Genomic DNA, 57671 nt, shown 5'->3' with positions numbered 1-57671 from the left:
GCAAAGGAAGAAGTCATTGTAATCGGTCATGGATAAGCGGTAATTTGTAACTTGTCCTGCCCTTCGACTGATATCGTTTGGTTCCTTCGGAAGGATACTGAGGACACGGCAGTGCCGTGTCCCTACCCCGATTAATTGGCGTTGCTGAATACAGGTATGAATTCAAGATTTCCCAATAGCTATCAGCCCGCTTGAGGGTGAGTTTTGTAACATCAAGCGAAAAGTTGATTCATACCGTGAATCAGCAACCCGTTAATTGTAGGGACACGGCAGTGCCGTGTCCTGACTGTGGGTAAGATTAATTCCGATGCTACCGGAGTTGATATTACTTTGGCTGCGCTTAGCCCGAGTCGATCGGGAACAGCGTAGCCGAAGTATTGGGGATGTCAAATGTCAACTGTCAAATGTCAAATGTCAACTGACTGATAAAGCTTTTCTACCATTTGAGCCAAGCGTTTCATGGCAGTTTCAATCTCATCATTTGTGGCAGTCAAACTGATGCGCAAACACTCGTGCTTGTGCTGCCAATCTTCCCGCAAACCGGGAAAGAAAGAACTTCCAGGCACGAGGATTACGCCGACTTTCTTCAATTCTTGATACAGTTCCCAATCAGTCATGGGCAAATCTTTCAGCCACAACCACGCGAAAATTGCTCCTTCGCCCCGGTGCAAAAACCACGGCAAATCTTTCGGCATTGCTTGTTCTAGAGTGCTTTCTACGATCGCAAATTTGCTTTGATAGTACGGCCGAATTACATTGATGGAAATATCGGCAAGAGCGCCGGAAGCAATGGCCCGAGTTGCGATCGCCTGTCCGTATCTCGGCGAATGAATGCACGTATTGGTCTGAAAACATTCTAATATTTGAATGATTTTTTCATCGCCGATCGCAATTCCGATTCTTTCTCCCGGCAATCCGGCTTTCGACAAACTCATGCAGTGCACGATATTGCCCCCAAAAATCGGCGTCATTTCGGTAAAATTCAAGGACGGGAAGGGAGGGCCGTAAGCGGAATCAACGAACACCGGCACGTCGAAAGCGGCCGCTAAATCGGCAATTTTCTTAACTTCGTCGTCGGTGAGAACGTTACCCGTGGGGTTGCAGGGACGGGAAAAAATGACGCAACCGGTGGTTTCGTCGATCGACAGTTGGCTGAAATCCGGGCGGTATTTGAACCTGTGAGCAGCCGCATCAATATCGAGAGTGGGTTTGCAGGCGACTACCGCTTCGGGAATCAAGCTAACGCCGCCGTAACCCGTGTAGTCTGGGCTCAGCGGTAAAACAATATTTTTAAGCTGTTTGCTGGTAGTGTAGCCCCCGAAAGCGTTGGCTGCGTAGAAATAGATCGATTGACTTCCGGGAGTAATTAGGATATTGCGATCGGTCAAATTCAATCCGTAACGCTGGTTGAAATCCGCCAATACCGCATTGATAAACGGCTGATAACCTTGACTGGAACCGTAGCGACAAACCACCTCGCCGTATTCCGGGCTCGCCAAAAGTTCAGCAGTGCAGTCGCGCCACAACTGCTCGACTTCCGGCAAAATCACCGGATTTCCCGCGCTCAAATTGATAAACTCCTGCCCGCTGCCGGCTCTGAGAGTTTCAATAATATCTTTCATAATTGCCCGAACTCCCGTGAGGTGGGACATCTGAGCGCCAAATTGAGTCAGGGCAGGGTTCATAGCAAATGCAGCGACAATGATAGAAGTTTACAGTTTACCCATGATAACTCCAGTCGCAGGCGTTAGCCTAGCTTGTCTGGGGCATGGATTGTCGATCGAGCGTCTGACAAATTCAATAAACTAGATGCACAGCATTTTGTTTTTTCCCCCGTCGGCGCGCCGGAGTATAAGATTGTGGCCTTTTGTGGAGTTCGATCGATCGATCGAACAGTGTTTTTTGCCTGAAAATTCGCGAACAGGCAGTATTATCAAATTCAAGAGTTTTGGTGGGATTTCGCGCCGCACCAGATGAATTGCCGAGACTTGACAGCAGCCATTGCGGAATCTAAGATTAGCAGCAGGGCCCGATCGCAACAGAATTTTATTGGCTCCGGTTACTGCTATAATTGCAGATTTAATCCAGCCTCAAGCATCAGATTTGTTGCTAGCTCATTATCAGGATTCGCGGTTTGCTGACAGCGGTGCATTTCATCATCAATCCGACTCAAGTCAAGATAGCTCGTAACGTCACCCTTTGAGTGGCGTTACATCAAAAATGTATAAATCCAAATCCAAATTAACTGCCGTAAAGTTTAACAAAACAATGACACACTTTCCACTTACAGAATACGAGCAACTTACCGATCCTAAAGCCAAAGCAATGTACGAAGAAATCTTGACTGAATTGGGGTTTGGCATCGTCCCCAACCTGTTCAAGTCAATGGCAATCAACCCTGACTTATTAGAAGCAAATTGGAAAAAGTTCCGGGCAACAATCCTGCAAGGAGACTTACCCCGCACGCTTAAAGAAATGGTCGGCGTCGCTATTTCCCAATCAAATAATAGCGAGTACGCTCTTCAAGTTCACCTGCACGGATTGTCAGCGTTGGGGATGAGCGAAGAAATCCTGCGAACCCTAGTTTCTGACTTTGCCAACTGCCCTTTGCCAAAACGCGATAAAGCCGTAATTACCTTTGGCTTGCTGGCTGCTACAAAACCCCTGGAAATGACAGAATCTGATTACCAAAACCTGCGGGATTTAGGGCTAGATGATTCTGAAATCTTTGAAATTATTGCGACAGCAGACTTGTTTAGCTGTGTCAACCGATATACAGATTCCATTGCCCTTGAAATAGATGCTTTGTAATCTATATTTTATACCCCTATTATGGGCGAGCGGCTAGAAGATCTAGATCGAGAAGAACTTCTGTTGACAGCCCGCCGTTTGTTAGCAGAAGCTCAAGCGCTTTCCATCCGCATTTCCGCCGTCAACGAAGTTGCCACAGCCATTAACCGCACCCTAGATCTCAACGAGATTTTGCGGGTAGTAGGCAAGCAAGCCAAATGGCTGCTCGACTTTGAACACTGTAGCGTTTGTCTGCACAGCACTCACGCTTGCACAACCTTATTTGGCCCGCATATCCCTATAGATATTGCAGCCCTCCCAGAGGGCGGCCCTATTAACAAGGCTTTCAAAACACGTCAACCTCAATTAATTCAAGAAGCGGGTGCTCCTGCTATTTTATCCCCCTACGCTTCGCAAATTATCATTCCCTTGGAAAGCGAAGGTAAGGTTTTAGGGACAATTAATTTTGCCACAACCAAGCCGCGAGCTTACACTCAAGAAGACTTGCGGATTGGCTATCTTTTGGCTTTGCAACTATCCTCAGCCATCCGCAATGCTGAACGTTTTAAAGAGATAAATAGGCTTTATTCCGAGCTCGATGCCGAAAAGCACAAATCTGACCAGCTACTGTTAAACCTGCTCCCGGTTGAAATTGCCGAGGAACTCAAAAATAACGGCAAAGTCGAACCACTTTATTATGATTGCGTATCGGTTTTGTTTACTGACTTTAAAGACTTTACTCAGTTATCAGAAAAAATGACGCCGCGAGAGTTAGTTGACGAACTAGACTATTGTTTTTCTTATTTCGATCGCGTGATGGATAAATACTCTATGGAAAAATTGAAGACTATTGGTGACAGCTATATGTGTGCTGCGGGAATTCCTACGCCTACCCCAACACACGCCTTTGACGCTGTACTTGCTGCCCTAGAAATTCAACAGTTCATGGAGCTGCGAAAAAGACAGAAAGCTCAAGAAAATATTGCTTATTGGGAGATCCGCATTGGCATTCATTCAGGCCCCATACTTGCTGGAGTAATTGGCAATAAAAAGTTTGCCTATGATGTCTGGGGAGATACCGTGAATACTGCATCTCGGATGGAATCTTCCGGCTTACCTGGAAATATCAATATCTCTCACGCAACGTATGAATTAGTTAGAGATTTTTGTGACTGCGAATATCGAGGAAAAATTTCTGCTAAAAATAAGGGCGAGTTGGATATGTATTTGGTTCGCAATCTTAAATAAATTTGAGAAGAGGAATGGAGAAGGGCTAATCAAACCAATTTTAGATTTTAGATTTTAGATTTTAGATTTTAGAATTGGGAATTGGGAATGACTGATACCTATCATGTTTGGGGTCGCTGCTATAGTTTTGCTTTTGTTGACAGGTATTAGATGTTGAAATTAAACTCAACTACGAACTGAGAATATATCGCTCGAAGTTTTCGATCGCGAGATAGGTATTTTATGGCAGTGTCCCCGGGCTATAGTAAAATGATCGAGTTGTAGATTTTAATTTTTTATTATTGATGCGTATTTGGCAGGCCGATTTTTACCGCCGCCCTCTCCAAGATGAGGCGGGTAAACCACTGTGGGAACTCTTAATTTGCGACTCGGAAGGCAGTTTTCAATTTAACGCTGTTTGCAGCCAGGGGGCCGCTAATTCCACTTGGCTAGCCTCGCAGTTGCAGCAGCAAGTTCAAACTCAGAATTTGCCGGACTTGATTCAAGTATTTAGACCTCAGTCTCTAAGCTTAATCGAAGCTGCGGGCAAAGTTTTGGGCGTCAAGGTGGAAGCGACTCGGCGCACTGCGGCCCTGAAATTGCTGCTGCAACAACGCGCAAAAGAATATTTGAGTATGCCTAATTATACAGGGGAAGCTTACAGCGCGATCGCCCTCGACTCGCCGCCGCCCGTACCCTTACCCCAAAACCTCTGGGGCGATAGCTGGCGTTTTGCTTCCCTGCCCGCCGGCGACATTGAAGATGCTTTCCAAGGGCGTCCCCTGCCAATTTTGGAAATGCCAAAATTGCTGTTACCGCTGAATTTGGGCTTGGCATCAACAGTACCCGTACCCGGAGTTGTGATTGACGGCGGACGCCAGTCTATGCGGTTGGCTAGATGGCTTCAGGATGCCAAACCTTTCGCTTTGAATTATATCGCTGGAGCTCCCGACGGATTGATATTGGAAGCTGGGTTAGTAGATAGGTGGGTTGTAGCTACTTTTGAAGATAGTGAGGTGAAAGCGGCGGCCCAAATTTACCAACAGCGCAAGCAATTAAGTCAAGGATTGCATTTTTTATTAGTGCAGCCAGATGATAGTGGGATGACTTATACAGGCTTTTGGCTGTTGAATTTTGAGCGATAAGATGTAAATAATATTATTTGTGATGTCGATCGATCTCGCACCGAAAAATAGTAAAAAACCGCCCGAACTCTGTTCCTGCAAATACAGACTCAAGCACAAATTTTAAAACAGCTTCTTGAGCTAGCAAGAGATAGTGCAGCCAAGTTATTCCACAACTAAAATCAATCCGTTTTGGATGCCCTGACAAACTCGGTTGATGTGACACTGGTCTTTTTCGTCAAGACCTTTCTGGGCAAGCATTGCTGACTTCAGCAGCCGTCTGTCAAGGGGGGTAATTTGGCGGAAAGCAAAGATGCGTTGGACGATCGCCTCGATCGAGATTTTGGGGAGGTTAGCAGAACTGACTGTCATGGTTTTAACACGCTAAAAGTAGGTAACAGAACTGTGTACCTTTATTTTTAAAGATTTCGTGAAGTTAGATTGTGATTAGAATCACATATATTTTGTGACAAAATAGTGTATGTCGGGTGACTGTTGTCACCAAATCTTCAACGATCTTTACCCCAACTTAACGATGGCCCGATAGAATCACTGTGGTAAAACTCAAGCAGAGGGTAAAAATGGCACAAGCAAAAATCGGAATTATCGGCGGCAGCGGTTTGTATAAAATGGAGGCCCTCAAAAATATTGAAGAGGTAAAAATTGATACACCTTTTGGATCGCCATCGGATGCCGCAATTGTGGGAACATTGGACGGTACGCCGGTAGCATTTCTGGCTAGACACGGCCGCAACCACACTTTTTTGCCCTCAGAAGTGCCGTATCGCGCAAATATTTATGCAATGAAGAGTTTGGGAGTTGAGTATTTAATCTCAGCGTCGGCGGTTGGTTCTCTGAAAGCTGAGGCGAAACCTTTAGATATGGTAGTGCCCGATCAGTTTATCGATCGCACAAAAAATCGAGTTTCTACCTTTTTCGGAGAAGGAATAGTCGGTCACATCACATTCGGCGATCCGGTTTGCGGCGAATTGGCTAAAGTGTTGGCAAGTGCGATCGAATCCTTGAACCTCGCCGACGTTACCCTGCACCGGGGCGGCACTTACGTCTGCATGGAAGGCCCCGCATTTTCTACAAAAGCAGAATCAAACCTTTACCGCAGTTGGGGGGCAACAGTCATCGGGATGACAAATTTGCCCGAAGCAAAATTAGCCAGAGAAGCAGAAATTGCCTACGCAACTTTAGCCTTAGTCACAGACTACGACTGCTGGCATGAGGATCACGACAGCGTAACTGTAGAAATGGTAGTTGCAAACTTGCACCGCAATGCAGAGAATGCTCAAAAAGTTATTCAAGAAACAGTACGGAGGTTAACAGAAAACCCCCCAGTATCTGATGCACATTCAGCTTTGAAATATGCAATTCTGACTCGGCTGGATCAAGTGCCGGCCGCCACTAAGGAGAAAATGGGTTTGTTGTTGCAGAAATATTTGTAAAACGAACCGCGAAGACGCAAAAAGCGCGAAGGAAAAACTGCATCCCTTCTTTCTCTTCCTTCGCGTCCTTAGCGTCTTCGCGGTTCATTTAATCTTACGACCTATTAGTTATCCTATAGTTTGCGATTATTTCTGAAGGATTAACTTATCAACTGCTTGAACGCATCGTATTCGCGAATCTTCTCTAAATCAGCTTCACTTTTTGCCAACTCTTTACATACATTTGGATTGAGATTGAGGGCGCGCTTTAAATTTTCAAGGGCTAATTCAATTTTACCTTGCAGTGCATAACATCGGGCTTTATTGTACCAAATTCTGTAAAAGTCTGGTCGGATTTTAGCAGCATTGTCGTAGGAATCAATCGCAGCTTCGTATTTTTGCAATTTGGAGAGTGCAACGCCTCGATTGTTCCAAGCGTCTGTATAATCATTTTTAATTTGTAGGGCTTGATTGTAAGAAATTACTGCTTGTTCGTACTCCTGCATTTTGGAAAAAGCAACGCCTCGGTTGTTCCAAGCGTCGGCATAATCGGGTTTGGCTTGAATTGCTTGTTCGTAACAGCCGATCGCCTCCTGGTACTTCTGCAACTCCAACAATACCACGCCTCGATTGTTCCAAGCGTCGGGATAATTGGGGCGAATTGTAGTAGCTTGTTCGTAAGAGGCGATCGCCTCTGGATACCGCTGCATTCTTGTGAGCACTACTCCCCGGTTATTCCAAGTATCGGCTAAATCCGGCTGAATTTGCAGGGCAAGATTGTAAGCAGCGATCGCATCTTCATAACGGTTTTCAAAGAAACAAGCATCTCCCTGTTTGGCATAGTCGGCGGCTGTCAATAACTGTTGGTAATTGCCGTAGTTAACCGGAGCAAATTCTTGAATTTGAGCATCTGGAAATAACAAGTCTGTTTCTGCATCCGAGTGACTTTGGTGTTGGATTTCGCCTAAGATAGTTTCTGCATCCGAAATTAATAGTTTTAATTGAGAGATTGTATCGTAATGGAGACTTTCTATTTCTTGGCGAGCAATTGTTGTCTGCTTGGACAATTTGCTAAACAGAAACCAAACCCCGACTCCGGCTGCTGTCGGAAACAAAGTTAGGGCAATTACCAGCCCGTTAAGCAGTACCGCCGTGCGCCCGAAAGCAATGTCAACTTCTTCTTGAACTTGATGGCGAATTTCCTCCTTCAGTTGCTGTTGTTGCAATTGCTGCTGAACCAAAAGTGCCGCCACCCTCGGTTCAGATGCAGAAACGTTACTGCCGCAGACTAGAATAGTCGAAAGGGCGATCGGGCTAATACTTGTTTTAAAGATACTTGACAAACGCATTGCCTTAGTGATACGCACCTGATTTGCGATTTTCATGTGTCAAGAGATGCTGATAACGATGATCCCAGACTAGCCCATTTGTTCAAAAACTATTAAATACAGGATATCTGTTGTGCAGTCCCCTCCGATCAAATTGCTGACGCAAGAATTGCTAGACGAAGTTGCCGCTTCCTCCCGCCGCAGTCCCCGCCAGCGACAAAACTACAATTTCCACGATTTGTCAGAAAAGGTGCAGCGGTTTGTCAACGTGCTGCAACCGGGCACTTACGTCCGCCCTCACCGACACCTGCGCCCGCCTGCGATTAACGGTTTTGAGTTTTTCGTAGTGATTCAAGGAGAACTCGGTATGATTATTTTGAACGAAAACGGTCAAATCCTTCGCTCCTTGCTAGTCAGCGCTGTCGGCCCGACTCGCGCTGTCGAACTTCCAGAGGGCACTATTCACACGTTAGTCGCTTTGACACCGGATACTGTGATTTTGGAGTTCAAGGAAGGGCCTTACAACGTGGCGGCAGATAAAGACTTTTTGACCGATTTTCCTGCTGAGGGAACTGCGGCGGCGCGGGAATTAGTCTTGATTTGGGAAGCGGAATTTAAAAGTTGACTGTTGACTGTTGACTGTTGACTGTTAAAAATCTAAAGTCTAAAATCTAAAATCTAAAATCGATTGACTGTTGACTGTTAAAAATCTAAAATCTAAAATCTAAAATCGATGGGCTGCTGACTAATTACTGATGAATCTAATTGTCGTCATCCGATTGTATAAATCCGGGGCGGTGCGAATGATTTTTCTCAGAAGTTCATCCGTCACCCAAAAGACGAGGGGAAAGGAAAATTTTTTGCTGAATTCGCTACATAGTAGGTTGGTAGAAACGAGCAATCGATCGATCGTCTCCACTGATTCCAAGCCGAGGAGCATTAAAGCTGGAGGCTGTTCGCCATCTAGTTCTGCTGCGATTGTCGTGTAGAGAGTTGTCGCCGATTTGGGCAAAAACAGTTGCTGCGGTTTCACGGCACAATTTGCTTGCAGCCGATCGACTATTTGCTGCCGCAAAGCCAGCGAGTTGCAGTTGACTAAAACAAAAGAAAAGTAACCTTGGGAAAGACGGAGCGCCCGAGTTAAAGTTGAGAACGACCGCTCGTTATATTTAGCTGAGTCGTACTTAGCTGCATCGTCTTTAGCTATATTTTCTGAGCTTTTGTGGACCATAAATTACAGGTCTTTTATCGAGTTTTAGAGATTTTCTAGATTAAATGGTATTTCTAAATAAAATGTGAATATGGGATTTTTTTATTAAAAAACATTGCGGTAATTATAGCACGGTTTTAAATTAATATCAATAGTTCGATCCGCTAATTTGGCGGGAGCCACTCAAAACAACCTGCAACGGTACAACCAAAGTATCAAATGTAGTTAAACAGACAAAAAATCACCGATAATTGTCAGCCAGCGGCAAAGTAAACCAAAAACTTGCCCCAGCACCGGCACTGCTAATTACCCCAATTTCCCCGCCGTGAGCGCCAATAATTTGCCGACAAAGATAGAGACCCAAACCCAAACCAACCGAGTGTCGGGATCGATCGCCCCTAACGTAAAGGTCAAAAAGATGTTCGCACTGTTCTGGCAATATTCCCACCCCGTCATCTTCAACTGTACAGCGAATCATACTACTTGGGGAATGGGGAATGGGGAATGGGGAATGGGGAATTGGGAATTGTTCGGGGGGAATTGGTAACTGCTCGCTCTTATTTTTCGCTGCGTTTTGATTGAAAATAGATTTTTCCGCCTGAATGACTTTAGCTGAAACTGTTAAATTTAGTCCTGGAAGATTGTGTTTCAAAGCATTAGTAATTAAATTAGAAAACACGCGCCACAACTGAGTATAGTCAGCATTCACTGCTGGCAAATCATGTGGAACCAAATTTTTAAAAGTAGCTTGACCCTCATTTATTAAAGGCTCCAAATCGGTTGCCGCCGCTTCAACTATTGCCCTCAAATCTACCCGCTCGCAGTGCAGAACAAAACCGCGCAATTCCCCGGCGTGAACTTCCAACAGCGAATTTATCAAGCGCAATTGCTGCTCGCTACCTTGAATCATCCGCTCCAAAATAGAACGGGGAATTGCGATCGAATCCCCAGGTTTCGTCTGCCAATTTTTCAGCACCATTAACATTCCCGCCACCGGGTTTCGCAAGTCGTGAGAAAGAGCGTGGATAAACATCCGCAGCGATTCTTGTGCCTGTTTGCGCTGCGTGATATCCTCAATTAAACCCTCATAATAAAGCACGGCGCCGCTGCTGTCCCGTACCGCCCGCGCCTTCTCAGAAATCCAGACAATACTGCCGTCTGAGCGGTAAATTTTAGATTCAAAATCCGATACTGTGCCGCTTTCCTCGATCGCTCGCAAAAACTCATTTCTGCGAGCCGGATCGACATACAACTGTCGCTCGATATCAGTAAACTTTGCCGTCACTTCTTCGGGAGAATCGCAGCCGTAAATCCGCGCCAAAGCTGGATTTGCAGTAATGTAGCGGCCATCGGGAGTGCTTTGAAAAATCCCCTCGCCCGCATTCTCAAAAATGCTGCGGTACTTCGCCTCCGCCACCTCCAACTGCTGGTAAGCAGATTCCAACTCACGCCTGGTACTAAACTCTTTCCGTTGCAGACATTCGTACCAATAAACCGACAAATCGCAAATCAAACAAATCCAAAACAAATATAAGTACAACCCGGTCAACTTAAAAGGAGTATACTTAGCAAAACTTAGATTTAAAACCAAATTTATCCCGACGTGGCAACACAAAACGCCGAGTTGAGAAATCAGGTGGAGGCGCCAGCGGACGGGCATCAACGTAGCTTGGATCAGAAACGCTAAAATCCAGGTAAAAATTGGTAATTCCCCGGCTTGTGCGACAGCTAGCCCAAGCTGTACAACCACCGTCAGCGACCACGAAAAAGCCAAAAATAGCAAACCGGGATAGCGCTGTCCGAAGGAGGTTTTTTGCAACACAAAACAGGTCAACAAACCCAGTTCTACAGCAGCGCTCGTGTACAAATAAACACTTTTAAACTCCTGGCGAGCGAAGAATCTTTCGCCTAGAAAATAGAGCGTTATTGTGAAGGCAAAAAAGATTGCAATTCCGACTGCAGGGCGCAGCCGCTCTCGGAGGAAGCGATCGCGCCACACCTCGTAAACCGTTAACGCCTGAACGGATTTTGCATTGCCCAAATAGTTCATAGCATTTTAGATTTTAGATTTTATATTTTATATTGACAAAGATCGATCGTCCGAGTTGACAACAGGTAGCGAAAACCAGAAAGTCGAACCACCGCCGGGAGTGCTTTCGACGCCAATTTCGCCGCCGTGAGCTTTGATAATTTGCTTGGAGAGGTACAATCCCAAACCCAGCCCTGTTAATTGTCGGCTATTAGGGTCGTGAACGTAAAGTTCAAATAGAGATTCCCGCTGTTTGGCACTGATTCCCACTCCATTATCTGTTACAGTACAGCGAACCATTTTTACGGTGACTCCGGGCAATTTGCTGCCGATATTGCCAATTTGGCCCTGATAGCGGGGCATTTTGCAACTGCCGTCGAGGTTGAATTTGGCCAGGGTTTCCTGATTTTTCTGGGTTGTCTCGCCGATCCTAGGACGATCGCCCGCAGCAGATATCCGGTTAGCGATACAGCGGGCAAGCGGATTATTGGGCGATGTTAAAGGCTGTAAATTTTCTTCATAACTTAGCACTGTTTCAACTTCAATTACCTCGGCTTTAAAAGTTATATTGACTCCCGGAGGATTGTGTTTAATAGCATTAGTCAACAGATTTTCTAGCACCCGCTGCAAGTGTTGGCGATCGGCATTGACTTGTGGCAAATCCGCCGAGATTTCCTGAGTCAAAGTTGCTTGGTTTTTGGTCAGCATCGGTTCTAAATCGGCAACAATGGCTGAAGCTAAAGACGGCAAATGCAGCAGTACAGTATTGAGAACAATACCTTTGACCTCGCTAGCGTGAGCGTCGAGCAGGGAATTAACCATAGTCAACTGGTGTTCGCTGGCCTGAACGATGCGCTGCAAAATCGATCGAGAAACCGGAACATCTTGTAGAGAATCAGAGGCCGATTTGTTGAGCAAATTTTTCAGCAGTATTAACATTCCCATAACAGGAGTGCGGAGATTGTGAGAAACTGCGTGCAAAAATAGGTCTTTCAGGCGGTTGCTTTCTTGCAACTCGTGCATTTTTTGCTGTAGTTGGTGGGTGCGTTCCTCCACTTGAGATTCCAAGTTGGCATTGAGAGCTTTTACCTGCTGCAAAAGTTGGGCTTGCTGAAGAGCGATCGCCACTTGGGTAGCGAGTTTTTCCAACAAATCAATTTCAAATTCCTGCCACTGGCGGGGCCCCGAACACTGGTTGACGGCCAAGATCCCGAACAATTCATCCCCCAGGACGATCGGCACATTTAAGGTCGCGCGAATTTGATAGTCGCTGTACAATTGGGCAATTGGAACGCTGAGTTCAACGCTAGCAGTATCGGAGATAGTTCGGACGCGGTTGTTAGCATAAAAAGTTTTCTGGCTTTCGAGGTGATTCTCGTCAGCGAGTACCCACCCCAAAAGAGAACGGCATTGGGCATCCACAGACTCGGCCACAACCTTACCGTATACCGGGCTAGGAAGATTTACCCCGTCCGCGTCCACAATACCGATGAAAGCCCGGTCTGCCTTGAAAAATTGCCGGACTTCGGCAACAGTAGTGTTGAGAATTTCTTCGAGGTCGAGGGAGTTGCGAATTCGCAGGGCGATTTCTGAGAGCAAGCGATCGCGATCGGAGGACGCGCGCAAAGCGGTTTCCGCGCGGTGGCGTTCGGTAACGTCTTGGACTGTGGCGGCGATCGCCCCTGACTGAATGGCCGACTGTTCGCAGACAGTGCGTTCGGAGCCGTCTGGCAGCACAATTCGGTAGTTAATGCAATAGGGTGTGCGCTCAAACATAGCTTGGCGCTGCGATCGCGCCACCAATTCTCGGTCTTCTGGATGTACGGCCTGCAAAAAAACTTCTGGTGTCGGTTTGACGGTTCCCGGAGCAAAACCCAAGAGGCGGTAAAGTTCGTTCGACCACCGCAATTCGATATTGGATATACGATCTGCTGCGGATTCTTGGCAGTTGTCAGTTGCTGTAACGGCGGCGCAATTTAAATCCCAATTGCCCAACTGAGCGATGCGCTGAGCGTTGGCTAAACTAGCTTCGCGATCGCGCAGCATGGCAGCCGTGCGGCGCACCTCCACCAGCGCTTGCTGGCGTTCTGCTACGGCGGCGGCCAACATCAAAGCCACAAGGGCGATCGTACCGGTAAAAGCTTGTAAAAATAAAACCGCCTGTTTGAGATTATCGCTTTTAGCCAAAAACGGGCCACCTCCCTGCACCGCTCCCCAAATCGCGATGTAAGAGACGATCGAATAAGCAAAAATCGCTCCCGCCGGTTGAAACCGCAGGGCAGCCCAAACTATCAGAGGAAAAGGCAGATACTCCAGCGGATACTGAGCGATCGCCGCTTGTATTTTTGAGCAAAAAAACAGCCAGCTCACGCTCAGCAAGAGAGTCAGCCAGAGCGCTATTTCTGAATAATTAATAATTAAAAATAGAAGATTATAGCGGTTTTCATGTGCAGTAAGTTGGCTTGAATATTTTGTAAGTTTTGGTTGGTAATTACCCCAGTTAAAAAATCCTTTTAAACTTGAAATAATCCTCGGTTTAATCTTACCTTTTACACCATTTTCAATAACAGGAAAGATGCCTGTGAAGCGAGAAAAATCATCTCTTGTGGAACAGGAAAGATGCCTGTTCCTAAACAAGTAATTGAAAATAATGAAACATCTCAGTTTTAGTGGAAATTTAAAACTATTAACGGCGTGGTTCAAAGTCAGCAGCACGGGCGTCACAATCAAAATTCCCATGCCGTCTCCGAGCCACGTAGTCCACCAGTTCCGAGAGAAATTGCTCCACTGATCCCAACCAGAAATGCACGTACCCAAGTTGCTGAGGATAGAGCCTAGGAAAGTAGACCCGATGACAGCGCCCGCTACTAAAGCCAGAACATCTCGCAGTCGATCGAGTTTGGTAGAAAATCCGCTCCAAGTCAGCAAAGCCTCTCCAGCCAGCGCTTGCAGGGTGACGCTAAAAGCCGATGCGGCAATGACAGCCGACGGTATACCGCCCGTAGAGTTTAACAGCACTGAACCGAGGACAATTCCCGGCCACATCCGTCGTCCTTGCAGTAGCAGTCCCGCTAGAGCAATACCGGCGGGCGGCCACACGGGGGAGGGTTCGGCTTGCACCAGTCCCAGCATCGACGCTGCGAGTTTTCCGGTAACAAAGTAGGCCAGCGCCAGGATGCCGGTGTACAGAAGCGTTCGAGTGCGGGGGTTGAGCAGTTTCATGTTTAGGTGCGATCGAATCCTCCATTCCTAGTTTTTAATTTAGGCGGCTTTGGGGCGATCGAACTTCCTCCTGACGACTCACCTGACTGGGCGAGTGGGGAGTGGGGAGAGTGGGGGGGAGAGGTTTCTTCGTTATGTCCCTTGAGAAAAATTAGCTCGCTTTACAAACCACAGTCAGCCAGTCAAAAGATAATAACATCGACAAGCCAACGCCCCGCCACCGATCGATTCAAGTTACATCCCTTAACGTCTTTTCCTCACCCTTGACGCAGCCAATGACAGACAAAGATTATCAAAAATGATAGAGTTTCTCTTTAACATAAATAATTTTTTCTGACAACTAACCCCCAGCCCATCTTAATTTTGATGACCTCGATAAAAAAAAGAGCCAACCCTAAGCAGATTTGCCTATCCAAAAAGAAACTATAGCTTTTGGCTTTTACGAATTCGCTAGAGAAAGGTTCAGTTGACCCCCCTCTCCCAATTCTTAACTCTCCCAAAAAACAATTATGCTGCCAGATAAATACCGAAAAGTGCATCGCTGTCTCCCTCTGGCGATGGGAGTTGTATTCGCTACTACCTACAGCATCCCCATCAGCGGCCAACCCAGGATTCCCACACCATCTCAGTCACCAACAACGGAAAACCCAAGCGCATCAGGAACGCAGCAACCCGTGCAAGCATTTGGCGGGCAAATCGCCATGTTTGTGGGGCATGAGAGGAGGGTAGACAGTGCAGTATTTAGCCCCGATGGTCGGCAAGTCCTGACTGCTAGTACAGATAAAACCGCCCGCTTGTGGGATATTCAAGGCAATCTCCTGACTGTGTTCCGGGGGCATGAGAGAGAAGTCACCAGTGCCGTATTTAGTCCCGATGGCAGCCAAATTCTCACCATCAGTGGGGATGGAACCGCCCGCCTGTGGGATATCCAAGGCAATCTCCTAACCGAATTCCAGGCGTTTGACGATCAGTCTGTTATTGTAAGTAGCACTAGAAGTGCAGAATTTAGCCCCGATGGTCGCCAAATCCTCATTAATAGGAGCTTTCAGGATAAAGCCGGCAGGTGGGGTAAACTCAGTTTGTGGGATACCAAAGGTAATCTCAAAGCAGAGTTCCCGATCAGAAGTGACGGATCAGAAGGCTTCGCAAAAGCCGTATTTAGCCCCGATGCTCGCCAAATCCTCGCCATTAGTTGGGGTGGAACCGCCCGCCTGTGGGATCTCAAAGGCAATCTTCTCAAAGAATTCCAGGCGCATAGGCAGGTAGCCCTCATTGGAGTATTTAGTCCCGATGGCAGGCAAATCCTCACCGCCAGCGAGGATAAAACTGCCCGCCTGTGGGATACCAACGGTAATCTCCTAACCGAGTTCCAAGGGCATGAATATCATGTCCACAGTGCAATATTTAGCCCCGATGGTCGCCAAATCCTTACCATTAGTTCCGGAACCGCCCGCATTTGGGATACCAAAGGCAATCTCCTCGCTGTGTTTGGACAGCATGGAGATTCCGACTGGAGTTCTGTCGGAAGTGCAGCAGGATTTAGCCCCGATGGTCGCCAAATCCTTACCAGTAGTAGGGATGGCACTGCTCAAATTTGGGATACGAAAGGCAATCTACTCGCAAAGTTGCGGGGACATGAGGGGTTAGTACAGGCAGTATTTAGTCCCGATGGCAGGCAAATCCTCACCAGCGGTATGGATAAAATCGCCCGTCTGTGGGACGTATCAGCCGCCATTGCGGCAGAATCCGAGCAAATCGCTGCCCAGGAAACCTTTCAGGAAGGCGTGTCCAAAAATAACGCTCAACTGGCAATATTCCGAGGACACAATCATGATGTCCTCAGTGCCGTATTTAGTCCCGATGGTAGGCAAATCCTCACCGCTAGTCAAGATAAAAAAGCCCGTCTGTGGGATCTCAAAGGCAATCTCCTAACCGAGTTCCAGGGGCAGGAGGGGGTCAGCCGCGCAATATTTAGCCCCGATGGTCGCCAAATCCTCACCCTTGGTGCGGATGATAAAACTACCCGTTTGTGGGATACTCAAGGCAATCCTCTCTCTGTGTTGCGGGGGAGTGGCTCTTTAGGAATATACAGTGCAATATTTAGCCCCGATGGTCGCCAAATTCTCACCGCTGGTGGTAGTGGTGGTGGTGATGATACCGCCCGCCTGTGGGATCTTAAGGGTAATCTCCTAGCTGAGTTGAAACCACCTGAGAAACTATGGGGGCGAATAGCCACAAGTGCGGTATTCAGTCCAGATGGCCGGCAAATCCTTACTGCTAGTAACGATAAAACAGCCCGCCTGTGGGATCTCAAAGGCAATCTATTGGTGGAGTTTCGGGGACATGAGGATGGGGTCAACAGTGCAGTATTTAGCCCCGATGGTCGCCAAATCCTCACTGCTAGTGATCATGAAGCCGCCCGCCTGTGGGATCTCAAAGGCAATCTCCTGGCTGAGTTCCGGGGGCATAGAAAGAGACTCACAACAGCCGTATTTAGCCCCGATGGTAATCAAATCCTCACCTATGCTTGGGCTGAAACTGCTCGCTTGTGGGATACCAAAGGCAATCTCTTGACAGAGTTTCGGGAAGATGAAAAATATTTCTACAGTGCAGTTTTTAGTCCCGACGGCAACCAAATTCTCACTATCAGTAATGATGCTGCAAATGGAATCGACCCTGGAATCGCCCGCTTATGGGATACCAAAGGTAATCTCCTGGCTGTGTTCCGAGGGCATGAAAGAGGTTTCGGTGCAGTATTTAGCCCCGATGGTAGTCAAATCCTCACTGCTGGTGATGATGGCACCGCCCGTCTGTGGGATGTATCAGTAGCAATTGCTGCCCAAGCCGAGCAAATGGCAGCGCTGCAAACTTTTCGGGAAAGCGTATCTAAAAATAGCGCTCAACTAGCAGAGTTACGGCACGATAAGTATGGAGTCAAGCGTGCCGTATTTAGCCCGGATGGTCGCCAAATTCTCACCACCACGGGTAAAACCGCCCACCTGTGGCATACCAAAGGCAATCTCTTAGCTGAGCTGCCAGGGGATGAGTATCTCACGCGTACCGTATTTAGCCCGGATGGTCGCCAAATCCTCACCACCACGGGTAAAACCGTTCGCCTGTGGGATAACAAAGGCAATCTCCTCACCGAGTTTCAGGGGCATGAGAAAACTGTGGAAAGTAGTGTAAAAAGTGCAGTATTTAGCCCCGATGGTCGTCAAATCCTCACCGCTAGTATGGATAAAACCGCCCGTCTGTTAGATACCCAAGGCAATCTCCTGACTGTGTTCCGAGGGCATGAAAGAGAAGTCACAAGTGCCGTATTTAGCCCCGATGGTAGTCAAATCCTCACCGCCAGTTTAGTAGATAAAACCGCCCGTCTATGGGAGACAAAAGGTAATCTCCTGGCTGTGTTCCGGCATGAGACATATATCAGCAGTGCCAAATTTAGTCCCAATGGTCGCCAAATTCTGACTGACAGCGTTAATCGACCTGCTCGCCTGTGGGATACTAAAGGCAATCTCTTGGCCGAGTTCCGGGAGGATGTAAATTCAGGCAGGCTTACGCCCTACAGGGCCGTATTTAGCCCGGATGGTAGTCAAATCCTGATTGCCAGTGAGGATGAAACCGCTCGCCTGTGGGATACCAAAGGCAATCTTCTAGCTGAGTTCCGGGGGCATAATTTTAGAGTCAACAGTGCCGTATTTAGTCCCGATGGTCGCCAAATCCTTACTTCTAGTTTTGATAAAACCGCCCGTCTGTGGGATACCAAAGGTAATCTTCTAGCGATATTTCGAGGACATGAGGATGGGGTCAACCATGCAGAATTTAGCCCCGATGGTCGCCAAATCCTCACTGCTAGTAGTGATAGAACTGCTCGCCTATGGGACTTATCACTTGGAATAAAAGTTTCTGCTGCTGAAGTAGCATTTATCAAAGGAACTCAACTTTCTAGCCAAAGCACAGTCGAATCTAAACAACTCGCACTGGCAAAGTTAGAAGAAGCCCTCGCACTCTATCGTGCAGATAGAAACTACGCCCAAGCCACACGTACTCTCCTTTCAATGGGTAAAATTTACGCCAATTTCGGACAATTTCAATCTGCCCTAGACTCCTACAATCAAGCCTTACCCTTATCGCAACAAGCCGGTGCCAAAGCCGAAGAAGCCGCTGTTATTAACAGTTTTGGTCAACTCTACACCGATTTATCTGATCCGAAAAATGCCCTGGATTACTATAACCAAGCTTTGCCCTTATTCTATCAATTAAATGACCAAACAGCAGTCGCCAACACCCTCAACAACATTGGTAATATTCAGGCTGCTACAGGAAACTGGAAAAATGCCCTAGACTCCTACAACAAAGCCCTGGTAATCTCCAGACCCGCAGGTAATTTAGCAGCAGAATCTACTGCCTTAACTGGCATTGGTAGCACCTACATCGCTTCAAAAGAATGGTCAACGGCCCTAAATGCCTACAACCAAGCCCTGAACATCTCCCGACACTTAAACGACAAAGTAAAAGAAACCACAGTCCTCAACCAAATTGGGAAAATACAAGCTGCTTTGGGTCAGAATTCTACCGCACTTGAAAACTATAACCAAGGTTTATCTTTATCTCGACAATTGGGTTACAAAACAGAAGAAGCGCACATCCTCTACAATCAAGCCATCTTAAACCGCCAACAAAATAACCTCGCCGCCGCCAAAACACCAATCGAAACCGCAATTAATATTATTGAAAACCTCCGCACTCAAATCGCTAGCCAAGAACTGCGCCAGTCTTACTTTGCCCGCAACCAAGATTATTACCAGTTTTACATCGATTTGTTGATGCAACTGCACCAGAAAAATCCCGATCAAGGTTACGACGCACAAGCCTTTCATGCTAGCGAACGTGCCCGTGCTCGCAGTCTGCTTGAACTCCTCAGCGAAGCGAGCGCAAATATTCGCCAAGGTGTTGACTCGCAACTGCTAGCACAAGAACAAAATTTGCAACAACAACTCAGCGATTTTCAGACTCGCAAATACCAAATTGTCAGCGCTCAATCCACCCCTGAAGCTGTGAATGAAATTCAACAAAAAATCGACACAGTTCTCAAGGAACTCGCTCAAATAGAAGCTAAAATTCGCGCCAGCAGTCCTCGTTACGCTGCTCTCAAATATCCCGAACCTCTCAACCTGCAACAAATTCAACAACAGGTAATCGATGACAACACGCTACTTTTAGAATATTCTTTGGGTGAGGAGCGCAGTTATTTGTGGGCGGTGACGAAAACTTCTTTCACCAGTTACGAACTCCCTTCTCGCACCGAGATTGAAACCACGGCTAAGAATTTCCGCGATACTTTAACCAAACCCACCACGAGAACCTCTCCTCAAATGGTTGCCGAATCTGCTGGACTTCTAAGCCAAATGATTCTCGCTCCGGTTGCTTCTGAGTTGGGCAACAAGCGCTTGCTAATTGTTGCGGATGGCGCTTTGCAATACATCCCTTTTGGCGCTCTTACTCTGGAAAAATCTGAAGCGCCGCTAATAGTTAAGCATGAAATTGTTAATCTGCCTTCTGCTTCAACTTTAGCAATTCTGCGGCGGGATATGGCGACTCGTCAACCGGCTCCAAAGACGATCGCCTTGTTTGCCGATCCTGTTTTTAGCACTGACGATGAACGGCTCAAAGGCACGAGTACATCGCCTGTAACGAAGAATCAAACTGTTGAAAATCTGCCAGTGGAAGCGCAACAATTACAGAGATCTGCATCAGAGGCAGAAATTTATTGGACTCGCCTACCTTTCTCGCGAACTGAAGCTGAGCAAATCTTGGCTTTGGTTCCCGATGATTTGGAAAAACAAGCGCTTGACTTTACGGCTAATCGTACCACAGCAACCAATCCCGATTTATCTCAATATCGCATTGTTCATTTCGCTACGCACGGATTTGCTAATAGCAAACATCCAGAATTATCTGGATTGGTGCTATCTTTAGTTGATGAGAAAGGTACGTTACAAAATGGCTACTTGCGACTGAATGATATTTTCAATCTCAATTTACCGGCCGAATTGGTGGTGCTGAGCGCGTGTCAGACGGGTTTGGGAAAAGACATTAAAGGAGAAGGGTTGGTGGGTTTGACGAGAGGGTTTATGTATGCGGGCGCGCCGCGTGTGGTGGTTTCTCTGTGGAGTGTTGACGATCGAGTAACTTCTGAGCTGATGACACGATTTTACAAAAAAATGCTCCAAGATAAATTGGCGCCTGCTGCGGCACTGCGATCGGCGCAAATCGAAGTGCTACAGCTTCCACAATGGCAATCTCCTTATTATTGGGCTGCTTTTGGGCTGCAAGGAGAATGGAATTGAGGCCGCCACTGCGTGGGTAGGTCGGTTTTTGTCGGAGTTTTTTCCCTTGGTCTTTTGAACCATTCTAGGCTGGTAAAAATCATATCAAATCCGGTAGCATCGGCATTAATCTTACCCACAGCTTTCGAGATGGCAGTGCCGTTTCCCTACAATTAATCGGGGTAGGGAAACGGCCAGGCGCGGTGTCGAAAGCTTATCATTCCGGTGCAGCCGGAAACGATATTACTTGTTTCCATTGTTGGCAAAAAACCAAAGCTATGTCATTCCCGTGCAACCGGAATTGATATGACTAATGACAACTGACAACTGACAACTGACAACTGACAACTGACAACTGACTTATTAAAATCCAAAAGTCCGCTTGCCATCCGGCTTAACAGTAAGCCAATTGGTCTTTGCCATTGCCAGTTGCTCCTCAGAAACTGTAGCGTTGGTAAGATTCGCCCCGCACAAATTTGCTCCCCGCAAATTCGCCTTAGTCAAATAAGCCCCCGTCAAGTCAGCGCCTCGGAAATCCGCCCCTTCAAAATTGGCAGTGCTGCAATAAGCCTCAGTCAAGTTAGCATCTCGCAAATTCGCCTGAATTAACCGGGCATGGCCCAAATTCGCCCCCGACAAATCCGCTGCTTGCAAATTTGCCTTCACCAACTTAGCCTGATAAAAATTTCCCCCCGCCAACTGCGCTTTTTGCAGTTGCAAACCCGACAGTTCGCAGTCAGCAAAATCGCGCTTGCCTTTAAAATATGCCGCTCGCAAGCTGTTGGTGTCCCACTTAATAAAAGCTTTCGTTACCTTTGACCCTGCTAAATTGCCGCTGGAAGGTGCAACCGTTCCGAAAGTTCTGCCGGACTCAGCCAGAGTCCGGGAAACTCTGGGCTGGATACCCGTGTTCCGGGATTGGGTGAATGAAGTTTTACCGATGCGGCTTTGGTTCGATCGCAAATCTTGACCGATGTTGGTCTGGGGGGAAGGCCACGAAGTAGCCTCACCGTTAAATATCGTCGGTTCTTCAACTGTGCGGCTAGAACCATTGAATTGAGTTGCCAAGCCATCCATAAGACTTGGGTCTTCAAATTCGCCAGAGAGAGCTCTGATCACATCTCCCGCCGATTGGAAGCGGTGCCCAACCATCGGCTTGAGCATTTTATGGAGAATCCGCGCAAAATGTGGACTCACCTGAACGTGGGGCTGCCAAACAATTTCGCCCGTTACGGCATCGAAATCTAAATCCTTGGGCGACTTTCCTGTCAGCAAGTACAAACAAGTCATGCCCAAGGCGTAGATGTCGCTGGCAAATATCGGCCGCAGCGCCATTTGTTCCGGGGGGGCAAAACTAAATGTGCCGACTGAAAATTTCGTGTTGGCGCTTTGGTCGGCGGGGTCTAATAATATGGTTTGGCTGACTTGATCTTTTACCGCTCCGAAATCAATCAGAACTAAGTGGCTGTCTTGAACTCGGCGAATAATATTTGCGGGTTTGATGTCTCTGTGAATTACTCCTTGGCTGTGGATATATTGCACTACTGGCAGAATTTCTAATAGAAAATTTTTAACGTCCGATTCGTTGAAACGGCCTGAGTGCTTGACTTCTTGTTTCAAAGTCGAGCCTTTAACATACTCTTGAACTAAGTAAAATTGCTGTTCCGTTTCAAAATAGTCTAGCAGCCTCGGTACTTGCGGGTGGTCCCCCAGTTGGCCGAGGGTTTTCGCCTCTCGCTTGAATAATTCCCGCGCCATCTCTAAAACTCGCGGCGACGAACTATTGGGTCGCAGTTGCTTGACCACGCAACTAGGTTGACCGGGCAAAGAGATGTCTTTTGCCAGAAATGTAGCTCCAAAACCTCCTTGTCCTAAGGGTTCAATGACTTGGTAGCGAGCGCGCAGCAATAACCGCGCACCGCAAGTCTGACACTGAAGAATAGAGTCAGGAGGGTTTTGAGGATGGGGACAGCCCGGATTTACGCAGTAGCTCATATTGATTGAGTTTGCCTATATTGTTCTGATCTTGTCAGCGTCGCTCGACTGCACAAATAGCCTGTTCCTGCTTCTGGTAGACATACTAATCTATCAGTTTTCGGCAGGCCGTGCCTTCGATTGCGAATTGGAATTGCACCTAAGTCTTTTAGGCCGATATCTTTTCCCTATTTTGATTATCTCGCTGGTGTGAGTTTTTTCGGTTGATTATCCTTGAAGATAGTTTAAAGACTTGCTAAAGTTGTGCTTTTTTGTGTAAAGTCTTTCTAAACTCAGGTGCTTTTTGCGTTTTTAGATGTCTCTAGCATACCTCATTCTCTGAATGAGAATGCTGCTCATCCCCCAACAGACATCTACCTTTGGGCAGAGGACTCGTTTTTGCTGATGTGTACCATAACAGTCTTGACAAAATTAAATTAGTATGCTATTAAAAGCTTTCCAGAATAAATTCTGGGACTCAAAAGTCGGTGCCGACAGGCTACGACTTTTGACTAATAACTACTGAGCACTGACAACTAACTACTGACTAAATTATGCGTATATCTCTAAAGTGGCTCCGGGAATTGGTGGATGTGGCAATATCCCCGGAAGAATTAGCCGAAACCCTGACAATGGCCGGGTTTGAAGTCGAAGAAATAGAAGACCGCCGCCCGTGGGCAAGCGGTGTAGTTTTGGGCAAAATCATCGCCTGCGAACAGCATCCCAATGCAGACAAATTGAGAGTTTGTCAAGTGGATGTGGGTTCTTCAGAAGCTTTGAATATTGTTTGCGGCGCACCCAACGCTAGGGCAGACATTTACGTGCCTGTCGCTGTTGTCGGCACTTATTTATCGACTATTGATTTAAAGATTAAACCTGCTAAATTGCGAGGCGTTCCTTCCGAAGGAATGATTTGCTCCCTGGCGGAATTGGGACTATCTAAAGAGTCAGCCGGGATTCACATTTTCGAGTTAGAAAATCCCGAATTGGGCAGCGATATTCGCCCACTTTTGGGTTTAGACGATGTGATTTTAGACTTGACAGCAACTGCAAACCGTGCTGACGCTTTGAGCATGGTGGGTGTAGCGCGGGAAGTGGCGGCGCTGACTGGGGCGAGTTTGAGAATTCCCCAAGCAAATGGTGTTGTGATTGAGGGCAAAGAAAGTCCTGGTTTGGCAGTAGAAATATCCGAACCGCAAGGATGCCCGATTTACATCGGCACGGCAATTGAAGGTGTGAAAATAGCTGCTTCTCCAGCTTGGTTGCAGCAGCGGTTGCAGGCGGCGGGAGTGCGGCCGATTAATAATGTGGTTGACGTAACTAATTACATTTTGCTGGAATGGGGACAACCGCTGCACGCTTTCGATCGCGATCGCCTGCAATCTTTCACCGGCACTCAAGATATCAGCATCGGCGTCCGCTTTGCCAAAACAGGCGAATCCTTCAAAACCTTGGACGGACAAAACCGCAATTTGCAAGCGCAAAACCTGTTAATTACTGCTAGCGACAAACCTGTTGCCTTAGCTGGGGTAATGGGCGGCGAAGACACGGAAGTTCACGAAGGAACGCAAAATTTAGTTTTGGAAGCAGCGATTTTTGACCAGGCAACGATTCGCCGTTCTGCGCGCGCTCAAGGCCTGCGCAGCGAGGCATCGATCCGCTACGAACGGGGGGTGAATCAGGCGGCTTTGACGACGGCTTGCAACCGCGCTGTCGCCCTAATTTTGGAGTTGGCTGGAGGCACTGCGACGGTGCAGAAAACGGCGAGTGCCGGCGATGATTTGAGTTTTTCGCGATCGCTCGAATTGCGTTTAGACCGAGTAAATCTGGTTTTGGGGCAGTTGAAAAGAGGAGAAACGGGCGGTTCTAAATATCTGGAACCGGAAGAGGTGAAAAATATTCTCACAGCCTTGGGATGCGAAGTTGTTCCAACGGAAAAAGAGCGGGTTTGGAATGTGACTGTGCCGCCTTACCGCTACCGCGATTTAGAAAGGGAAATCGATTTAATTGAAGAAGTTGCCAGACTCCACGGCTACGACAATTTCTGCGATACTTTGCCTAGCAAAACGGAACCAGGTTATCTGTCGGCAGAATACGCGGCAATTCGGAATGTGCGATCGGCTTTTCGGGCGGCCGGTTTGACCGAGTTGATGCACTATTCTTTGGTGAAAACTGAGGGAGACAATCAGGTTGTGCTGGCGAATCCGCTGTTTGTCGAGTATTCGGCTTTGCGGACAGAAATGCTGTCGGGTTTGATTGATGCTTTCGGGTACAATTTGGAACAGGGAAATGGGGCGCTAAACGGTTTTGAAGTCGGCCGCATTTTTTGGAAAGATGGGGATGCAATGAAGGAAGCCGATGCAGTGGCGGGGATTATCGGCGGCGATCCGACTGTGTGGAAATGGCAGCAGTCCGGGCGCGATCGACCTTTGAGTTGGTTTGAAGCTAAGGGGGTTTTGGAAAGCGCGTTTCAGGAGTTGGGTTTGTCCGTAGAATATCAAAGCGATTCCTCGAATACACGCTTGCATCCTGGCCGCACGGCTGCGTTATCGTTAAACGGAAAACATTTAGGAGTTTTCGGACAGTTGCACCCGCAATTGCAGCAGGAAAAGGATTTGCCCGAGCAGGTTTACGTGTTTCAATTAGATTTAGCGGTGCTGTTGGGTGGATTAGGGCGATCGAACAACTTAACTCGCAAATTCGCCGGTTATTCGAGTTTCCCCGCTTCTGACAGAGACATTGCATTTTTCGCACCGGTGGAAGTTCCGGTTGTTGAGATGCAGAGTGCGATGAAAAAGGCGGCGGGTAGTCTGCTGGATTCGGTGGAACTGTTCGACGAATATCGGGGCGACAACGTGCCGGCGGGACAGCGGAGTTTGGCTTTTCGGTTAATTTACCGCGCGGGCGATCGAACTTTGAGCGAAACCGATGTCGAACCGGCACAACAAAAAGTCCGCGATGTCCTAGTTGAAAAATTCGGCGTTAGTTTGAGAAGCTAATTGTAGGGGCGGTGCTAAAAGTGCCCGCCCTCTCTCGACTTACACGCAAAGACTGAGAAACCGGATTTCTTGCAAGATTGCCCGCCACAAATCAATATATTCATAGAAACCCGGTTTCTGCGGCCAAGCGAGTCCTAAATTCATTGAAAAAATCATTAATTTAAAGGTCGCAACATCTCCCGCACAAAAAAAGAACAATCAGGAAATCGCAACAGAGAAATACTATCACCATCCGCAAGAATCACCCGACTTTGATAACCATCCTGACTCGGTTCTCGAAAAACATGAAGTTGCCGATTATTCACATCCAAAACCCAATAATCAGTAATTCCCGACTCAGCATAAATTTTCGCTTTAATCCCGCAATCCGTTCTCAGCGTAGTATCCGCAACTTCAATAATCAGATAAATTTCTGAAGGAATTGGATGGTGGTCTTCATAGTAAAGTGGATCTGGTATAACTACAGAAATATCCGGTTCAGGTTGGGAGTAATTATTCATCCTAACCGGGTCTTGCAGCCGCACCAAAACCCGCTCTCCCAAACGGTTTTCCAGTAGCTTCTCAGTCCGTTTCACCGCCGCACCGTGTGCTGTTCCTTTCGCTGCCATCTTTACTATCTGTCCTGCTAGTAATTCTACCCGTTCATCTCCGTCAAAAATACCAATTTCCGTCATCCGGTCATATTCATGAACAGTCAGCAGCCGAATATCTAATAAAGTCATAGTAACCTCCTTCTCTCTAACAAACCTCTCTATTCCCCTCTATTCCTCTGCGCCCTCTGCGGTCAATTAATCTTAATCCTTAAAATTTTCGTTAAATCCTGTTACTCCTATTGTACAATAATTTTTAAACAAATTCATCTAAGGCTCAAAACCGTGACCAAATATGTGATGTGGGGAAGTTACTGCGAAGACGTTCTCGAAAAACGCGCTCCGTTTCGGGACGCTCATTTAGCAGGATTGGCTAAGCAGAAGGAATCGGGCGTATTAAGTACGATCGGGCCAACCAAAGATTTAACAAAAATTTTTGCAATTTACGAAGCAGAAGATGAGGCTGCCGTGCGAGAATTGGTGGAAGCCGATCCTTATTGGGTAAATGGGGTTTGGACTGAATACGACGTGAAAGAGTGGATTCAAGCTTTTTGAAGCGATATAGAACTTAGGAATTATTTCGTAAGTCGGAACAGAACGTACTCCACTTGACTAATAAATCAATCTCTGCTATCATAGCTGAATTGCATAAGTTGTCAAGCGGTGCGAGGAGGTTGCAGAGTGAATACCCTAAGAACGGCAGGCGGGGATTTAGTTGCGGTTGACTGTAGTGACATATTGGACAAGATTTTAGAAGTTTTAGAGAAGCCAGAGACTCAGAATCCTTTTAAGATACATGGTAATGGCGATCGTCTGCTCATCGACATTGACAGCATAGCCGAAGAAGTCGCAGGTTTGCCCGTAGAAAATCCTTTAGGTGCTTCCGAGCGGAGTGTTCGTACTGCCACAGTCAATTTTACTCCTGGTTTCAAAGAACGTTTTCCAGGTCAAATTACACAGATTAAAAATAGTTTGCAAGCTTTGTTGGATTCGGCAATTAAGCAACATAATCAACAGCTTGATATCAAACAGTATGTGGCTAGCTTAATTACAGATTTGCCGAAACTAAAGAGTCCCTATCCCAAGTTAGACTTTAGCTATCCATTTGGAAAATATTCAGGGTTGCAAAAGCAGCGATTGAGTATCAAAAAAAATTCTAGCAGCAAAGAACTGCTAAAATTTCATAAACTAACTATCACCGTTGGCAACACCAGTAAATTTAACACTGAGCTAAAACAAGGCTTAGAAAATTATGTCAAATTTCAGTTTGCTAGCGCTAGTGAGAGCGATCGCGAAGACTTGGATTATATTCTTAGAGACTTAGAGGAAGACTCTAAATCAGATTTTTACAAACTCAAAGAAATTGTAGATACCGAAAGTATAGGCAAACTAAAAAAACAGGCACAGATATGTTATTTAGAATTTCTCCAAGACAACGTTAGCACAAGCAATAGCGCGTCAAATAATGAGGGGGTAATCTATTTAGAAGACCTAATCCGGCGTCTCAAGCTCATTGATAAATATATCAGCAATCTCGAAAAAGGCGACGGTGATTACTCGGTCAACTATGCGGGCACCGACTTGAATTACCGAGATGCTTTTGCTCGTGCTGAAGCATTCGATATGCTGCCGATTATTCCCAAAATAGAAGGATATTTAGGAGAAACCAAAGACGAAAATAAGGGAGATATTCAGTTTGTTTTTGGACTAAAGCTCAAGTTTAATAACCCAGTTCAAGCCTATGGTGGCAAAACAGTCTTTGAGTATTATCTCAATCTGCTTGACCCTGAAAGTGAGGAACACAAAGCCGAACTTGATAAGCCTGCTAGAAAAGAAATTTTTGCTAGAAAGCTATTGAAGTTAGTATTTTTGTACTACTTCGTTTTTGCCGGAAAAGACCCCTCATCAGAGGGTTATATAGTTAACTCGGACTTAGAATACAATCCTATTCCAGAATTTGAAGAAAACGTACTAAAAACTTTTAACGGGTCTGATGAATCAGCGAAAAAAAAAGTTTTACAAGACATCAAAAAATATTTTGAACAATATAACATTGCCTCTAAAATAGACACGCTCAAAAATCTCCTGCAAAAACTTCTAAAACAAAAGAACTTACCGAAAGAATTTCCGCTCCACATTTCGGTAAAAAGCAGCATTTTAGAGCAGAGTATTGACAAGATTTCTACAAACTCTACATTTTTTCAGTCGGTTTTCGGAAGCAAAGAGAAAAAAGCATTAAAATATATAGCTATTGGTAAAGCAAATGCTGCTCAAAATTCCCTGTGTACTCTGACAGCTCAAATTGAAATTAGTGATGTTCATTATTTTTCTACTGATGACTTACAAAGCTTCAGTATGGAGTATGATATCACAGGTGTTAAAGCTCTACCAGTGCTGCTAATGCCAAAAGAGGACTTGTCCCGAAAAACATATGATAACCTGTTTAAAAAACGAAAATTAGTTGCTTTTCCCTACAGCCTAGCTAGCAATAAGTGGGAGGATAAAAAAAGTTTTGTGTATCGGTTTACTTTCGATTTACTTGCATATACTTCCCTGAAGCTACTTTTGGAAAAGCAGAGTAGATTATTCATTCCCATACTGCGGCTACAACTTAGTAACCAACAATCTGATTCGCCCGTAGAAGAGTTCATGCGTTCTTTATCTAAAAGGTTGTCGCATTTACTAAATGAGGAACATCGTTCTAATTCTCAGGGTATTGATATCAGGAATATAGAATACAAAGCTGCCAATGTGATGAGTTCTCTGTATTCTGTGCTGCCTAAAAAGTTTACCTTTGACAACGAGTCAGACTCTCCAAAAGAACTGGATAAACTCGCTATAGTTATAGTTTCCAGTCGGGAAAGCGATGCTAAGTGGAATAGCGAGCAAAAGCTGTCGAATTTGCAGGGAGAAATTGTGGGAGCGAGGCGTCAAAAGGATGGTTCTGTGAGGCTACAATTGCTCAAAACATTCTCTGAAACCTACGAACACGAACAGATGTTTAAAGAACCCACAGTTGTGCGGGATCAAATAGGGGAAGTTTACGAAATGGGATTCAGGCACTTTCTTTATATTGCCAAAGCTCCCTATTCTAGTACCTTGCACATGACTCAAAAAGAAGATGCTTTATTCTTCATGTCGAAAGATGTGATTAAATATTTTAAGGAAAACTATAATGATATCAAAATTTACCCGATGTTTTTTGATAAATACTATGCAGTCAAGCTATCAGAAACATTGGGAGTAAATTCTTTGTACATTCAGGATACGCTGGAATTGACAGCTCTAGTCAAAGACCCTAGCAAGCGCTCAGTTGTATTTTTTAACCTGTTTAACGGACTGATAGTAGGTTCAGAGGCAGAACGCAACTATAGGGGTGTAATTTCCTATGCTACTTTGTTAAATATCTATAAAGATATACTAGATGATGAACATATTCATCAGGGATTAATTTCTAATACTCAACTCAAAAATGACATTTTGCAGTATTTGACTTTGTTCCACTTTTCGAGATACGAAAAAGAAAGTGGTAGAACTGGTAAAATTAGTTTTAAACTAGACCCTTACGAAAACCTGATTGGAGATCAATCAGTAGGCAAGCTATCTTTGTACAAGCATATGGGAGGAACTGCGGAGTTTAATGCCTTGGCGTTTTTAACCAAAGTTAAAGAAGTATTAAATACACCGGAAGGAGGCACGCATTCATGAAATCTAAGATAGCAGAAGATTTAGGGCGCTTGTTTGAACTAGGGTTTAATATTGGGATTCTTGCCTGCATTAAAGAGAAGAAAATTAAGCATAATTTTGAAAACTTATACCTTCAGGAATTGCAGCAGTTAAGCTTTCCGAAGATCCTCAGAAAAATTACCGATAAAATAATCAGTCCCTTAGAAAGGAAGATGGCTGAAAAGTGGAGCGTATTTTTCCTACAAAAAGGTTTTATATCAGGTTTAAACTTTTTTAGAGAGTACCTGGAATCTACAGGTTGGAACGAGCCAAACAAACTGCGACATCTGGAAATTTTGTATTACCAGTGCTGTTTTTGCGATGAGAGCAGTATTGGCACTTACACTAAAGGTGAGGAACAGTGGTTTGGAGAAGTCTTATCTCAATTTGACCAGATTGAAAATATTTCTCAGTATATTGGACGTTACAAACAGAAAGGCGAGTTTCTGAGAGCGGATACTCTCATATTGCTGCGATATCGCCAGAAGCACTTTAGGATTCTTTGTGTAGACTTGTCTGTGTTTTCGATTAGAACATCTGAGGATGTTACAAATCTGGACTATTTAGAGATTATCAGGCGTTCGTTGGGACGAGATATTAATTACTTGCGATCGAAAAGCGTGTTTTCTCAACTTCGCATAGATACTGAAAGTTGTAAAGTCGAGTTTTCAGAAGGCTTGAAGACATACTTTACTGCTTTTAAGTATTATGACAAGGAGAGTGCTAAGTTAATTCAGGCTGGCGGCTACGCTCATAGTTTCTATGAGTTTCTCCGAGAGACGGGGATGCTTGCTGACGATTCGCGGGTGATATTTAATGCGGTGGGATATACAGATCGCGGAATTAGTGCTATGTCTGTCCGTCCAGAAAATTTAGATGTTTTGAAAACTTGTCACCTGATTTACAAGCATGATTTAAAGGATGAAGAGATAAACGATGCTCGCAGGAAAGTTTTAAATAAAATCAAGCGGAGTGCTTACCACAGTTTCGCTCGCGGTCAAGAGTTTGTTGACTATCTGTTAGCAATTTCAGCAGACCAAATAAATGTTGTGCGTCATACAGAGCGACTTGAGGATTTTTTCAACTCGGTGGGAATTGTACCGGATGAATTGATGCAGCAGTTAGGATTGCTCGGCACTGTGAAACTGCGGGATGCTCATGCTCAACTCATAGAAAAAGCTCTAGAATCTGCCGCTACTTATATCTTTTTGACTGGCAATCCCGGTATTGGCAAGACAACTGCGATCGCCAATTTTCTCAAAAATCACATGGACGATGGATTTCTCTTCTTTTATGTCAGTCCCCGGAAGCAGGTAAATCTAGATATCATCGACAAGTTTAAAAAAGCAGGTACCGACTGTTTGTGCGATGACAAACTATTCGCAATCAATACTCATAGCGACCTAATTAAAGATAGCGGCGGTCAATATACTGTGCAGTATCTCTCAAATCAGCATCAAGAAAATTTTAGATGGCAAGCCGTTCAGTTTGAAGATAGCAGACAAAATGAGCGTCAAGGTAGGCGATCGAACCGACTCAAAAGACAAACAGAAAATGTTATTGAAGATACTGGACTGAAAACTAAGGGCGTACTCAACAGCATTTGTGAAGCGATCTCTACCCTGATAAATGGTCAACATTCAAACAACATTGTCGCTACTGTTTCCATCCAATCTTTAAAAAAAACTGATGCAGGCGACACGTTAAAACATTTTGAAAAAATTTTTAGGAATGCTTACATCGAAAGCGAAAATTTAGTTCTTCCCGATCGCATGAAAGATATATCTAGTCGCCTTAAGCATTTGTTTATCATGATAGATGAAATTACAGGGGATGAGGGAGGAGTAGAGTTTTTAAACGGCATCAACGATATCCTAGCCAGGTATGGGTTGAGGGATAATTCGGAACACGGATTTAACACAAAAGTGATTGTTGCAGATGCTTCTATAGTTGATCCTGCTGTAATCAACCAACACTTGGACGATCCCTCGGCTGAACCTGATAAAATCTATTTTCGCAGGGCTTCAAATCCTGCTTTTCCTCTGTCTGAGGAGCATTTTAAGTTTAAAGGTACTGACGCAACTGTTATCAATGCTAACTCCTATCCTGCTAAAAGCTTAGGTATCACCTATAAAGTTTTTGTTGAGTCTTGTAAGTTTATTGAAGACGCCTTGGTAGAGCGAAATAATAATTTAGTAAACAAAATGCAAGATGAAATTTTAGAGGATATAGAAGCTCTCTTAAAACGCTCTGATGTTGAGCAACTGATAGTCTATATTCAGGACAAACAAAGATTGGTAAAATTAATAGATAAAATTAGAGAGCATCGAGGTCGGTTTCAAAAAGGAACAGATTATATAGAAATACACGTTAACATTGGTGAGGAGGAAAAAGATTTAATCCAAAAATGCAAAGAAGATGTGAAAGTAGTGTTTATGACTGCTTCAGGTAGTCGGGGGCTATCTTTTCCCAAGGCTAAACACATTTTGGTTGAAATTCCCAGGTTTGAAATAGAGAAAAACCTGATGGAAGTGATTCAGGTGATTTATAGGGGTCGCGGGGATGATGAGATTGATAATCAGGACAAAGAATTAATTTTCTATTTGGGCGAGCGTTCAGTTTATTTTGAAGACAACCAGGAGATATCTATACAGGAAAGCAAACTGAGTCTTTTAAATATCCTGTTGATTTTGAAAGCCTCTATAACGACGCGAATTTATGGTTGCGGGCAAATCGGTCAAGATAAATTTATTATAATACCGATCGGTGGCAAGTCTGTGTTAGCTGCTGGTGAAACATTCTCATCCCAAATGAAAAAGTTAATCGATCAGTTGAAGAGCGAGTACAGGAGTCACAGGAGCGATCGGCGTTTACAACAAGTCTATAGCAGTCTAGAAGATTTGTTGGGTCAAGCTGATTTTGAATTGAGAGATAATGTTGACTCCAGCGGTAAATCTCAGACTTCGTATCTTTCACAGCGCGATTTTTTTAACAGTGAGTTTTCACAGTTAGTAAGTAAAGGTTTCGAGCAGTTATTGAGCCTTAGCAACCTCGAACTCGGCTACATTAGTGGCGGTTTGTTAGTGGTGCCTATTTCCTCCAAAATCTTAGAGGAAACCTACACGATGTCCCTCGTCAATATCGCCACCCATGCTAACGGTCAACTTTGGCAAAATATGGAGGAAATTAGCCGTAGCAGTGCGTATCCAGAGAGTTTGCAATTTGCGATTAAGGATGCTATGGAGTTAGTGAAAAAACTGATGGAGCCTGTTAATAAAAAAACACAGAGATTTGAGGAAAGCAGCCAGCGTAATGACCAGTATTATGCCTTGCCATTGTTTGCATTTATTGCTGGTGAAGTATTCAGAAAATATTTTGCCACCAACCCGGAAGAACCGAAATACCAACATTTTCGAGATATCTTGACTGCATATGTCCGGGCACTATATCCTGTCGGTAATGTTCTGCCTATAGGAGATAAGTATCAAAATTTCCCGTTTGTTGTGTTTAGAAGTTACAGTTTAGAGCAGATGAGGGGAAAAATATTTACAGATAAATATCTTTTAAGTTCCAACGAATTGAACGTGCTTAATTTAATTTTGTCGAAGCAGGTAAACTAGACCTCTCGCATTCCCAAACTTTCAATTCCTTCAATAATCGGCGTTTATCTGTGTTTCTATGCCTTGCATCTGCGGTTTCTGTACCAATCAAAGACTTATGCAATGCAAGCCTACTGAAACTTGTAGGCTGCGTCAGCTAGCTGTCACCCCGCAGAGAAAATAAAACTCTTCCGGGGCACCCTACTTGCTACTTGCTAACTTCAAACGGCGTGTATTTTCCCCCCAAAGCTTCAACGATGGTGCGAGTATTAGCCGACATCATTTTCACATAAGAATCGCCCTCGCTTCCGGGCGCCCCAATCGAATCCGAATAAAGTTGCTGCGCCGCCAATTTCACCCCCGCTTCCTCCGCCACAGTTCTAATCAGTTGCGGGTTAATTGTAGTCTCGGCAAAAATAGCAGGAACTCCCGCAGCTTTCACCGATTCTACTAACTTTTGCACCGTTTGAGCGCTCGGTTGTTCCTCCGTACTAATCCCGATCAAACTGTCAGCAATTCCCAATCCGTAAATCCTGCTGTAATATTGAAAAGCATCGTGAGTAGTTACTAATTTGCGCTGATTTTCGGGGATAGTTTTAATCTCTTGTTCGATCCAAATATCCAAGCGTTTTAACTCTTCAGTAAGTTTCACAGCATTCTGCGTAAACTTCTCCCGATCTTCTGGCGAGAGTTCGATTAGCGCATCCCGAATTGCTTCCACCATTTGAACTACATTTTCCACATTTCCCCAAACGTGCGGATCGGGTACGGTATTGCCTTCTTTATTCAGTAGCAAAGGCTTGACAACTTCCCCCACTGCTAATTTCCGCGCCTTAATTCCGGCGGCATTCATTATCCTAATTAATCCCGGTTCCAAATTGTAACCGTTATACAAAATTAAGTTAGCTTGTTCTAAAGCTTGAGAATCTTTTGGCACAGGTTCGTAAACGTGAGGATCGGTTCCCGGCTGCAAAATTCCTGTTAGCTGAACTTCGCCGCCCGCTACTCGATCGGTCAAATCCTCAATAATTGTGCTGGTAGCAACTACCTTGGGTTTAGCATCTGCCTCTGGAGAGAGGCCGCCCTGGGTTTGGGCGCAACTAAATAAACCCACAGTCAAAATGCCGCAAGCAATAGTTCTCATCCAAAATACCTTGGACTTGTTCAATCCAGGGCGGGAGGTTTCAATCCCCCACTCACAGCTAAACTCCCCTTGATAGGATTGCTTTACAATTGCCGTCGGTTTTAACTCACATCTGGCACCATTCTCAATCACCCTTCTATGGGCGGGCAGGATGCCCACCCCACAAGAAAACTCAGTCTTCGCTTCACAGGCCTCTTGCCTCTGATTGAGAATGGTGGAAGATATGAGAAGTTTTAACCGACTTGAGATTTTCGCCACAAAACCTATGGTTTGAGGGGTTTCCAGCTTGGACTGTCGCATTATCTACCTCTGGTGCGTTCCCGATTATTCCTATTTACCGATGATTTCATATTCTTTTCATTTTTACAGTAAACTTAATAAAAAGGAGATATAGTCACCCCCATGAATACCGCCGCCTTCCCCAACGAAAATCCTTGGTCTCAAATGGTTTGCCACCTCAAAGACAGCGCTACCGACACTGAAATTATCACTGTTAAGCACTTAGCAGTAAACTACCGCACGGTAGAGGCACTCAAAGATATCAGTCTTTCCGTCAAACCGGGAAGGCTGACGGGTATTATTGGGCCCAACGGTGCCGGCAAAAGCACGCTGATCAAAGCAATGTTGGGCTTAATTCCCGCAGCTCGCGGCACTGTTACCTGGGGGGAAGAAGCGATCGCCGATCGACTCGAAACAGTAGCCTACGTGCCCCAGCGATCGCAAATTGACTGGAACTATCCCGCCACCGTTTGGGATGTCGTGATGATGGGAAGAGTCAGAAAAGCCGGGTGGTTTCGCCGCTTCTCGGCAGCTAGCCGCCGCACTGCCTCCGATGCCTTAGAAAGAGTAGGTATGAGTGCTTACAAAAACCGACCGATCGGACAACTTTCCGGCGGACAGCAACAGCGAGTATTTCTAGCTAGAGCCTTAGCCCAAGAAGCCGCTATTTTCTGCTTTGACGAGCCGTTTGTCGGCGTTGACCAAAAAACTCAAAATATCATTTTTGAGATATTCCACCAGCTAGCAAATGCCGGGAAAATCGTCTTAGTAGTCAACCACGACTTAGGCGAATCAATCACTAATTTTGACGATTTAATTTTGCTCAATACAGAACTGATTGCCGCTGGTCCTCGCCAAGAAGTGCTAACCCAAGAAAACCTTTACCGCGCCTACGGCGGACAAGTAATGTTCTTTGCCGGACAAGCAGCTTGATTAGCCAGCAGTCAATCGATTTTAGATTTTAGATTTTAGATTTTAGATTGACTTGCGCGAGATAAATGCTCTTTCTTGAGGATTTTCGATTTTGGATTGATTCCACGGATAAATCGCGTGGCGGGTACCACCTTGGAAATTCTTGGTCATTAATCTAGGAGTTGCACTCTTGAACCCGGTTTTTTTGATAATCTTGAATTGGGCAACGATAAATCTCGGATCAAACTCACATCTTGCATCATTCTCAAGAACAGGCAAGATGGCTGTTCCACAAAGAGTGAATTTTCTTTCTTGTGGAACAGGCAAGATGCCTGTTCCTAAAAAGCTGATTGAGAATGGTGCAACATCTCAGATAAAACCGGGTTGCTTTGGTTGTTAGTCATTAATTAGCTGTGATTTTATAATTTTATGATACAAACCTTAATTGAACCGTTGCAGTACGGATTCATGCAGCGATCGCTCGTAATTGCCATTCTCGTCGGCATCGTCTGCGCGATCGTCGGCAGCTACCTAATGGTACAGCGGCTGGCCTTGCTCGGAGACGCCATCAGCCACTCGGTTTTGCCCGGATTGGCGATCGCATTTATCCTCGGAGCGAACATATTTATCGGCGCGTTCATTGCGGGAGTTTTGAGTACAGTAATCATAGCTTGGATCAAAGCTCGATCGACAATCAAAGAAGACGCGGCAATGGGCATCGTATTTTCAGCCTTCTTCGCCCTCGGCATCACCTTAATTACGATCGTCCAAAAAGACAACAAAATCGACCTCAACCACTTTCTTTTCGGCAACATCCTCGGTGTTACTGTCGAAGATGCGATCGACACAGCCGTCATAGTCGCCGTAGTCTTATTAGTTGTAGTAGTCTTTTACAAAGAACTGCTATTTTACACATTCGATCCATTAGGATCTCAAGCCACAGGTTTGCCAGTAAACCTGCTCAACTTCGGATTGATGGTACTCATCGCCCTCACAATAGTTGCCAGCCTCAAAGCCGTTGGCGTAGTGCTTGTTTTGTCCCTATTAATTACACCTGCAAGTACCGCCTATCTCCTAGTCACTCGCCTGCACCAAGTAATGATTTTAGGCGCAATAATCGGAGTGATTTCCAGCATTAGCGGGATGTATCTCAGCTACTTTTATAACTTACCATCCGGCCCCGCAATAGTTTTAGTTGCATCGGGATTATTCGTCCTATCATTGCTGTTCAGTCCGACTCAAGGAATCCTCACCCAGCCCCGCACCAACTCCGGCCAAATTCCTCCAATCTGGCGGGAATTAAAAAATTTAACTAAAGGCCGATAACAACTAACTTTGTAGTAACTCACATCTTGCACCATTCTCAAGAACAGGCAAGATGCCTGTTCCACAAAGAGGGAATTTTCTCGCTTCACAGGCATCTTGCCTGTTCCTAAAAGGTTTATTGAGAATGGTGCAACATCTCAGTAGTAAGGCTTCAGCGCCGCCCATCCCATTGTTAATCAGAATCTTCGTTAATCCCCGTGGATGTGCGGTTCAAAAAAGTCTCTCGAATTAATCCGCTTAACTGCGAATCGTCGGAAGCATCTCGATTTGGTAACAACGGTTTTTTCTAGGAGTGCGAGAAAACAAAAATGAGAGGCTGTCGCAAGGGGCGCTCGCACCTGCGAACAATTGCTCAAAAAAACTGTACAATAACAAAAGTTAAAATTTCACGCAAACAGAGCTACTCATTTAAAAAACATGACAGTCAAAGTAGGAGACACCGCACCAGATTTTACCTTACCATCTCAAACTGGCACATCAGTCAGCCTCAAAGATTTTCGAGGTCAAAAAAATGTCATCGTCTACTTTTACCCCAAAGACGACACACCCGGATGCACGACTCAAGCTTGCGCTTTTCGAGATAGCTACGAAGTCTTCAAAGACGCAGGTGCAGAAGTCATAGGAATTAGCGAAGATTCGCAACAATCGCACCAGCAATTTGCCTCCAAATATCAGCTACCATTTACACTGCTGAGCGATACTGGCAACAAAGTGCGGCAATTGTACGGCGTTCCAGCTACCCTGTGGATTATGCCCGGTAGAGTAACTTATGTCATTGACAAAGAAGGCGTTGTCAAGCATATTTTTGACTCGATGTTAGACTTCAAAGCACACGTTGCAGAAGCACTCAAAACTTTAGAAACCATCAAAAGTTAGATGGCGCGCGGGTGGTCAGAAACCGGTTTTTTTTACGAAAATGATTTGTTGTATCTAGCAGATTAGCTAAAAAAGCCGGTTTCTTCGATATTGGCGCGGAAGTCGCAATCTATTGTTTACATGGTTGGATAAATCGCCCTTTTTTAGCTCAAGTCTATTGAAGAATATTGGACTCAGACTGGGATGCTTGATTGACAGGAGAAAATATTATACTAATTATGAAAAATATTGATACATAGAAATTAGAGGTTCTCATCCGTAGGGAAACGGCATTGCCGTGCCCGGCCAGGAGTGTCGCGTTGTTCAATCGATTGGGCTAATCTTAAGCCGGAGTTTACCATTCGCATCAATTTCTATATCTACATGATGCCTTCCGCTTGATGTCACAACAGCAACAGTTCCAACTATGGCTCCGATACCACCGCCAACTGCTGCTCCAACAGGGCCACCAACTATAAATCCAAGAATAGCACCTGCACCTGCACCAGCAAAAATATAGAGGGCAGAGTAGTTAAGCGCAGTAACTCCAGCAGAATAAGGGATGAATGCGCCTGTAGATATATTTACCCACTCTCCCGATTTGTTCTTGTGTAACTCAAAAATGGTTTTTAACTTCTCTGGAAGGTCTGAATATCGCTCGTAGTCTGTAATAACTTCAACTTGCTCACTTTGCTCCAAGGCTGTCTTTAGCTCACGATAAAACATTTCTGTATCTGAGAAAACTAACTTCCGCATACATTCCATTCAATTAGTTTGACCTCCATTCTACACCCCAGACAGTGCAAGGAGCCTAGAGGGAAATCGGCGACACCCGCGACAAAAAATTAAGGAAGGGCCGATCGACAGTTTTGGCAAGCTGCTGTATGTTAATTATCAGATAGATTTGCCCCATCGCTCCCTGAACGAATTCAGGCTGTGGGTGCAAAGATATATGGATAGCCCCCAAGTGCTTTCCCCGCCGAGTTTGGTAGAAAAACACCGACAAGCAGCGAAAGATTTAGTCGCGAGATACAGCTAGCTGGTAAAGACAGATTTTACCACTTGTTCGTAGTGAACACCTCAGTCCTGATTCTCTAAAAAACCAAGAAAGGACTAAAGTCCTTACTAAAAACTCGTGGTTCGTAGTAAGGACTTTAGTCCTTTTTTGCTAACGACTTGCAGCCATTAACAATTAGCAGTCAGCAATTATCTAGCTTTTCCCAACACTCGATTTTTCAGGTGCAGCGCTTTCGGCAGTTTTGCCATTTTTGCTATTACCGTTACCGTTGCTGTGGCGGGGTTGGATGACTCCATAGCCGCCGTGACTCTTGCGTTCGTAGAGCACGTTAATTTCGCCTGTTTCCGCATTACGGAACATATAGAAATCGTGATCGATAATCTGCAATTGTTCCAAAGCTTCTTGCACAGTCATTGGAGGCATTGCAAAATACTTAGTCCGCACTACCTCAGCAGGAAGTTCGGGAGTTCGATCGCCAATCAGATCTGCTACTACAGGATGTTCCTCAACTGCCGTAACTGTTTTAACACTACTCTGAGTCTTGTTGTCGTGGCGTTTTTCCTTAAATTTCCGCAGTTGACGAGCTATCTTATCGGCAACCAAATCGATGCTGGCATAAAGGCTTTCCGTGCTTTCCTCAGCCCGAATAACGCTGCCGTTAGCATAAATTGTCACCTCAGCAGTCTGCTTAGGATTGATCCTGGGGTTACGAGCCACCGATAGATGTATGTCCACTTCTGTAGTCAAAGTTTGAAAATGGCTAACTGCCTTTTCAACCTTTTGATTGACGTACTCGCGAATCGCATCGGTGATTTCTATATTTTTACCCTGGATAACAAGCTTCATAGAGCTCCCTCCCTTCTGTAACTTGGGTATAGTTTATACAATAGCACTATGTATTCTGGAAAACACTTATCTTCCAAATCTTTTATTATATGTTGACAATTCTTGATTTAAGCTGGGCCAATATTCCGTAAAAATACTATTGATTTTTTGCATGGTTTCTCCTCCAGTTCCTCAACAGCTAAATGCACAACCCTGCTTGCTCCTCGATTGGGGACAAGTGCCCTACTCCCAAGCTTGGGAAATCCAGCACAAACTCGTGCAAGAGCGCCGGGAAAACCCTGATTTGCCAGATGTGCTGATTTTGGTGGAACATCCGCCGGTGTACACTTTGGGACAGGGCGCGAAGTTGGAATTTCTGAAATTTGACAGCGAAACTCAGCCGGAATTGCACCGAGTTGAACGGGGCGGCGAGGTGACTTACCACTGTCCGGGCCAATTGGTGGGGTATCCGATTTTAAATTTGCGGCGCCACCAGCCTGATTTGCACTGGTATTTGCGACAGTTGGAGGAAGTGCTGCTGGGGGTGCTGGAAGTTTGCGGGTTGAAGGGTTCGCGGATTCCCGGTATGACTGGGGTTTGGGTGGATGGGTTCAAGGTAGGTGCGATCGGCATTAAAGTCAGCCGCTGGATTACGATGCACGGTTTTGCTTTAAATGTTTGTCCGGATCTTGCAGGTTTTGGGCAAATTGTACCTTGCGGAATTCCCGATCGACCTGTTGGCAGTTTAGAACAGTTTATTCCGGGAATTGAGGTCGATCGAGTGCGATCGATCCTTGTCGCTGAGTTTGCTCGCGTTTTTGGAGTGGAAATTGTGCGATCGAATGTGTAGGGCGCGTCGCTGTCAACCTTACACATTCGATCGCAGTCGGTGTTTAAGTGCGATCGGAATTGTCTTCCTCATACACCATTAAATCTCCCGGTTGGCAGTTTAGTGCTTTGCACAAAGCATCAAGAGTTGTTTCATCAATTCTTGTAAGCCGGCGGCGGGTTTTGATTTTAGAAACAGATGTTGGGTGCATCCCAACTCTAGCCGCCAATTCTTTATTGCTGATATTGCGATCGGCCATCACAACTGCCAATTTCCAACGGATCACTGCGGGTGCTCAACTACTAGCCAGGACTTTGCAAGGTGATGTTAGCATCCTGCAACCTTCACTAACACTTGTTTTGCCGTATCGGCAATATTTTTTGTCGGATCGCTTGACTTGCAGCAGCCAATGAACTATGCTGAGGATGTACAAACGGAAAAGCGATCGCCCCTTTGCCTCGAAAACTCAAGGGCGATCGCTATCCGACTATTTGTGTAGTTAAAACTTATGATATCACAGCCAAAGTCAGTTCCCGATCTCCTGCGCGAAGAAATTCCCGGTGCGCCCATCGGAAAGCAACCGATCCGATTGTTGATTTGCGGGATTCCCAAAGGAGTAGAAAGCCTCATCAATTTGCTGCACGTTTTGGGTTTTGCAGAAGTTGGTGAATGGAGTCCGCCTTTACCGTCCCCTCTAGCAGGTGAAGTAATGCGGATTTTGACCCGTTACTGGAAAGAATAATCTTTAAGGGCGATCGCCCTTTATTTAGCAAAGTGCGATCGCTCTTAAATTATCAAAAATATCAGGCTTAATTCTCCACCCAATCACTTAAAAACTCCCGAATAAGGATGCTAAATATCGAATCGAATTAACGCGGCGGTGTTTGCGAGACTTGGAGGTATAATGCGCGATCGCGGGCTTCTCTAACCTTAGAGAGAAGCAAGACCGATGCAGAAATACGTCCTAAGAGTTTTGCGATCGCCCCTAGCATCAGGTATGATTCTTGTTAATTATTGCGCTCCGCTCTGGAGAAAAAATTTATGGCAGATATGTCCGGTCAAGACCCCTCGGAAATTAAAATGGCGACGGTTGATGAAGAACAAAAAGGGGCAACGTTTAGCGGTACGGTCATCCTTGCTATCGATTCCGAGGAGGGTGGGGAAGTCCTTTTCTTCAGAGACTTTTTGATTGAAGATTATAAAGGCGAACTCACCGCTTATCTGGCAACAGATGGCAATATAACGAAAAGCATTGATTTAGGCGCACTTAAGCATAAGAGCGACAGCTTTAAGCTGCCAATTCCGCTGGGGACGGATACATCACCCTACAATACAGTCGTGCTGCGCGACGAGAAAAGCAAGAAAAAAGTTGTGACAATCGAGCTGTAAAATTTGCAATTTAGCTCGTAGTTGGGCCAAATTGGATCGCCCTTTTTTTCCTGAAGTACGCGCGTGCGAAGCTATCCCGTAGGGAATCGCCCTTAAATTAAGGTGCGTCACTTTCGATCGAACTGCGAAGTTTTGCGATCGCTCGTAAAGTGACGCACCCTAATTTTTAAAATGGAATCGGATCGTAATCGGGATTTTCCGGTTCGTTAGACGAACCCGACTGGCGATCGGACTCAGAATTTGAAGATTGATGCGAGTTCCAATCGGAACTAGACGTGCGGTTAGCGCCGCCTGGAGCGCTGTTAGAACTGCGGTTCCGCGAGCCTAAAGGCACTACATTGCTCGGCACATTAGCCGGCGCGCTGTCGCGAATTTGAGCCGGTTCCGGGGCGGTTCTAGTTGCGGGAGCCGCACTCATGGCATCGGCACCGACACTGTAAATCCTTTGAGCTGTCAGTTCAGCACGCTTTTCTTTAATCCCGTCTCTTTCGATCGTATTCATGCTCAGCCGTCCCTCAATAATCACGCGATCGCCCTCGCGATATTTCTCGTGAATTTCTTGAGCAAAATTTCCCCATCCTATCACTTTCAAATGTTCTGGCGGATCTTCTGGTTTTGGGCCGGGAAACTGCACCAGCATCTCAGCGATTTGAAGTTGATTGTCAGGAGTATAACGGAGTTGCGGTTGTTGAATTATTTCCGCCATCAAAATGCAGCTATTCATCTGTTATCTGTGCGTAATTGGGAATTGGATGTTGAAGGAAGAAGGAAGAAGGAAGAAGGAAGAAGGAAGAAGGAAGAAGGAAGAAGGAAGAAGGAAGAAGGAAGAAATAGCTATCCGTGTACCGATGACTTGTGGGTCTTGCTTTGGGGAATTGCCAATTGCCAATTGGTAATTGGTAATTACTGATTTTTCTGCGTCCGATCGCTATTAGTTGTCACCGATGACGGATTACACGTTACCAAATTTATCTTGGAGAACCGCCGCCTCGGCTTGAGTGACAAAATCGTGAACGAGGGCGCGGTACTCCTTCAAAGTTTCAGATACCCAATCTCGATCCTCGCTGTTGGCGAAGATATGAACGGTCGGTTCACTAGCATCGGGCAAAACTAATACCCAATTGTCGTCGCTGTAGTTAAAAATCTTCACTCCATCTACTAATTCTAAACGATCGGGCGAATGAGTTTCTACTAAATGTCGCATCAGCGAACCCTTGATAGTCCAAGGACAGCGAACGCTGTAACTGCGGTGGGTGACGCGGGGAAGTTCGGCCTTGATCTGTCCGAGCGATCGCTCCTGAATCGTCATCATTTCTATCACTTTAGCAATGCAGAACATTCCATCAAATCCGGGATGCAATTGCGGGAAAATAAAACCCATAAGGCCGCTGCCGCCCAAAACCACATTCGGGTTCCTGTTAGCTGCTTCCATCAAAGCAGTTGGGTTCGCCTTCGTGCGGATTACCTTGCTTTGATAGCGGCGGGCGATCGCCTCCACCGCAGAAGACGCATTCACCGGCACTACTACTGTACCTTTGGGATGAGAAGTCAACATCAAATTTACCATCAACGCCGTCAGCATTTCCCCGCGAATCGCTATCCCCGACTCATCTACCAAAATGAGCTGTTCGCCGTTAGCCGACACCTGCACTCCAAAATTAGCGCTGAGTGCTTTCACCACCCGGCCGAGTTGGTCGAGCAAATATTCCCGTTCCCCGTTGCTTAGAGAAGTCTGCTTGAGACTGGCATTGAGCACCACTGCATCGCAGCCGAACTTGGCGAGCATTTGCGGCAGAATTGCTCCAGAAACCGCGTAAACGTAATCGATTACTACCTTAGAATTGCTGTAGCGTATTGCCTCAACATTCATCTGCCGCTCAAAAATACGGTTGTAAACCTCGAGAGCTTGGTTAAAGTACGTCATCTCTCCAATTTCGGGAATTAGAGCCCGCCGCAAATCTTCCTTAAAATAAGCGCCCTCGATTTTTTTCTCAACAGCTTTAGTAATATTGATGCCTTTGATATCGAAGAATTCAATTAAAATGTGGTCGGAGCGATCGGGCGAAATGCGAACGTGAATGCCGCCAGCAATCGACAGCGTAGACGAAACCGTGCGCGCGATCGGAATTGCCGTCGATTCCAAATTGAGCACATTAATTCCCACCGACATCAAGCCCGCAATCAAAGACCTCGAAACCATCCGCGAAATGCTCCGCTGGTCGCGAGAAACCGATACTGAAGTCCCAGGTTTCAAAGTCGAGCCGTAAGCCGCGCCCAATTTCACTGCAAATTCTGGGGTAATATCCACATTTGCCAGTCCTTGAACGCCACGCTGACCGAACAAATTCCGCTTAGCTTGTTCTCCCCAAATTAAATTTTGATTTAACAGAGCGCCGGATTCAATATTTTTGCTCGGCCAGACGCGGACGCTAGGGCCGACTTGCGCTTCTTCTCCCACGATGGACATCGAACCGACGACAGCACCTTCGAGGACGTGAGCGCGCCTGTCTACGCGGGTGCTCCGGCAAATCACGCAGGCCCTGAGGTGAGCGTCTTCGCCGACAATTGCTCCGTTCCAGACGATGGGACGTTTGAGGTTGGCGTCGGCCCCGACAGTCACGTTATCTCCGATCACCGTACCGGCATCGATTTTCACTCGGGCTCCAATCCGGCAATTGTTGCCGATCATGGCCGGTACTTCGACGATCGCGCTATCGTCAATAAAAGTATTCTGACCTACCCAAAGTCCCGATCGAACTTGGTTGTAGTAGTTCAAATCCAGTTTCACCTTTCCCCGCAGCGCGTCGTACTGAGCTTCCCGGTAAACATCTAGCTGGCCGACATCGCACCAGTAACCCTCGGCGATATAGCCGTACATCGGCTCGTTTTTTTCCAGCAGCAGCGGAAACAAGTCTTTCGAGAAGTCGCACTCCTGATTTGCCGGCAGGTAATCCAAGACTTCCGGTTCTAAAATGTAGGTGCCGGTATTGACGGTATCGGAGAAAATTTCGCTGCTAGAAGGCTTTTCGAGAAAGCGGCTGATGCGGTAATTTTCATCAGCAATCACCACTCCGAATTCCATCGGGTTGGGAACGCGAGTTAAAATTAACGTGGCTTTGGATTGCTTGCTGCGGTGAAATTTCAGAGCTTCCGTCAAGTCGAAGTCTGTGATGCTGTCGCCGCTGATGACCAGAAAAGTTCCATCGAGCAGTTCAGCAATATTTTTCACGCAACCAGCCGTACCCAGCGGTTGGTCTTCCTCCACAGCGTAAGTCATTTGAACGCCAAACTCTGCCCCGTCAGTAAAATATTCCCGCATGAGATCCGGAAGGTAGTGCAGCGTCGCAATAATTTCCGTAATCTGATGCCTTTTTAGCAAATTAATAATGTGTTCTGCGATCGGGCGATTCAGAATCGGCACCATCGGTTTGGGCAAATCGCACGTCAGGGGTCTGAGCCTCGTTCCCGATCCCCCAGCCATCAGCACTGCACGCATAAAATCCTCCTTGCTTAGAAAGCTCTCTACCGCTATTGTCCGCTAGAAAAAGTTTGCCTGCTGTAATTCGTCGGCCACCAGCAATCAGTTCTTACTTAAATATCTTTGAGTAGTGACACGTCTGGTAAATCCCGTTCGGCCAGGCGGTCCCCCAACAGCAACCGATTTCAACCGCATTAGAACTTGTCGCATCGCACCAATCCCCCGGTCGAACTCGGATTTGTAGGGGATTTTGGGTAATACCAGTTAAAAAAAGAATGCAACTGTAGGCCCGTGCTCGAAACCCTTCTCTCATCAGTCATTCCCAATTCTTTAATTCTTCAATTCTTCAATCGTATAACTCCTCAGAATCCTCGACTTTTGGCAGAAGTCCCTTCTTGCTTGCTCGGTGAAAGCTATTTCGGGGGTGTTATTTTTAAGTTTGTCGCCAGCGGGGATTTTGCAGTCTCTTTCTGAAGGTGGAATTAATACGGCTATGGGTGCGCCAAGCCGTCTGATAAATGATAGATTAAGAGTAGCGCTTTGACTAGCTGACCCAAAATCCTATCCATTGCTTAGGGGTTTTTTTAATGAGTACGTTAATTAGCTTGGCATTGCTGATCGCTTACGGTGGCGGTATTTGGAAATTTTGGAATGGTTTCGATCGCACTAACTTCGATCGAAGTTTTGCAAATCGCCTGAAGCTCTCGCTGCTCTGGCCCGCGTTAATTTTTAATAAGCCTTACCGCCAAAACTTTACAAAAGCTCTCAAAGCTTCTAAAAGGTAATTCAAGAATGTCTAAAAAGTCCGATCGCCCAGTAGCGGGTCAGGAGCAGACTTGGTTTGCTAAAGGAAAATCAGATAGCTGGCAAGTTTTACTGTCGCAAGTCGCTTCTCGGTTCGATCGCGAATACCGAGGAGAAGCTTTCGCTTTACCCGAAGAAGTCGAAGCAATGCCGATTTTCCTGGAATCAGTCGCAGGAACTCTCCAAGAAAAAACAGTTTCTCCCTTCTGGAAAATTGCCAAACCTCAAAAAAATCAGCGCTGTTTAGACATTGGCTGCGGAGTCAGCTTTCTCATCTACCCTTGGCGGGATTGGGAAGCATATTTTTACGGTCAAGAAATCAGCAGCGCAGCGCGAGACGCCTTAAACGCTCGCGGCCCTCAGCTCAATTCTAAGCTGTTCAAAGGCGTAGAATGGGCCCCCGCTCACCAGTTAAATTACGAAGAGGCTCTGTTCGATTTATGCCTCGCTACAGGCTTTAGCTGTTACTATCCCATAGACTATTGGAGTATTGTCATGGGAGAAGTAAAGCGGGTATTAAAACCGGGCGGTCATTTTGTTTTTGATGTCCTCAACCCGAATGCTCCTCTAGCAGAAGATTGGGCAATTTTGGAAACTTATCGAGCCGGGGAAGTTTTTTTAGAGACAATAGAAGATTGGGAAAAAATGATTAAAGCTGCGGGCGCTAAGATAGTAAAAAAGCAAAGCGGCGACTTATTCCAAATGTATAAAGTTCAATACAATTGAGAGGCTAAGGGGAATAGGTAATTAGCTTTGCAGTCAAAACTTCAATCGTCAAAAGTCCGGGTCGGGCGGACGAAAAACAACTTCATTCTTAGTGGAGAAAGTAGGGTGCCTCAGCAAGTAGAAATTAGTTTTACAAGCAACAAATATTCAACCTGACGCACCCTACTAACTACTAACTCACAATAGTGAAGCAAACAGATCGGACATTATATCAAATCCGGTTGCATCGGAATGATTAAACCGCGAAGGACGCGAAGCAAGAGAAAGAAGAAGGTGCTGTTCTTCCTTCGCGCTATGAGCGTCTTCGCGGTTCATTTAATCTTACGACCTAAGAGAACTCGATCTAATACAAGTCTGAATCAAACAAAATTGATATTACCCATTCGCATAAGCTGTCGCGCATCTAAATTGCACATTCAAGCCGGGCGGGACGCCCAACTCTACTCCCCACAAGAGTTGGATGGTTTTTTGACAGAGAATTTAAATGCCGCAGCAGCTTACCCGATTGCCAATTACCGATGCCCAATTAATTTTCGGTAGCTGCAGGAGATGGCGCTGCTTCCGGCGATGGTGAGGGCGACACTTCGGCGGCCGGAGATGGCGCAGCTTCCGGCGACGGTGAGGGCGACACTTCGGTAGCCGGAGATGGCGACACTTCGGCAGCCGGAGATGGTGCTGCTTCGGGCTGCGGAGACACTTCGGCGGCCGGAGATGGCGCAGCTTCGGGCGAAGGCGACACTTCCAGGGCCGGAGATGGCGCAACTTCGGGCTGCGGGGATTCTTGGGCGGGTTGCGGTTGAGGAGAAGGGGACTGTTCCGCGGCTGGTTTCGGTTCAGGCGAGGGCGACGTTTGAGTCGCGGGCTTGGGTGCGGGCGGCGACGGTTTGGCCCCTGGCTGCGGTTTGGTGGAGGGGGCCGGCGGCTTCTCAAACTGCGGTTTCACTTCAGCAGGCGCTGGGGAGGGGGGCTGGCCTGTTGGTCTGGGCGCTGTGGGGGCGGGCGCTGGCTGCGGCTGGCCTGGTGGGTTGGGCCTGGTTGGGGTGGCAGGAATGCCACTACAAAGTTTTTCGTCGTACTTAAACTCGACAGCCAGTTGGTAAAGCTTGTGCGTGCTGGCTGCTTCAAATGTTAGAGAAGGGCTAATAATCGCAATTTTAGCCGCATTATCGAGAATACTGTAACCCGTGGGGACGATCGGCTGTGGCTCGGCCTTGAGCAAGCCTTGAGGGCTGACAACTGCTCCAAAAACTGCTGTTCCTTGGAGTTTTTGCGAACAAGCTGCTACGGGATAAGGGACATTCACAGGAGTCGGGCCCGTCGTTTCCAAGTCAGGATAAGCCTTTTTGAATTTCTCAAACAAAGCAACATAGGTATTTGCAGCCGCAAGCTGTGTCTCTCTGTCGCCTGGTAAGCTTGCACCCGGTTGGCCGGACTGTCCTAGCTGTCGCTGTGCCTCTTCAAATTGTTGCCTCTTGATTCTTTCTTCAGGAGTTTCTGCGATGAGATTCCTTTTATTGGGATCTTTTTGAGTCAATTTTGGTACTCCATCGGGTCCGACATTCCTGCCGGCAATTGGGAATTCCGGGGTAAAGACTGGAGCTCCGTCTGGAAATAGTGGGAGTCCGCCTCTACTGGCTATGATCTTTTTGAGTGTCTCTGCCTCATCTTCCGATTGGCTGCCGGGAAGCTGGGGCACTTCTGTCAGCGATGGCGGCGGTGGGATATTGCGATCGAAATTACCAGGTAACGGTGGGAAAAGCAAACCGCTCGGAGGTACGGGTGGGATGATAGTGGGTGTTGTTGGCTGGGAGGGGGTTCTGACTGTTGGGGATGATGGAGTTTTGGGAGGTGGCGGGGATGTTGGGGCCGTGAAGGGCGGGAGAGGGGAATAAGGCAGAGGGGAAAAGAATCCAGGAGGGGGCATTCCCGGCGGGAGGGCGGGCAAGTTGATGGTATCAGGTGCGGGGGGCAAGGGCGGGGCTAACTTTGGCGCGGGTCGAAGGGGAACTGGTGCGATCGAAAACGGCTTATTTGACGCGCGCGGTGGTATGGTTTGTGGCAGGCGGCCGGCTTCTGCAGGAGTTAGTTCTACTAAGCCGACAGAACCGGGGATATTTTTTGAGGAATTTCCACCATAAATTATGTTTGAGAGCGTCGGGGCACTTACTCCGAGCACTCCGTGAAGGCTGACAGAAGCTAGGGCTGCCCACCAATAAGGCTGGCGCAGCGGTTCGGAAAGGGTGTTTGCTAGGGAGGAAGAGTCAGTCATTTAAATTTTAGATTTTAGATTTTAGATTTTAGATTTTAGATTGGGGGATTGGGAGATTGTTAGATTTTAGATTGGGGGATTGGGGGATTGGGGGATTGAGTGATTGGGGGATTGGTAATTTATATTGTTGTGGTTGTGATTGAGTGTGAATTCGTTTTAATGAGGAGAGGTTGGGAATTTAAAGGTATAAGTTTAGCACGATCGGCCTCGAAGTTGCCCATCGACTTTTATGGAGATTTCGCGACCCTCACATCAAGCATTCAAGCCTAGAAATCCGGTTTCTTGCCTGGTTCCACGCTGGTATAGCAACCGCCGGAAATCGGGTTAGGACGTTCTTAATTGCTGAAACCATTGTTTTTCTTGGCTGATGACTTTGACCGAATCCTATAGGCGGTTTCTCAAGTATTGTTGAGAATGGTCAGCGGGCGTCAGGCGGGCCGGACTGGGGCGAGCTAAAAAACAGACTGCACCGCTGCTATACCGTCTTTTTCCGGGATCTGGATCCCAACTAATTCATTAAACACGATCGATCCGTTCGATCGACCCCTGTTTCCAATTCGGTTACACAACCGGATTCATCCGTGGAAGTAATTATTCAATCCAAAATCCAAAATCCCAAATCCAAAATCGATGGATTCACCAGCGATAGCGGTAATTTTTAAAAGGAGCCCCCTCAATGGTGAGCAAGTCGATGGGATAAATTGGAGCACCGCTGGCCATATATTGAAACATTTCTCGAACTTCCTCTCCCCGCAACGACAACTGGTCTAATTCCTTGAGAGAATACCAGCCCGCACACAAAGTATGCTCATCCGGCTTACTCTTAGGGGGCGTCTTATCTTGCGGACGAGCCACAAAAATGACTCGGAGGCGCACATTGCCTCTAGGCATCACTGTGTGCTCTACCCTGAGAATTCCCTCAACGATGATGGAAATGCCCGCTTCCTCGACGGTATTACGCATAGCAGCTTCGAGCAAAGTCTCCCCTTTTTCCACTCGCCCTGCTGGGAGATACCACTGCTGCTCGTACTTGCGCTCTTGTACCAGTAGAAAACGGTCTTCTAAGTGAACGACAACTAGGGTAAAATACCATGTTTGAATCGGCTCGCGAGCCATAGAAGTAGATATTCCCTAAGCAAAAGGTTAAACGAGCGGCAGATGTTAGCAATCCAAAGGATGCTTCGGCAAGTGTCTTTGAACTTGAAAAACAGATCGTAGCACTCCGGCCGCAAAATCTAAAATCTAAAATCTAAAATCTAAAATTGACAATGCCATTACCAACCGTGATTTTACCAGGATATTTTGCTGCTGCTTCCGACTATCGGGAATTAGAAAAGTCTCTGGTCGATCGAGGTTTCCCCACAGTAACAGTGCCTCTGGGCAAGGGAGATTGGTTGCCGACTTTTGGTGGGCGGTCGATGGTGCCAATTTTGCGACAGCTCGATCGCACGGTCAAACAAATGTTACAGCAATACGGCGTTCCCCAGATCAATCTCGTCGGTCATTCCGCCGGCGGCTGGATTTCTCGCATCTATTTGGGCGAAAAGCCTTACACGATTCACGGCGACGTGCTTGAGGACGCGGGTTTGTGGGAAGCTCACCCTTATGTGAAGACTTTAATCACTTTAGGCACGCCGCACGTCTCTCAAGAGCGCTGGACGCGCAAAAATCTAGATTTTGTCAAAATTCACTATCCGGGGGCTTTTCACCCGCAGGTGCGCTACGTGTGCGCTGCTGGGAAGGCTGTTTTTGGCAAGCGCGGTTTAGGAACTTGGCTGGCTTATAAAAGTTATGAGTTGACTGTGGGGAAGGGTGAAACTTGGGGGGATGGAATTACGCCGGTGGAAGCTGCTGTTTTGGACGGGGCCGAAAATTTGGTCTTGGAGGGGGTTTGGCATTCGCCTCGTTCTCCGGGGAAGTGGTACGGTTCGCCGGAGGTTTTGCCGGCTTGGATTGAGTATTTGCGTTAGAAACGAACCGCGAAGACGCGAAGGACGCGAAGGAAGAAGTAGAAGGTTTAAGGGAAGGATTTAGTTAGATATTTATATTAGGAGCGAGTTTAGTGCGGCAAAACTCGCCCCCGCGATGCTATGTTTGCTTGAATTTTTAGGGCTAACTGAATAGATTGAAAAAATATTTTCTGTGGCATTATCGGTAAGATTCAGAAGTCACGGCGAACAACACAATCAAATTATATGTTGGCTGGGTGGAATTGGGCGCAAATGCTACTGTGCGCTTGGACGCTAATAACGAATTTCAGCCGGATGCTTTGTGGAGAATTGATGCCGGAGGTCGATCGCAAATTAGGGATGATGATTATGTGCGATCGCACTCTGTACAATCATCGCAGTGTTTGGTATTTGGTGCGAAGTGCGATCAATCTTTTGTTTAACTCAAGCATCGCTTTCCGTCTAATCCTCGCATTATCATACTAAAAATAGAATAAGATTGTGAACGGTCAACAAATGGCACAAATTACCACGACTGAATTACCCCAAACCCTCCAGACTCTACTTATAAAGGTCGAACGTACTAAAACCCCCCTCACCATCATCCATGAAGGGAAACCATTAGTGATTATCTATCCTGCCACTACCCAAACCCCACGCCCCGCGTTTGGCACAATGAAAGGAAGCGGTGAAATATTAGGAGATTTAATTGCTCCTGTCGCCGAACTGTGGGAAGTTTTAGAATGAAACTTTTACTAGATACCCACATTTAGCTAGCGATCGCACTAAACTGTTGCTTGAACAAGCATATCCTCTACCTACCTAATTTGCTTCCAATCAATTACTGCAACCCAAAGACTTTCCTCTTGGGAATATTGCACCATACCATCGACTTCTAACTCTTCGTCATACAATGCTAGCAATTGACCATCTTCCAACTTAATATTTTGGCGACTCAAATCTTCAATCGTACCAACGCAATTTAGGCGAAGGCGACCTTGTTCATCCGCATTATGAAAATCTGCAAAGATTCTGGGATATTTCATATTTTTACTTTACTCAGGATGATTGTTGTGATGGATTAGGAATCGTTGGTGTCAGCAGCAGACTTGCTTGTTCTGGTGTTAAGCCAGTTAATGTTGCATGATTTGGACTTCGGCCAGAAGTACGGATGACATCTCCATCGGACGATCGAACCTCACCCACTGTCGTCACACCAACTTGTCCATGAGGGATTGTCACTGCTAACTCTGCTACAGATAATCCTACTCCACATTCTACAGAAATTCCCGTGATGCCGCTGGGGTGAGTTGCCGTACTCCGTTTAATATCTTCGCTTGCGATTGCGACCGCCACGAACTACTAAGGCCTCGTTTGGAATTCTTTCCACAAGTGTAGGCTGTTTGATTTAAGTACGCGCTATACTTTAGCAGAAATCTTTGTCCATAGGGCGATCGATCTTTTGTTTAACTCAAGCATCGCTATCCGTACAATCATCGGATTGTTTGGTATTTGGTGTGAGGGGCGATCGCACCACTGAAGGGATTTACACAACACTCAGCAATTCATCAAGACAGATTTTGAGATATACTTGTACACAAAGATAGGAGGTAAATTTTCCACTTTGAGTTTAGAGCCGAGTAGTTTAGATGAGATTCGAGAAGAGATCGCTAAAATTGCCAGCCTGTATGGAGTTTTTCAATGTGTTGAATGCAGTCAAGCTATCAAAGAGTTCTTGACAGTCAAAAATGTACATGGTAAGCATATTAAACTGGATTTAGAAAGGCAAGACCTACCTTGGTCAGTGATTTATGATTTACGACGACAGCAGCAAATTGCTACTAATGGCTACCATCAAGGGATATCAGTTACAATCGACGAACAGGAAATTGTTTTTGATAATATAGATTGTACTGGCGTCACTCGGCAGGAATGGCTGCAAAATTTAACATCTCCTACTCTGGAACTGGGTATGGGAAGTTTTAAAATTATAGAAGAGGAATTTTGAAGGGCAAAGATTACAATTATTTTAAAAATATTGAGGTGAAAAAATGCACGATTTATATACCCTGATTGATAAAATTAAGAAAGCTCCTTCAATGTACTTGGGACGACATTCAATTATTTGTCTTCAGGCTTTTTTATCTGGTTACAGCGTTGCTAAATATGAGTTGGGAGAACAGCCAACGCAACAAGATAGAGATTTTATGCAGTTTCCTGAGTGGATACGCAAAAAATTTAATGTGCAAACTAGCCAATCTTGGGCTAACGTCATTCTGTTTTATTCTGAGGATGAAAGCAAAGCACTCGATCGGTTTTTTGAGCTGTTAGATGAGTTTATCGATGGTCCTTATTCTGCTGATACTTTAGGCGAAGGGGGATTAGATATAGAGGAAAAAGTGGAAGTTTTCAGAAGTTGATAGAAAGGGCGATCGATCTTTATGTGTTATGGGGCGATCGCTAAACACCAAAGTCACACTAAATGCCGATGAAGGTTGGGTTTTGTCCTTCAACCCAACCTACAAGCTTATGGGCGATCGCTCTTTCATTTTAGGCGACCGGTCATCAGGGCTGAGATTCTGCGTTATTTTTCTGAGATTCTCCTTTGCTTTTCTGAGATTCTCCTTTGTTTTCCTTTGTTTCTAAGTTAGTCACTTTTGTTTCTAAGTTAGTCACCTTTGTTTCTAAGTTCGTTACCTTTGTTTCTAAGTTCGTTACCTTTGTTTCTAAATCACTAACTTGTCCTCCGTCACATCTTGTCATTAAAAATATGACTATAACAAAAGCTAAGGCATAAATTAAGGATTTGCGTATAGGGGTTCTAGTTGCACGTCCATAAGACTTGATAACTCGATAGTCTATGCCATCTTCAATATCGCTATATTTCGGTTTCTCTTCAGACATATTTAACTCCTTGGTTTTAAGAGACGGACGATTAACGGACTCAACTCATCCCTACTTCTTGCACTGACTGTAAAAACCCAAGAATCATTGTGGGAAAAATCTTCTATCCCTAATGTAGTGCAAGCCTCATTAATGTTTTGCGTCATCCGAGAGAAAAGATGTTTAGCATACTCTCTGAAATCACTAAAATTGGTTGTTAAATATCCGTCATTAATCAATTTTTCAATTAAGTCTTTTTTGTTAATCACAAAGATAACAGTTTTCAAGTTCTGGCTGTGTAAGCTGCTAAAGAGTAGTTGTAAGGATGCTTGATTGATATATTGATCGTGTTCGTAAACCCTTTCTTTGATTTTATCTAACATATTTGCGTTTTTAAGCCATTCAAGTAGAGATTCATCATTAAGGGGGTTGCCATGTTCGTCACTTATTCTAGGGACAAGATCTACAATGAATATAATGGCATTAAGTACGCGATTGCCTTCAGGACCAAAAAAGCCTGCCGGAGCGTGAGTTATTACCTGGCTCGGTTGTTGCCCTTTGTAATCCGCTACTTCCACGTCAGTATACTGACCCAACTGTAACTCTTTTCTATGTAGCTGAACTCGGAAACGACGATATTCAAAGTATAGAGTTGATCTTCTCTGTGGATCTGCTGGATCTATAAGTGTAAAAGCGGTTTCTATAAAGGTAGTTTTACCACTGCCAGGTCGACCAAAAATTAAAATCCTATAAATTGATTTGTCGATGTATGCGCTGGTAAATAAGTCATCAATCGAAACCTCCAATTTTTTTCTGATAGGCTCAAATAACAACGCTCCAACTGGACTCAATATGAAAAGTGTCACAGCTACAGCAGCTTCCTGATTTAAAGATTTAGAAGAAAATATCCACAAGATGAGGTTAACTGCACCAATTAAGTAAATACTGACAATACTCAAGCAAAAACCGACAACCGAATCCCTATTATTCATGTTTTTTTAAACCTTTATTACGCGGGGTTTCCTCTATCTAAGATAGAAAACTGCAAGGGTTTAATCCCTAAATTAACTATTTACTACTTCTCTTCTAGTTCTGAGAAATCCGAAGTATTTTAATAAAAAAATGTTCAATTTTGCCGATACTTTCATTCTACTGAATCTATTTTTGTCCAAAAATGTACTAAAAAGCCGGAAATGTGAGCTATAATACACAAAATTCTGGTGTCTACCTAAACCGATGAACCTAAAAGAAGCGTTAAAACTCGCCGATCGCATAGTCTTCGATAAAACGGGTCAACACCTTGATGATTTACAAGAGGCGGTACTGCGGGGCACTCTAGAACGCGAGACATACAAGCACATAGCAAAAGATTTTGACTGTTCAGAAAGTAGTGCTAGGAATGCGGGTTCGGAATTATGGCGGATTCTTTCAGAAGAATTAGGGGAAGATGTCAATAAAAAGAATTTTTGCTCGGCAATGGAGAGGTTGCAAATCTCCATTGTTTCGCATTTTGCACAAGACTGTGTGCAAATAAGTTGCGTTAATTATTGTGGAGAAGCTAGACACCCGCCAAATCTCCCAAACTCGCACCCACCAAATCAGGAAACATCTAAGTCACAACAAACTAAAACTTCGCATCAAGATTTAAGCGAAATGCCGGAGTTGGGTGATTTCTACGATCGCACTCCCGAACTCCACACCCTCACCACATGGATTCTACAACAACACAGTCGCCTCATAACCCTCACCGGCATCAGCGGCATCGGCAAAACCACCGTAGCAGTCCAACTCGTACAAAAAATCAAAAACGAGTTTGAGTACGCAGTTTGGTACACACTAGACGAATTCCCCACCCTAGAAAAATTTCAATCTAACCTAATACAGTTTTTTTCCCAGTCAGAAAAACAAGATTCCTCCCCAACAAACCAGAAACCATTACCGCTGATTAAGTATTTACAAAATCATCGCTGTCTAATAGTCTTAGATGACGTTCACAACCTTTTATGTAGCGGCGAATTGGCAGGAAAATATAAACCAGAATCCGAAGAATATCGCACTTTATTCAAACAAATAGAAAAATTATCCCATCAAAGCTGCTTGATGTTAATCGGTTGGGAACAACCGAGAGAAGTGACTCAAGCTAAAAGCCAAAATACTTCTATTCGTACCTTACAACTCAAAGGTTTAGACATCGCCGCCGGACGAGAAATACTCCGAGATTATGGGTTAGAAGAAAGCGACAACAGTGAAACACTCATTCATCGCTACCAAGGCAACCCCCTATGGTTAAAAAGCGTGGCGAATCTGATTCAAGACTTGGGAGGCGGCGTTACAGAGTTATTACCAAATGATACCATATTGTTGCCGGAAGATTTGAAAGATGTTTTACAGCAGCAGTTCGATCGCCTATCCGAACTAGAAAAACAAGTAATCTCCTTATTAGCGAAAGAAAGCCAGCCAATCAACCGGGCAAAATTGCTAGAAAATGACAGAATTCCGGCTTCAGATTTACCAAATGCGCTGCAATCTCTATCGCGGCGCTGCTTGATTGAACAACAAGCAAATTTTTACACGATTTCACCTGTACTGAGGCAATATGCGATCGCCCATACAGTGTAATTTATACAACCATTGCTGGCATTCTGGCGCTTCACCCAAATTACTAGAAGTGGCAATGGGCGATCGGTAAATGGGGCGATCGGTTCGATAGAATGATCGGTAGTCGCAATTCCATTGTTTGTCATGACGCTGAAAGAATTAGAGCCTCAACTCCTGGCACTCTCTGACGACGAAAAAGCTCAAGTCGTTCAACTCCTCACTCAAGGCAAAATCACTCCTTGGCGCGGTATTGAAAAAACGCCTGATGTCTGTGGCGGGAGTGCTTGCATTGCTGGAACTCGCATCACCGTTTGGGGACTTGTAGAAGCTCGTCGTATTGGCTATAGCGAAGCAGACTTACTCACAAGCTATCGATTGCTATCTGCTACTGATATTGCTAACGCTTGGGCTTATGCTGAAGCTTTCTCCGATGAAATTGAAACAGAAATTCGGGAAAACGATGAAGTGATGGACGAGGATTTGTAGCCGATGGCACGTCTCTATGCCGATGAGCAATACCCCTATCCTGTTGTAAGCTGATACGCAGCTAGATTGTATAATATAAATATAAAATAAGCGCTCATTAGTTAGAATGTATGCCAGCCAAAAACCATCTATCTCAAAATCAAAAACAGAGACTCGTTAAACTACTAAAAGAGTCTGAGGATAATTACGTGAGGGAAAAAGTTCTAATTTTGTTGCTAGTAAATGACGGAAAAACATATCGAGAAATTAGTGAATTTATGGAGATTGCTTACACAACAGTAGCTTATTGGTCAGTGCATGGCGACCCAGATAATTTGG

48 protein-coding genes and 1 pseudogene are annotated in these 57671 nt (G+C 45.6%); 28 read left to right on the top strand and 21 right to left on the bottom strand.

Going from position 1 to position 57671, the window contains the following annotated elements; all coding sequences use genetic code 11:
• Positions 1–407: 407 nt before the first annotated feature.
• Positions 408–1685 carry a valine--pyruvate transaminase gene (locus QUA99_RS10430; RefSeq protein WP_333235931.1) on the bottom strand — a complete coding sequence of 426 codons (1278 nt, stop codon included), beginning with the start codon at positions 1683–1685 and terminating at the stop codon, positions 408–410.
• A gap of 316 nt (positions 1686–2001) precedes the next feature.
• Between QUA99_RS10430 and QUA99_RS10425 the strand changes: the two genes are divergently transcribed.
• From QUA99_RS10425 to QUA99_RS10410, 4 genes are all read left to right on the top strand, one after another.
• Complete coding sequence (locus QUA99_RS10425) at positions 2002–2190, top strand: hypothetical protein (RefSeq protein WP_333343240.1); 189 nt, start codon at positions 2002–2004, stop codon at positions 2188–2190.
• Between the two features lie 78 nt (positions 2191–2268).
• On the top strand, positions 2269–2811 hold the full coding sequence (locus tag QUA99_RS10420; protein WP_333235932.1) for a peroxidase-related enzyme: 543 nt from the start codon (positions 2269–2271) through the stop codon (positions 2809–2811).
• A gap of 21 nt (positions 2812–2832) precedes the next feature.
• The gene (locus tag QUA99_RS10415; protein ID WP_333235933.1) at positions 2833–4038 is read left to right on the top strand and encodes an adenylate/guanylate cyclase domain-containing protein; all 1206 of its coding nucleotides are present in this window, start codon (positions 2833–2835) and stop codon (positions 4036–4038) included.
• Between the two features lie 284 nt (positions 4039–4322).
• A complete protein-coding gene (locus QUA99_RS10410; protein ID WP_333235934.1) occupies positions 4323–5162 on the top strand; it encodes a Tab2/Atab2 family RNA-binding protein in 840 nt (279 codons plus the stop codon).
• A gap of 144 nt (positions 5163–5306) precedes the next feature.
• Here the strand turns inward: QUA99_RS10410 and QUA99_RS10405 are convergent, their stop codons facing one another.
• Positions 5307–5513 carry a hypothetical protein gene (locus QUA99_RS10405; protein ID WP_333235936.1) on the bottom strand — a complete coding sequence of 69 codons (207 nt, stop codon included), beginning with the start codon at positions 5511–5513 and terminating at the stop codon, positions 5307–5309.
• A gap of 209 nt (positions 5514–5722) precedes the next feature.
• On the opposite strand from QUA99_RS10405, the gene QUA99_RS10400 reads away from it, so the two are divergent.
• Positions 5723–6595, top strand: a complete 873-nt coding sequence (locus tag QUA99_RS10400) for an S-methyl-5'-thioadenosine phosphorylase (protein ID WP_333235937.1) — start codon at positions 5723–5725, stop codon at positions 6593–6595.
• A 140-nt stretch (positions 6596–6735) separates the two neighbouring features.
• On the opposite strand, the gene QUA99_RS10395 is transcribed toward QUA99_RS10400, so the two are convergent.
• The gene (locus QUA99_RS10395; protein WP_333235938.1) at positions 6736–7959 is read right to left on the bottom strand and encodes a tetratricopeptide repeat protein; all 1224 of its coding nucleotides are present in this window, start codon (positions 7957–7959) and stop codon (positions 6736–6738) included.
• A gap of 76 nt (positions 7960–8035) precedes the next feature.
• On the opposite strand from QUA99_RS10395, the gene QUA99_RS10390 reads away from it, so the two are divergent.
• Positions 8036–8527 (top strand): WbuC family cupin fold metalloprotein, encoded by a 492-nt coding sequence (locus tag QUA99_RS10390; protein ID WP_333235939.1) that lies wholly within the window; start codon positions 8036–8038, stop codon positions 8525–8527.
• Between the two features lie 120 nt (positions 8528–8647).
• Here QUA99_RS10390 and QUA99_RS10385 read toward each other — a convergent pair whose 3' ends face one another.
• The 3 genes from QUA99_RS10385 to QUA99_RS10375 form a co-directional block, all read right to left on the bottom strand.
• A complete protein-coding gene (locus tag QUA99_RS10385) occupies positions 8648–9133 on the bottom strand; it encodes a hypothetical protein (protein WP_333235941.1) in 486 nt (161 codons plus the stop codon).
• A gap of 220 nt (positions 9134–9353) precedes the next feature.
• Positions 9354–11162, bottom strand: a complete 1809-nt coding sequence (locus tag QUA99_RS10380; RefSeq protein ID WP_333235942.1) for a PAS domain-containing sensor histidine kinase — start codon at positions 11160–11162, stop codon at positions 9354–9356.
• A gap of 27 nt (positions 11163–11189) precedes the next feature.
• Positions 11190–14363 (bottom strand): MASE1 domain-containing protein, encoded by a 3174-nt coding sequence (locus QUA99_RS10375; protein WP_333235943.1) that lies wholly within the window; start codon positions 14361–14363, stop codon positions 11190–11192.
• Between the two features lie 509 nt (positions 14364–14872).
• On the opposite strand from QUA99_RS10375, the gene QUA99_RS10370 reads away from it, so the two are divergent.
• Positions 14873–20716 (top strand): CHAT domain-containing protein, encoded by a 5844-nt coding sequence (locus QUA99_RS10370; protein WP_333235944.1) that lies wholly within the window; start codon positions 14873–14875, stop codon positions 20714–20716.
• A 342-nt stretch (positions 20717–21058) separates the two neighbouring features.
• Here QUA99_RS10370 and QUA99_RS10365 read toward each other — a convergent pair whose 3' ends face one another.
• Positions 21059–22690 (bottom strand): serine/threonine-protein kinase, encoded by a 1632-nt coding sequence (locus QUA99_RS10365; RefSeq protein ID WP_333235945.1) that lies wholly within the window; start codon positions 22688–22690, stop codon positions 21059–21061.
• Between the two features lie 533 nt (positions 22691–23223).
• Here QUA99_RS10365 and pheT point away from each other — a divergent pair.
• On the top strand, positions 23224–25668 hold the full coding sequence (gene pheT, locus QUA99_RS10360; RefSeq protein ID WP_333235946.1) for a phenylalanine--tRNA ligase subunit beta: 2445 nt from the start codon (positions 23224–23226) through the stop codon (positions 25666–25668).
• Between the two features lie 155 nt (positions 25669–25823).
• Here pheT and QUA99_RS10355 read toward each other — a convergent pair whose 3' ends face one another.
• Positions 25824–26390 (bottom strand): Uma2 family endonuclease, encoded by a 567-nt coding sequence (locus tag QUA99_RS10355; protein ID WP_333235947.1) that lies wholly within the window; start codon positions 26388–26390, stop codon positions 25824–25826.
• 153 nt (positions 26391–26543) lie between these two features.
• Here QUA99_RS10355 and QUA99_RS10350 point away from each other — a divergent pair, with 153 nt between their 5' ends.
• The 3 genes from QUA99_RS10350 to QUA99_RS10340 all read left to right on the top strand — a co-directional run bounded on the left by QUA99_RS10350 (position 26544) and on the right by QUA99_RS10340 (position 33604).
• On the top strand, positions 26544–26813 hold the full coding sequence (locus QUA99_RS10350; RefSeq protein WP_333235948.1) for a YciI family protein: 270 nt from the start codon (positions 26544–26546) through the stop codon (positions 26811–26813).
• A 126-nt stretch (positions 26814–26939) separates the two neighbouring features.
• Positions 26940–29966, top strand: a complete 3027-nt coding sequence (locus QUA99_RS10345) for a hypothetical protein (RefSeq protein WP_333235950.1) — start codon at positions 26940–26942, stop codon at positions 29964–29966.
• Positions 29963–33604, top strand: a complete 3642-nt coding sequence (locus QUA99_RS10340; RefSeq protein ID WP_333235951.1) for an ATP-binding protein — start codon at positions 29963–29965, stop codon at positions 33602–33604. The genes QUA99_RS10345 and QUA99_RS10340 overlap by 4 nt, the downstream gene beginning before the upstream one ends.
• Positions 33605–33791: 187 nt before the next feature.
• Here QUA99_RS10340 and QUA99_RS10335 read toward each other — a convergent pair whose 3' ends face one another.
• On the bottom strand, positions 33792–35027 hold the full coding sequence (locus QUA99_RS10335; RefSeq protein WP_445250998.1) for a metal ABC transporter substrate-binding protein: 1236 nt from the start codon (positions 35025–35027) through the stop codon (positions 33792–33794).
• 102 nt (positions 35028–35129) lie between these two features.
• Between QUA99_RS10335 and QUA99_RS10330 the strand changes: the two genes are divergently transcribed.
• On the top strand, positions 35130–35939 hold the full coding sequence (locus tag QUA99_RS10330) for a metal ABC transporter ATP-binding protein (protein ID WP_333235952.1): 810 nt from the start codon (positions 35130–35132) through the stop codon (positions 35937–35939).
• 42 nt (positions 35940–35981) lie between these two features.
• On the opposite strand, the gene QUA99_RS10325 is transcribed toward QUA99_RS10330, so the two are convergent.
• Positions 35982–36245: a hypothetical protein gene (locus tag QUA99_RS10325; protein WP_333235953.1), complete on the bottom strand. Its 264-nt coding sequence runs from the start codon at positions 36243–36245 to the stop codon at positions 35982–35984.
• 102 nt (positions 36246–36347) lie between these two features.
• Between QUA99_RS10325 and QUA99_RS10320 the strand changes: the two genes are divergently transcribed.
• Positions 36348–37244, top strand: a complete 897-nt coding sequence (locus QUA99_RS10320; protein ID WP_333235954.1) for a metal ABC transporter permease — start codon at positions 36348–36350, stop codon at positions 37242–37244.
• A 417-nt stretch (positions 37245–37661) separates the two neighbouring features.
• Positions 37662–38120: a peroxiredoxin gene (locus tag QUA99_RS10315; protein ID WP_333235955.1), complete on the top strand. Its 459-nt coding sequence runs from the start codon at positions 37662–37664 to the stop codon at positions 38118–38120.
• Positions 38121–38423: 303 nt separating this feature from the next.
• Here QUA99_RS10315 and QUA99_RS10310 read toward each other — a convergent pair whose 3' ends face one another.
• Together QUA99_RS10310 and hpf are read right to left on the bottom strand one after the other, a co-directional pair.
• A complete protein-coding gene (locus QUA99_RS10310; RefSeq protein WP_333235956.1) occupies positions 38424–38855 on the bottom strand; it encodes a hypothetical protein in 432 nt (143 codons plus the stop codon).
• Positions 38856–39309: 454 nt separating this feature from the next.
• On the bottom strand, positions 39310–39963 hold the full coding sequence (gene hpf, locus QUA99_RS10305; protein ID WP_333235957.1) for a ribosome hibernation-promoting factor, HPF/YfiA family: 654 nt from the start codon (positions 39961–39963) through the stop codon (positions 39310–39312).
• Between the two features lie 151 nt (positions 39964–40114).
• On the opposite strand from hpf, the gene lipB reads away from it, so the two are divergent.
• On the top strand, positions 40115–40792 hold the full coding sequence (lipB, locus tag QUA99_RS10300) for a lipoyl(octanoyl) transferase LipB (protein WP_333235958.1): 678 nt from the start codon (positions 40115–40117) through the stop codon (positions 40790–40792).
• A 43-nt stretch (positions 40793–40835) separates the two neighbouring features.
• Here the strand turns inward: lipB and QUA99_RS10295 are convergent, their stop codons facing one another.
• Positions 40836–41057 (bottom strand): helix-turn-helix transcriptional regulator, encoded by a 222-nt coding sequence (locus QUA99_RS10295; RefSeq protein ID WP_333235959.1) that lies wholly within the window; start codon positions 41055–41057, stop codon positions 40836–40838.
• Between the two features lie 222 nt (positions 41058–41279).
• Between QUA99_RS10295 and QUA99_RS10290 the strand changes: the two genes are divergently transcribed.
• Together QUA99_RS10290 and QUA99_RS10285 are read left to right on the top strand one after the other, a co-directional pair.
• Positions 41280–41513 carry a hypothetical protein gene (locus tag QUA99_RS10290; protein WP_333235960.1) on the top strand — a complete coding sequence of 78 codons (234 nt, stop codon included), beginning with the start codon at positions 41280–41282 and terminating at the stop codon, positions 41511–41513.
• Positions 41514–41812: 299 nt separating this feature from the next.
• The gene (locus tag QUA99_RS10285; protein ID WP_333235961.1) at positions 41813–42160 is read left to right on the top strand and encodes a hypothetical protein; all 348 of its coding nucleotides are present in this window, start codon (positions 41813–41815) and stop codon (positions 42158–42160) included.
• Between the two features lie 166 nt (positions 42161–42326).
• On the opposite strand, the gene QUA99_RS10280 is transcribed toward QUA99_RS10285, so the two are convergent.
• Positions 42327–42884: a single-stranded DNA-binding protein gene (locus tag QUA99_RS10280; RefSeq protein WP_333235963.1), complete on the bottom strand. Its 558-nt coding sequence runs from the start codon at positions 42882–42884 to the stop codon at positions 42327–42329.
• A gap of 9 nt (positions 42885–42893) precedes the next feature.
• Between QUA99_RS10280 and QUA99_RS10275 the strand changes: the two genes are divergently transcribed.
• Positions 42894–43070, top strand: a complete 177-nt coding sequence (locus tag QUA99_RS10275; RefSeq protein ID WP_333235964.1) for a hypothetical protein — start codon at positions 42894–42896, stop codon at positions 43068–43070.
• 42 nt (positions 43071–43112) lie between these two features.
• Here the strand turns inward: QUA99_RS10275 and QUA99_RS10270 are convergent, their stop codons facing one another.
• The gene (locus QUA99_RS10270; RefSeq protein ID WP_333235965.1) at positions 43113–45656 is read right to left on the bottom strand and encodes a mannose-1-phosphate guanyltransferase; all 2544 of its coding nucleotides are present in this window, start codon (positions 45654–45656) and stop codon (positions 43113–43115) included.
• A gap of 569 nt (positions 45657–46225) precedes the next feature.
• Here QUA99_RS10270 and QUA99_RS10265 point away from each other — a divergent pair.
• On the top strand, positions 46226–46423 hold the full coding sequence (locus QUA99_RS10265) for a hypothetical protein (RefSeq protein ID WP_333030091.1): 198 nt from the start codon (positions 46226–46228) through the stop codon (positions 46421–46423).
• Between the two features lie 7 nt (positions 46424–46430).
• Positions 46431–47168 carry a class I SAM-dependent methyltransferase gene (locus tag QUA99_RS10260; protein ID WP_333235966.1) on the top strand — a complete coding sequence of 246 codons (738 nt, stop codon included), beginning with the start codon at positions 46431–46433 and terminating at the stop codon, positions 47166–47168.
• 526 nt (positions 47169–47694) lie between these two features.
• Here the strand turns inward: QUA99_RS10260 and QUA99_RS10255 are convergent.
• Together QUA99_RS10255 and QUA99_RS10250 are read right to left on the bottom strand one after the other, a co-directional pair.
• A complete protein-coding gene (locus QUA99_RS10255; protein ID WP_333235967.1) occupies positions 47695–49437 on the bottom strand; it encodes a hypothetical protein in 1743 nt (580 codons plus the stop codon).
• 636 nt (positions 49438–50073) lie between these two features.
• Positions 50074–50553, bottom strand: coding sequence for an NUDIX domain-containing protein (locus QUA99_RS10250; protein ID WP_333235968.1), 480 nt, complete (start codon positions 50551–50553; stop codon positions 50074–50076).
• 152 nt (positions 50554–50705) lie between these two features.
• Here QUA99_RS10250 and QUA99_RS10245 point away from each other — a divergent pair, with 152 nt between their 5' ends.
• The 3 genes from QUA99_RS10245 (at position 50706) to QUA99_RS10235 (ending at position 52133) form a co-directional block, all read left to right on the top strand.
• Positions 50706–51407 (top strand): alpha/beta fold hydrolase, encoded by a 702-nt coding sequence (locus QUA99_RS10245; protein ID WP_333235969.1) that lies wholly within the window; start codon positions 50706–50708, stop codon positions 51405–51407.
• 236 nt (positions 51408–51643) lie between these two features.
• Positions 51644–51829: a hypothetical protein gene (locus QUA99_RS10240; protein ID WP_333235970.1), complete on the top strand. Its 186-nt coding sequence runs from the start codon at positions 51644–51646 to the stop codon at positions 51827–51829.
• 58 nt (positions 51830–51887) lie between these two features.
• Positions 51888–52133, top strand: a complete 246-nt coding sequence (locus QUA99_RS10235) for a type II toxin-antitoxin system Phd/YefM family antitoxin (RefSeq protein WP_333235971.1) — start codon at positions 51888–51890, stop codon at positions 52131–52133.
• 71 nt (positions 52134–52204) lie between these two features.
• On the opposite strand, the gene QUA99_RS10230 is transcribed toward QUA99_RS10235, so the two are convergent.
• Together QUA99_RS10230 and QUA99_RS10225 are read right to left on the bottom strand one after the other, a co-directional pair.
• Positions 52205–52432 (bottom strand): hypothetical protein, encoded by a 228-nt coding sequence (locus QUA99_RS10230; RefSeq protein ID WP_333235972.1) that lies wholly within the window; start codon positions 52430–52432, stop codon positions 52205–52207.
• A 13-nt stretch (positions 52433–52445) separates the two neighbouring features.
• A complete protein-coding gene (locus QUA99_RS10225; RefSeq protein WP_333235973.1) occupies positions 52446–52742 on the bottom strand; it encodes a flavoredoxin in 297 nt (98 codons plus the stop codon).
• A 268-nt stretch (positions 52743–53010) separates the two neighbouring features.
• Here QUA99_RS10225 and QUA99_RS10220 point away from each other — a divergent pair, with 268 nt between their 5' ends.
• Entirely contained in the window at positions 53011–53394 is a 384-nt protein-coding gene (locus QUA99_RS10220) for a papain fold toxin domain-containing protein (RefSeq protein WP_333235974.1), read from the top strand.
• Between the two features lie 43 nt (positions 53395–53437).
• The gene (locus QUA99_RS10215) at positions 53438–53806 is read left to right on the top strand and encodes a hypothetical protein (protein ID WP_333235975.1); all 369 of its coding nucleotides are present in this window, start codon (positions 53438–53440) and stop codon (positions 53804–53806) included.
• A 145-nt stretch (positions 53807–53951) separates the two neighbouring features.
• On the opposite strand, the gene QUA99_RS10210 is transcribed toward QUA99_RS10215, so the two are convergent.
• Together QUA99_RS10210 and QUA99_RS10205 are read right to left on the bottom strand one after the other, a co-directional pair.
• Positions 53952–54290: a hypothetical protein gene (locus tag QUA99_RS10210; protein ID WP_333235976.1), complete on the bottom strand. Its 339-nt coding sequence runs from the start codon at positions 54288–54290 to the stop codon at positions 53952–53954.
• A 2-nt stretch (positions 54291–54292) separates the two neighbouring features.
• A complete protein-coding gene (locus QUA99_RS10205) occupies positions 54293–55261 on the bottom strand; it encodes a hypothetical protein (protein ID WP_333235977.1) in 969 nt (322 codons plus the stop codon).
• A gap of 244 nt (positions 55262–55505) precedes the next feature.
• Between QUA99_RS10205 and QUA99_RS10200 the strand changes: the two genes are divergently transcribed.
• From QUA99_RS10200 to QUA99_RS10190, 3 genes and pseudogenes are all read left to right on the top strand, one after another.
• Positions 55506–56888 (top strand): NB-ARC domain-containing protein, encoded by a 1383-nt coding sequence (locus QUA99_RS10200; protein WP_333235978.1) that lies wholly within the window; start codon positions 55506–55508, stop codon positions 56886–56888.
• A 123-nt stretch (positions 56889–57011) separates the two neighbouring features.
• On the top strand, positions 57012–57353 hold the full coding sequence (locus tag QUA99_RS10195; protein ID WP_242722218.1) for a DUF433 domain-containing protein: 342 nt from the start codon (positions 57012–57014) through the stop codon (positions 57351–57353).
• 110 nt (positions 57354–57463) lie between these two features.
• Positions 57464–57671, top strand: a pseudogene (locus QUA99_RS10190) (IS630 family transposase); the annotation flags it as partial.

The organism is Microcoleus sp. F10-B2 (assembly GCF_036704965.1).
GTDB lineage: Bacteria > Cyanobacteriota > Cyanobacteriia > Cyanobacteriales > Microcoleaceae > Microcoleus.
Note: the sequence above shows the minus strand (reverse complement) of the source record. Positions and strands in the feature narration are given on the sequence as shown.

Coding starts and splice junctions, on each gene's coding strand:
- QUA99_RS10430 (WP_333235931.1), bottom strand. CDS start 1,685: ATGAACCCTGCCCTGACTCAATTTGGCGCTCAGATGTCCCACCTCACG.
- QUA99_RS10420 (WP_333235932.1), top strand. CDS start 2,269: ATGACACACTTTCCACTTACAGAATACGAGCAACTTACCGATCCTAAA.
- QUA99_RS10415 (WP_333235933.1), top strand. CDS start 2,833: ATGGGCGAGCGGCTAGAAGATCTAGATCGAGAAGAACTTCTGTTGACA.
- QUA99_RS10410 (WP_333235934.1), top strand. CDS start 4,323: ATGCGTATTTGGCAGGCCGATTTTTACCGCCGCCCTCTCCAAGATGAG.
- QUA99_RS10405 (WP_333235936.1), bottom strand. CDS start 5,513: ATGACAGTCAGTTCTGCTAACCTCCCCAAAATCTCGATCGAGGCGATC.
- QUA99_RS10400 (WP_333235937.1), top strand. CDS start 5,723: ATGGCACAAGCAAAAATCGGAATTATCGGCGGCAGCGGTTTGTATAAA.
- QUA99_RS10395 (WP_333235938.1), bottom strand. CDS start 7,959: ATGAAAATCGCAAATCAGGTGCGTATCACTAAGGCAATGCGTTTGTCA.
- QUA99_RS10385 (WP_333235941.1), bottom strand. CDS start 9,133: ATGGTCCACAAAAGCTCAGAAAATATAGCTAAAGACGATGCAGCTAAG.
- QUA99_RS10380 (WP_333235942.1), bottom strand. CDS start 11,162: ATGAACTATTTGGGCAATGCAAAATCCGTTCAGGCGTTAACGGTTTAC.
- QUA99_RS10375 (WP_333235943.1), bottom strand. CDS start 14,363: ATGAAACTGCTCAACCCCCGCACTCGAACGCTTCTGTACACCGGCATC.
- QUA99_RS10370 (WP_333235944.1), top strand. CDS start 14,873: ATGCTGCCAGATAAATACCGAAAAGTGCATCGCTGTCTCCCTCTGGCG.
- QUA99_RS10365 (WP_333235945.1), bottom strand. CDS start 22,690: ATGAGCTACTGCGTAAATCCGGGCTGTCCCCATCCTCAAAACCCTCCT.
- pheT (WP_333235946.1), top strand. CDS start 23,224: ATGCGTATATCTCTAAAGTGGCTCCGGGAATTGGTGGATGTGGCAATA.
- QUA99_RS10355 (WP_333235947.1), bottom strand. CDS start 26,390: ATGACTTTATTAGATATTCGGCTGCTGACTGTTCATGAATATGACCGG.
- QUA99_RS10340 (WP_333235951.1), top strand. CDS start 29,963: ATGAAATCTAAGATAGCAGAAGATTTAGGGCGCTTGTTTGAACTAGGG.
- QUA99_RS10335 (WP_445250998.1), bottom strand. CDS start 35,027: ATGCGACAGTCCAAGCTGGAAACCCCTCAAACCATAGGTTTTGTGGCG.
- QUA99_RS10330 (WP_333235952.1), top strand. CDS start 35,130: ATGAATACCGCCGCCTTCCCCAACGAAAATCCTTGGTCTCAAATGGTT.
- QUA99_RS10320 (WP_333235954.1), top strand. CDS start 36,348: ATGATACAAACCTTAATTGAACCGTTGCAGTACGGATTCATGCAGCGA.
- QUA99_RS10315 (WP_333235955.1), top strand. CDS start 37,662: ATGACAGTCAAAGTAGGAGACACCGCACCAGATTTTACCTTACCATCT.
- QUA99_RS10310 (WP_333235956.1), bottom strand. CDS start 38,855: ATGCGGAAGTTAGTTTTCTCAGATACAGAAATGTTTTATCGTGAGCTA.
- hpf (WP_333235957.1), bottom strand. CDS start 39,963: ATGAAGCTTGTTATCCAGGGTAAAAATATAGAAATCACCGATGCGATT.
- lipB (WP_333235958.1), top strand. CDS start 40,115: ATGGTTTCTCCTCCAGTTCCTCAACAGCTAAATGCACAACCCTGCTTG.
- QUA99_RS10290 (WP_333235960.1), top strand. CDS start 41,280: ATGATATCACAGCCAAAGTCAGTTCCCGATCTCCTGCGCGAAGAAATT.
- QUA99_RS10285 (WP_333235961.1), top strand. CDS start 41,813: ATGGCAGATATGTCCGGTCAAGACCCCTCGGAAATTAAAATGGCGACG.
- QUA99_RS10280 (WP_333235963.1), bottom strand. CDS start 42,884: ATGAATAGCTGCATTTTGATGGCGGAAATAATTCAACAACCGCAACTC.
- QUA99_RS10270 (WP_333235965.1), bottom strand. CDS start 45,656: ATGCGTGCAGTGCTGATGGCTGGGGGATCGGGAACGAGGCTCAGACCC.
- QUA99_RS10265 (WP_333030091.1), top strand. CDS start 46,226: ATGAGTACGTTAATTAGCTTGGCATTGCTGATCGCTTACGGTGGCGGT.
- QUA99_RS10260 (WP_333235966.1), top strand. CDS start 46,431: ATGTCTAAAAAGTCCGATCGCCCAGTAGCGGGTCAGGAGCAGACTTGG.
- QUA99_RS10255 (WP_333235967.1), bottom strand. CDS start 49,437: ATGACTGACTCTTCCTCCCTAGCAAACACCCTTTCCGAACCGCTGCGC.
- QUA99_RS10250 (WP_333235968.1), bottom strand. CDS start 50,553: ATGGCTCGCGAGCCGATTCAAACATGGTATTTTACCCTAGTTGTCGTT.
- QUA99_RS10245 (WP_333235969.1), top strand. CDS start 50,706: ATGCCATTACCAACCGTGATTTTACCAGGATATTTTGCTGCTGCTTCC.
- QUA99_RS10230 (WP_333235972.1), bottom strand. CDS start 52,432: ATGAAATATCCCAGAATCTTTGCAGATTTTCATAATGCGGATGAACAA.
- QUA99_RS10215 (WP_333235975.1), top strand. CDS start 53,438: ATGCACGATTTATATACCCTGATTGATAAAATTAAGAAAGCTCCTTCA.
- QUA99_RS10210 (WP_333235976.1), bottom strand. CDS start 54,290: ATGTCTGAAGAGAAACCGAAATATAGCGATATTGAAGATGGCATAGAC.
- QUA99_RS10205 (WP_333235977.1), bottom strand. CDS start 55,261: ATGAATAATAGGGATTCGGTTGTCGGTTTTTGCTTGAGTATTGTCAGT.
- QUA99_RS10200 (WP_333235978.1), top strand. CDS start 55,506: ATGAACCTAAAAGAAGCGTTAAAACTCGCCGATCGCATAGTCTTCGAT.
- QUA99_RS10195 (WP_242722218.1), top strand. CDS start 57,012: ATGACGCTGAAAGAATTAGAGCCTCAACTCCTGGCACTCTCTGACGAC.